Below are 57,671 nucleotides of genomic sequence, written 5' to 3'. Positions count from 1 at the left end.
CCTGTGCTAGAAACTTGGCTGAAAGCTATAACCGTATTTACGGAAGCGGCTTTAGGCTCGCAGTGGCACGTATACCGTGGATTCAATGGTACGTGTCGACCTAGCGTCTCATGGCAGTGTTTGAGCGTACAGAGTGCATCGGAGTCAAGAGGTGCTTGCCAGCTTACGAAACAATTCGTTGGGCAGATTGCTGCGAGGTCGGCAAATGAGTATCAGTTGGCTGCTCAAATATTACTGCTGGGACTGGCTGAACAAGCTAAATTGCCAATGGGAGGCGCTGGTAGCAGGTGGTTAACGGTGATTAATTCCAGTACAACGATTCGCTCAGGGGATTTGTCCACGGGGATTCTGACCGTTACTATAACGGGCGCAGTTGCAGCTCAACAAGGCACGTTACCTCTCATCGCTGGCGTTCAGACAGCAGCCTCCTCCAAGCAATCTCAACAGAAAGGAGCAAAAACGAATGAACCAAATCGGTTTTAACCTGATTTCTGCCACGCTCGGCGGGTTTGCAACCTATGCCTTCGGTGAGTGGAACGAGCTGCTTAGCCTATTTCTCATGGCGATATTGGTCGACTATTTAACGGGAATTGCCGCCTCGATGAAGGAACAGCGTGGTCTTAATAGCCAAGTTGGCTACTGGGGCCTTGCCCGCAAAGGACTGATGCTGCTTGTGATTATGCTGGCGCATCGCATGGATATTTTGATGGATACAGAGCTGATGATGACGGGAGCGATATATTTTTACTTGGCGAATGAGTTTATTTCTATTACTGAAAATTACGGACGATTAGGACTGCCGCTGCCTAGTTTTATGAAGCAGATGATTCAAGTGCTGCGAGGCAAGGAGGAAGGGTTATGAGCAAAGACAGCTTTATTGATCAATTAGCTCCAGCTGCACAAGCGGATATGCGGGAGTTTGGTATTTTAGCGAGTGTGGCCATCGCGCAGGCAATTATGGAAAGTGGCTGGGGTCGCTCAGCTCCCGGTAATAATTTGTTTGGGATCAAAGGGAGCGGGCAGCAGCAAGTTACGCAGGAATTCATAAACGGCAAGAGGATACAAATTGTAGATAGTTCTCGTGTTTATGACAACTGGTGCGATAGCATTCGCGATCATTCGCTGCTGTTAGCTTGCAATCCTAGACACGCAAATTTGCTGCATGAAAGAGACTACAGGTGCGCAAGTCAAGAGCTGCAGCGGGCAGGTTATGCAACAGATCCACTGTATGCGGACAAGCTGATTCGGATTATTGAAGGGAGCGAGCTGACTCGTTTTGATCAGATAGAGGAGGAAAGGGGGGATATGATGAGTTCTGATGATGCGAATAAGATTATTAATTTCTTGTCCGCTGCTTGGATGAGTACAGAGAATGCAGAAGCTAGAGTGGAGTTTCATCGTTTGGCTAACGAGCTTAGGAAAGTGTCTGGGCAGCAGTAGGCTGCTGAATACACAACAGCGATCCGATAATCACCAGGCTGTCCGGCGTAACGCTTTAGCAACCCCTCAGCTTGAACCAAAATAAGAGTCCCTAAGGACTCTTATTTTGACATTTTCTCTTCATGTGAGATAAATAGAAGCCTCAAAAGGCTCTTATTTGCACCAATATTCCAATCTGGTGCCGCTTTTTTAACAAATAGAAGTCTCTAGAAGCTTCTATTTTCACTTAAACTCTCGAATTGGCACAAATAGAAGTCCCAAAAGACTTCTATTCTGGTGCACCAACCAATTTCAGACGTCCCCCTTTAAATTAGCCTAAATGAACAATTTCCGCCCTGCGGGGTCCAGAATGTAAGAGCGAATTCTCTGCTCCCCACTTGCTGGCATTATTATCCCTTTGCTGTGCAGGCTGTGAAGCCACTTTCGTGCATGCTCAACACGGATGCCAAGATGATCAGCCACTACTTGAGGTTTAAGCGGATCGATGGTACTTGCGGCCAGCCGAGCGATTTCTTTTTCTCGATACGTGAGTGAAATAAGTTGAGTTTGATCGCCATACCATCGCGCCATGATGTTGAGGACGACTTGTTGGCAGCGTCGCGGATGCTGGGTGATATCATCGAGTGAGAACCGAAAAATCTTCCAATCGTCCAGAACCAACTGATTTTGCCGCATTAGGTTGTCCCCGAAACGAGAGCGGTCAACATCTCGAGCATGCGGACCGTAACCGTCGATCTCGAAACAAATCCGATGCGGCGGACGGAGATATACAAAGTCCACAAATCTGGTGTTGTCCTGAAAATCCCTTACTTCATACTCGGGGTGAAGATGACGAAAATGCCCAATGATCGGCCACCAGATATGCTGCATAAATTGTTTTTCCGCATAGCCATGCCCCTCATTTAATCGGCGCAGGCGCTCTCCTGAACGTTTCTCCTCATGGGATCTAACAAAGTTTTCATGTTCTTTTACAAACTCCATCATTCCAACCTCCGACTATAAAGTGTTTTTTCTTATTTTCTCGCTATGTTCAACTTTGATAATTTAAGCTGAGCTGAACTGTGGTATGGCCTGGTCTGGTGTAGTGCAGTGTGTTGTAATGTAATGTGTTGTGTTGTGTTGTGTTGCAGTTTGGTCTAACGTGGTGTGTGAAGTGAAGTGAAGTGAAGTGAAGTGAAGTGAAGTGAAGTGAAGTGAAGTGAAGTGAAGTGAAGTGAAGTGAAGTGAAGTGAAGTAAAGTGAAGTAAAGTGAAGTGAAGTGAAGTGAAGTGAAGTGAAGTGAAGTGAAGTAAAGTGAAGTAAAGTGAAGTGAAGTGAAGTGAAGTGAAGTGAAGTTCTGCACCTTCCTAAAAATAAAAAATACCGCCTCTCCCAAAAGGGAAAGACGGCATGTTCTTCATGCGTCGCGTAAGCGTATTTTCACTATGTTTTTAATGTACAATCTCTATTAATTCCTATAAAGCATAAGCAATATGATCCTCAATATACTGCTCCAGCTTAATCCGCACATAAGGCGGCAAAGCTGAAAGCATACAGCCATAACGGAAGTTGCGGCCTTCGGACTCGATGCGAATCACGCGCGCAGTGATTGGCGGCAGTTCCGCTTCCTGCGGGAAGTGGATGACGATGAACATGTCCGGCGCAAGCGGGGCGGCAGATGTGATCTGCAGTCCGCTCTCGGACAAGTCGAAGAGGGTGCCGTCGATGTTTTGGCCGGAGAAGGAACCTTCCTGCTCCCATTGGTAGATGGACAGCTTCAGGCTGATGTCCAGCTTCACGCGCGTGTTCCGGCGGCGTTCGCGGCCAGAAAGCGGCGATGCCGGCTTTTCTTTAGCAACGACAGGCTCACTAGGCCTGACGACCCTCTCACCCATCCATTCTTCATAGCACTGAATGACGGAGCTCAAATCTTCTTCACCGAGGCCTTTAATTAGGCCCATTTGGAATAAGTTGACAGCCGATTGCAGCATAGGAGTCGGCAGTTGGAACTTGCCCGTAATTTCCTGAGCAAGCTGCAGATCCTTCAGCATCAGCTTCAGGGAGAATTGATTGCTGAAATCGCGATCGATCATTTTATCGCCTTTCAGCTCAACCATCTTGCTGTTCGCACCACCGGAGCGAACAATCTCTAAAAATTGAGCAGGGTTCACCCCTGCTTTAACCGCTATCGATAAGCCTTCGGCTAAGCCGGCTAAATTAATGCCCACCATCGTGTTGTGGGCAAGCTTTGCGTACGAACCGGAGCCGCTCGGACCGAGGTAAAGTGCTTTGCTGCCAAGTGCGAGGAATACATCCTGATGCTCGTCGAACACTTCTTGGCTGCCGCCGACCATGAAAGTAAGCGTACCTGCTTCGGCAGAAGGTTTACTGCCAGTGACAGGTGCGTCGAGGAAGTCGACGAAATGCGCTGCGAGCTCCTCGGCCAGCTTTTTACTTGTTTGTGGGGCTACGGTACTGGAGTCAATAATCGTCAGAGCGGGATGAATGCCACTCAGAATGCCCTGCTCACTGTAGAACGTTTCTAATAGTGAAGCGTCATTGCTAAGCATTGTAATCAGAACATCTGAGCTGCGAGCTACTTCAGATGGGGTTAAACCCACTTCAGCACCAAGATGGGCCAGCTCGTCCGCTTTTTCAGCAGTCCGATTATATACAGTTACCATAAAACCTTTTTGAATAAGGTTAGCAGCCATAGGTTTGCCCATAGTGCCAAGTCCAATAAAGCCGATACGTTTCATGATCCTTCACCTCTAGATTCATTTTATCATGGGTATTATAACCTGTGAATTACTTTATAGGGATCTTTGGTCAGAGACCAAAGTCTCTCCGCTTACGCGATCGCTCATCGTTGAATATCATTCAATTTAGGATCGCTTACTTGCTTTTGGACAAGCAAATAAGTATGCTAGGAAAAGGAAAAAAATAGAGATGGAGGCGAACATAGTGAGTAAGAAACTACAATTTGATTACAGTAAAGCACTGTCCTTTTTATCCCAGCATGAGGTTGATTATTTGGCTGCTCAAGTAGAGCTTGCGCATGAACAACTGCATAACAAAACGGGTGCAGGTTCCGATTATTTAGGATGGGTTGATCTTCCTGAGAATTATAATCGTGAGGAGTTTGCTCGTATTCAGGCTTCCGCTAAACAAATTCAATCCGACTCCGAGGCGCTTGTTGTGATCGGTATCGGTGGTTCCTATTTAGGCGCACGTGCGGCGCTGGAAATGTTGTCTCATTCTTTCTATAATATTTTGCCAAAAGATAAACGTAAGACGCCTGAGATTTATTTCGTGGGAAATAACATCAGCTCTACCTATGTTACGCATTTGCTTCAACTGCTTGAAGGCAAAGATTTCTCTGTGAATGTGATCTCGAAGTCCGGTACGACAACAGAGCCAGCGATTGCTTTCCGTATTTTCCGTGAATTGTTAGAAAAGAAATATGGCAAAGAAGCTGCGCGCAAACGTATCTATGCTACAACGGATCAAGCGAAAGGTGCGCTCAAAACACTCGCTACAGCAGAAGGTTACGAAACTTTTGTCATTCCAGATGATGTAGGTGGACGTTATTCGGTCCTAACAGCTGTTGGTTTATTGCCAATCGCGACAGCAGGCATTGATGTGGAAGCGATTATGAAAGGCGCGGCGGATGCGCAGCACGAGTTCTCTAATCCGAAGTTGAGCGAGAATCAAGCTTATCAATATGCTGCCGTTCGAAATTCGCTCTACCGCAAAGGGAAAACAATCGAAATTCTCGTCAACTACGAGCCTTCCCTGCATTTCGTATCGGAATGGTGGAAGCAGCTGTTCGGTGAAAGCGAAGGCAAAGATTACAAAGGTATTTATCCAGCATCGGTAGACTTCTCGACGGATCTGCACTCCATGGGTCAGTTCGTTCAAGATGGCAACCGGATTCTGTTCGAAACAGTCATTCAAGTAGATCAAGTGGCTGATCATATTACAATTGGTACAGATCCTGATGATTTGGATGGACTCAACTTCCTGAGCGGGAAAACGATGGATTTCGTGAATAAGAAAGCTTTCCAAGGCACGATGCTTGCTCACACGGACGGTAACGTACCGAACCTGATCGTAACGCTGCCGGATATGACGCCTTACTCCTTCGGATATATGGTGTATTTCTTCGAAAAAGCATGCGGTATCAGCGGTTACCTGATGGGTGTGAATCCTTTTGACCAACCAGGTGTTGAAGCTTATAAAAAGAACATGTTTGCTCTCTTAGGCAAACCGGGTTATGAGAAGGAAAAAGCCGAGCTGGAGGCACGCTTGCAACAATAATTCATGTAACATTAAAATAAAAACGATCAATCCTATCGGATAGGTCGTTTTTTCTATCTATAATTTCCATTATTTATGTGGTAAATTTTCTTTCTATATTGTCGAAGTCAAAAGTTGAGAGTAGAATATAATGAAACTGATGTTTCCTTCTACTAAGAAAGGTCGGCTATGCTAGCACATTTCAAAACTATCCAATCGTACGGATCGTCGGAAATCATCATCAAGAAGTCGCGTTTCATCGGTCATGCTAAACCGGTAGAATCAGAAGAAGAAGCTACCCTATTTATTGAAGCTATCAAGAAGGAACACAGGTCGGCAACCCATAACTGCAGCGCCTATGTCATCGGAGAAAGGGATCAGATTCAGAAGCAGTCTGATGATGGGGAACCGAGTGGTACAGCAGGAAAGCCGATTCTGGAAGTGATTAAGCATCAAGGACTTAAGAATATCGTTGTTGTCGTTACCCGTTATTTCGGCGGCATCATGCTTGGCGCGGGCGGACTCATTCGGGCTTATACGGATGGAGCCGTGGTAGGCATTGAAGCAGGACAGCCAATTTATAAAGTCAATCATCAGCAAGTGCTGATTGAAGTGGATTATACGTGGTATGGCAAACTCGAGAACGAGCTAAGAAGTCAGGGGATGCTCCTAGGGGACATTCAGTTTACGGATAAAGTGACTGTAGCATGTTATCCTTTGGCAGCGGCAGCGGAAGCATTTATCAACTGGGCAACAGATTTTACACAAGGTCAAGGCATTGTTATTGCAGGAGAGAACGAATACTTGGTTCATAAGAGCTTGCCGGAATAGGCAGGCTCGGGACTTTGAGAGGCACAACTAATTTCATAGAAGCTAAGGATGCGGAGGGATAAGGAATGGCTAGGAAAGCAGTCGCGCAAGAGCTTAGCAGAGAACGTATACTTGCGGAAGCGCGGGAATTATTCGCTACTTTTGGCTATCGCGCTTTAACGATGCGCAGCATCGCAAAAGCAATGGGGTACAGCCATGGTGCGTTATATTACCATTTTAATGAGAAAGCTGAACTGTTTTATGCGTTAATCAAGGAAGATTTCTCCGAATTAGTACAGCGTCAGCGGGAAATGATTGTTCGTGAGCAAGGGTTTAGCGTGAATCTGCTTCAAAAGTTGATGATGGAGTTCGTCCGTTTTGGTTTGAATAATCCACATCATTACGAAATGATGTTCATGATTAACGAGCCAGAACTGCAGCAATATTCGCGTACTGAACAAGCCCAGTCCTTGGAAATGTTTGCTATTGTCATCCGTCAAGTGATGGCCGACCAACCGGGAGCCGAGAGCAGGAAGTTTACACTTCCGTGGAATTTGTTTATGTCCTTACATGGCCTAATTTCGTATTGCATTCAGTTTAAACAATCCTATGAGGAAGCGCGGAAACTGGCTGAAGAGCATATCCGTCTCATCTGTGTCAGCTTGGATTTAGATTCCTATGAACAACAGCGTCCGCTAGTGACACTCGTCAATACATCTGCTTAAATGATCTAGATATACGCACGGGAAAAGTCCCTGTTTAGTTGCTACGTAGCAACCAAAACAGGGACTTTCTCACCCCTCACAGGGGAAGTGCGCTCTGTGACTTTCTTTTGGAAAGAGATAAGGATGCTAAGGTGACGCCTCCTACGATGAACAGCGAACCGAACAACTGCTGCGAAGTAACGATTTGGCCGAGTATCACATATCCGACTATCATCGCCACAAACGGTTCCAGATTCGAGAACATCGCGGCCTTCGCCGCTCCAACCTTCTGCAGCTGGCCGTTCCAAATGAGGGTAACCATTCCATGCATCAGAATAGCGGTGCAAATTAACATGACCCATGCCCATGCTTCATGGCTGATGGTCCACCCTGTCCCATTCGCCATGACGACCGGCACCATCGTGCCGAACCCGATCAAGGTCGAATAAACCGTGGTAATGATGGGGGGCAGTCTTCGAGCCAGATGACGTACTAAGACAATAGAGATGGCAAACGTAAGCATCGTGATAAAGATCCAGAGGTGACCGATGTTAAATGCAAGTCTGGCCCCATTATAGACGACGAGAAACACACCCGAGATAGCCACGAGCGAGCCTGCTAGCATGTTTACCGTTAAAGCTTCTTTTAAAAAAAGGGCTGCTAAAAGCGCTGTCGTGATGGGGGTCAGTGCGAGAATAAGTGCCGAGGTGGTCGGGTCGGCCGTTTGTAAGCCTTGATAAAATGACCACTGGTTAATAAAGACACCGATAATGCCAAGCAGAATGAGAAGCTTCCACTCTTGTTTGCGAACGGGAACGAAACGATGTCGAACCCGTGTATAGCCTAGTAGAAATAAGGATATAAACAACAAACGCGCCATGACTAGAAACAGGGGAGAAAACTGTTTGACGAGTATGTTTCCGAAGACGAAGTTGCTCCCCCAAACCGTAACGCAAACAATTAATAACAAGTAGGAACGAAGCATAGTAGTGGATTCCTCTCAATGATTTCCCTGGCGTTTCTTAATGAATTTACCGCCCCAATACACAATGACGAGTAGGCTAGAAACCATCATACTAACCCAGACCGCATCTAAGTTGCCTAGCTTGTACCGACTTGCATAGCCCGCGACCAAACCGATCAATGCACAGAGAGGAATGAAATTGTCCACCTTTCCTCTACTGAACACAATGAAGAGGAAAGGGACAATGAGTGCAGCGTAAATAATTCCAAAGAAAAAAAGCAGCTCCAGAAGTGTAGGCGTGAAAAAAAAGGTAAGTGCAAATGACAGAACGCCGATGATTACTGCAAGTAAGTATCCCATTCGCATCTTCTGCTTCTCATTAGCATCAGGTTTAAAGAGTGGATACACATTACCTGCAATGAGACTGATCATGGAATGCATCCCTGCCCCGAAGGCTGAGGTAACGGCACCGAATGAGCAGAGGCCGAACAAAATCAACAAGAATACCGTATCAATCTTGCGGATAAGATCAAATAAGAGCGAATAAATGTTATGAAAACTGCCTGTAAATATAACGACCATGATCAGCGAAGAGAAAGACAGCGGAACGGTTGCCCAGATGAGCCCGGAAAGCAGGAAGGTGGGCACGACTTTTTTAATTTCAAGCATATATAGACGCTGCCACGTTGCTTGGTCGACGAAAATCTGCCCGAAGCCAATCAATAGGCCTGTGCAGATAAAAAACAAGCCTTCGTGATTGTTGATCACGAGCAGATAGGGATGATAGAGACGAATCCCCTGGTAAACGTTCTCAACCCCTTTTTCGATGAAGAAATAGAGGGGGATGAGGATAGCCGCGGCAAACATACATATGACTTGAACGAAGGCCAACCGCTGAATAAGGACAATCCCGCCAAAGCCGACGTATACGACGCAAAACAAGAAGAAACAGAGCAATCCGATAGATATCGGGATACCAAACAAAACGTTGACTAGCACACCTGCAGCCATTCCCTGCATAAACAAGCCCTCAATACTGGTGATAAGCAGGATAGCAATCATCATCCAGTAACCGAGGCGGTGAAGCTTAAATTGAAAAAAATCCCCAATGGTCAAACCCTCGCCGTACTCCTTACGTACCCTTTTGCCAAGCCAGCCAAATGCCATTAGCGCGATGGCCCCCATAAGAGCATAGCCAATTCCGCCAAAGATCCCATATTTGACCAATGCTTCGGGGGAGGCGAAGATGGTGATGCCTGTTACCCATCTGGCCAAGATCGATATAACTCCCAGACCTATGCCTATCTTAGCTGCGCCCTGAACATATTCACGAAATGATTGGTAAAGCAAGGTTATTTCTCCTTCTCGCGAAATTCTTTCGGTGTTTGGCTCGTACTCTTGCGAAAAATGGTGCAAAAGTAATGTTGGCTGTTAAAACCGCTTTTCTCTGAAACCGTGGAAATACTCCAGTCTGGATGAGAGATGAGGTATTTTTTGGAAATCTGAATTCGGTATTGCATCAAGTATTCGGAGAACGATACACCAACCTCGTCATGAAAGCGGCGGCTTAAATAGGTTGGGTTAATGTGTACTTCTGCGGCAAGGTCGGCAAGTGCGAGCTTGTCTGCAAATTTTTCATGAATGATCGTGAGCGCATCATGAATGACATGGGAGTATTTGGACTGCGGCATCTTGTTGCGGTATTTGCTTAGAATATCAACCAATTCGCTTTGAATGACCGGCTTGGTCATGTAATCAACTACGCCTAGCCGGATGGACTGTTTGGCATAATGGAAGTTTTGGTAGGCGGTGACGATAATAATGTCGATATCTGGATTATGCTGACGCAGTTCTTCGCCAAGCTCCAGTCCTGATTTGCCCGGTAAATTGATATCCAGAAAGGCAAGATGTATCTTTACCTTCTGGCTAATAGCTATAGCCTGGCAGCTGTCGGAAGCCTTGTGCAGATTCCAAAATGGAAAAAGCGGGTGAATTAGATATTCAAGTTGTTCCAGCTCAAGGGGCTCATCATCCACGAGTAATACATTCATTTGGGCACCTCTTTTAAGTTGGGTTCTGAGATGAAAGGCCACTTAACTTGCACTTTAGTACCAGTGTTAGGGATAAATTGAATCTGTATGTTGGCACGATCAGCGAAGTATAAATGCAAACGGCGTCTAATGTTGTCCAAGCCATGCCCGCTTTTCCACTCAATGTCCACTGCCTCTTGTTCTATTGTGCCATTATCGAAGACCAGAAGGTTAGCCGTCTCATGATCGAGGGAAAAATGGATGTTCAGGTTCACGGGTCCGATTTTTCGTTCCAGCCCATGCTTAAATGCATTCTCCACAATGGTTTGCAAAACAAAAGGCGGAATATAGGCTTCCTCGATTTCTTCATCGCAGGTTAATGTTACCGTAAGGCGAGTGCCAAAACGCAGTTTTTGAATCTCAATATAGTACTCCGTGTAACGAATCTCCTCTCGAAGAGGAATCACGGGTTCCGTGGTCTTGTACTTAAATTTAAGGAATTGGGAGAAGACTTCGAGGGCTCTGACCAATTCTTCTGTACGTTCCAATCTTGCCAAAGTTAGAATCACGTTCAATGAGTTGAATAAAAAATGGGGCTGAATTTGCTGGTTTAATTGATTGTAAAGCGATTGCTGGAGCTCTTTTTCCAGCTCGATCTTCTTCGTTTTATTTTCCAGCAGGTCAATGCGCTTCTCAAAGACAAACAAGAATAATAAAGTAAAAGCTCCAATGATTGGAGCTAAAATAAACAATAAAATGAGTAAGGTAAAACCCTCAAAGCTAAGCATGAGATCCCTTCTGCATACGGTTTTAATTTATAGTTTCACTACCATTTTAATTTATTCGTCTTGTTAAAGCGAATTGGTAACCAAGTGGCAAGCTACTTGATGTCCTTCATTGGTGAAGCGCAGCTCTGGCTCCTTGGATCTGCACGTTTCGACGACAAATGGGCAGCGTGTATGGAAGCGGCATCCCTGAGGCGGATTGATAGGAGAAGGCACATCGCCAGTCAATAGGATGCGTTCTCTCTTTTCTTTCTGATTGGGTACTGGAATGGCAGAAAGTAGAGCTTTGGTATAGGGATGCTGCGGATGATCGAAAAGTGATTTTTTATCAGCGATTTCTACGATTTTACCAAGGTACATGACCATTACCCGATCGGAAATGTGCCGTACTACGCCTAAATCATGGGAAATAAATAAATAAGTTAGCTTATATTGATGCTGCAGTTTCTTCAGCAGGTTCAGTACCTGAGCCTGGATCGACACATCGAGCGCGGAAACGGCTTCGTCGCAGATGATCAGCTTGGGCTCCACAGCTAGTGCCCGTGCGATGCCGATGCGTTGGCGCTGGCCGCCGCTGAATTCATGCGGATATCGGTCGATATGGTCGGACCGCAACCCGACATTGTCAAGGAGTTCCTTAATGCGGTCTGTCCGCTTTTCCTTCGGGATGACGTCTTGAATAGTCAACGCTTCTCCGAGAATTTGGCGGACGGTTTGCCGAGGATTCAGCGATGCAAAAGGATCCTGGAAAATGACCTGCATGTCCTTGCGCAGCTTCCGGAGCTCGCTCTTGTTCAGGGCAAGGACATCCTTATCCTGATAGTGGATATCTCCACTGGTAGGCTCATCCAGTCGTAAGATGGCTCGTCCCGTGGTTGATTTGCCGCAGCCGGACTCACCAACAATGCTAAGCGTTTCCCCTTCATAGATGGTGAAGCTGATGTCATCAACAGCCTTTACGTGGTTCACGGTTCGCCCAAAGATGCCGCCTTTGATCGGGAAGTATTGTTTCAAATGGTTGATTTTAACTAAAACCTGCTTATCATTGGTACTCACCACAGGTACTATCATTTGAATGCCCCCCTATCTTTCATTTGCGACCTTGGTTGATTTTGTGCGTCCCACTCCGGCGTATAGATCCAGCAGCGGACCTGACTGCCGCCTCCGACGTCGATCAGTTCCGGTAGCGCCCTCTGACAAAGTTCTCTGGCTTGAGGACAGCGCGGAGCAAACCGGCATCCCGTAGGCATGTTGTAGGGGCTTGGAACACTTCCCTGAATCGCTTGCAGCTCTTCACGGTCTTGGTCTGGTCGAGGCAAGGAGTTAAGCAATCCTACTGTGTAGGGATGTTTTGGACTGGCAAATAACTCGCTCGCAGCAGTATATTCCACAATCTTGCCGGCATACATCACGGCTACGCGATCACATGTTTCAGAAACGACCCCGAGATCGTGGGTGATCATTATGATGCTCATACCCAATTGCTTTTGCAGCAGCTTCATCAAATCCAGAATTTGGGCTTGAATCGTTACATCAAGAGCGGTGGTCGGCTCATCGGCAATAAGGATCTCCGGATTGCAAGCCATCGCCATGGCGATCATCACCCGCTGCCGCATGCCACCGCTCAATTCATACGGCTCTTGCTTGGCGCGTTTCTCCGGGGAGGGGATACCGACTAGGCGCAGCATGTCGACAGCTTTCTCCCAAGCTTCCTTTCTCCCGAGCTTCTGGTGATGGCGGAACACTTCCGCTATTTGTTCCCCAACTGAGTAGACCGGGTTTAAGGACGTCATAGGTTCTTGGAAAATCATCGAGATTTCGTTGCCACGGATGGCGCCCATTTCTTTATCCGTTTTTTTCAATAAATCTTGTCCTTTGAAGCGGATTTCTCCATTAACGATTCGTCCGGGAGGGCTGGCGATCAGCCTCAGAATGGAAAGCGATGTAATACTTTTGCCGCAGCCCGATTCGCCTACAAGTCCAAGTGTTTCCCCTTTATGAAGCGTGAAGTCAATGCCGTCAACAGCTCTGCTTACGCCTTCGTCTGTAAAGAAGTGTGTCTGAAGATTGCTTACTTCCAAAACCTTTTCTTGTTGTTTAAGCATCTCGTTCCCTCCTTTTAATCCAGCTCGATACGTTTGTTGAAGTTACGATAAAGTACGTCGACCGCAAGGTTTACCATGACGAAAATGACTGAGGCTACCAGCACGCCACCCTGTACCATAGGCAAGTCGCGCATGCGAATGGCATCGACTATCAGCCGTCCTAATCCATTAATGGCAAAGACAGATTCTACTAATACCGTACCCCCAAGCAATACTCCGAACTGTAGTCCAACCACAGTAATGACAGGGATCAATGCATTCTTGAGGGCGTGTTTATAAATAACAACGCGTAATTTTAACCCTTTAGCTTTGGCTGTTCGAATATAATCTTGGCGAATGACATCCAGCATTGTGGAGCGCGTCATCCTTGCGACAATTGCGGCACCTGAAGCGCCTAATGTGATGGCTGGGAGCACAACATGCTTCCATGTTCCCCAACCCGCGACAGGAAAGAGATGCATTTTCACGGAGAAAAAGTATATCAGCGAGAGCCCGAGACAGAAGCTGGGCAAGGATACACCGAGCAGGGCGATAATCATGATGGTAATATCCGATGCTTTGTATTGCTTCGTAGCCGAAATGATTCCGGCAAGCATCCCGAAAACAATCGTGATGAAAATACTAGCCACGGCTAGCTCGATGGTCGTAGGTAATCGCGTCATGATTTCGTTAAACACAGGCAGATTGGAGCGAAGGGATACCCCAAAGTCTCCTCGGACCACGTCGATGACGTATTGGAAGTACTGCATAAACAGCGGCTGATCTAACCCCAACTGATGTCGGATGCGTTCAATCGTCTCTGCAGAAGCGCCTTCTCCTGCCAGTAGAACGGCCGGATCGCCAGGAACGAGCTGCATAATCAAGAAGACGACCATAATGACGCCTAACAGAACCGGGATCATCTGAAGTAACCGGCGAATGATGTATACGAACATAGATATCCTCCTTAGAGCTTTCCGTCAGGAAAGCTTTCTTCGAAAGCATAAGCTTATTGTTTCATCCTTGGATCCAATGCGTCTCTGAGCCCGTCTCCAAATACGTTAAAGCCTATGACTAATGTGGAGATGGCCAGTCCCGGAAACAAAGCCAGATAAGGTACTGTGAATAAAAAATCGCGTCCGTTGCTCAGCATGGCGCCCCATTCAGGCAATGGAGGCTGCGCGCCAAGTCCCAAGAAGGACAAGCCCGCGGCAGAAAGGATGGCCGTTGCTAGCCTTAGCGTGGCTTGAACGATAATCGGTGACAGAATGTTTGGGAAAATGTGCACGAAGATAATCCGGAGATCGCTTGCTCCCAAAGAGCGAATGGCGTCGATGTATTCCAACTTTTTAATCGATAAGGTCGAACCGCGGACAATCCGAGCGAACATGGGAATGGAAAACACGCCGATCGCAATCATCACGTTGATTAAACTGGGCCCTAAAGCACTGACGATGGCGAGTGCGAGCAATATGCCCGGAAAAGCAAGCAATACGTCGATCACACGCATAATGATCGTGTCCACCCATTTCCCGTAATAGCCGGCAAACAATCCGAGAATGATTCCGAAGAAGGCTCCGATAAACACGGCTACGAATCCTACGGAAAGTGAGAGGCGTGTCCCGACGATCAATCGACTTAACACGTCGCGACCCTTATCGTCCGTCCCCATCCAATGTTCGGCAGAGGGAGGTTTTAGTTTGTTTACTAATTCAATATGATAGGGATCATATGGAGCTAGAAGCGGAGCGAAGATCGCGACAAGGAAGTAGAAAAGAATGACGTACCCGCCAACCATTGCCAACTTATTTCTCCGAAGCTTTAAATAAAACGTTCTCCACTTGCCTGGACGAAGGGAGAGAACCTGTTTTGGTAGCGCTTGCTCTTTATCGGCATAATCAACATTCATCTAGCAAACCTCCTTTGTTAAGTTAAAGTTATCAGAAAACGAAGCGAAGTAAATAAGCTTTGGGCAACTCGTAAAGATACCTTAAATAAAAGTAAAGATTGTGAAAATAAAACACAGAATATTCTTTATAATTGAGGTTGTACGAGCAAATCACACCGAATTTTGGAAGAGAAAGGGTGAGCAATTCGTGAGTTCTGCCTATTGGTTAATCAGTGTTCGTTTGGAGAGCGGTTATTTGTATGAAAATGGCGTGATCTCCGGGACAGAGACTGAAATCTGTCATCTACGCATAGAGGACGGTATCATCCGTGAAATCGTTTCAGCTGACACACCTTTGGAATCGGATATTCCGAAGCAAGACGGAAAGAACCTGCTTTTACTGCCATCATTTATTGAGAAACATGTTCATTTGGATAAGACGCTGATCGGGGATACGTGGCGTGCTGTCGTCCCTGCTGCTAATATCATGGAACGCTGCGAATTGGAAAAGCAGATCTTACCTACGCTGCCGACTACGATCAACGAGCGTGCGGGCCTTTTATTGGATACTCTGCTGAGAGCAGGCTCGACTGAAGTACGAACGCATGTCGATATTTATCCGGAAGTGGGATTGCGCAGCTTGGAAGCTGTGCGTCAGGTTTTAGAAAATTACGAGGGGAAGCTCTCATATGAAATTGTAGCTTTTCCACAGCATGGTTTACTGCGTTCCAAGTCCAAAGATCTGGTCAGAGAAGCTCTTCGTGAAGGCGCTACCCTGATAGGCGGTGTTGATCCTGCAACGGTAGATGGGGATATCGAAGGATCTTTACAACAGATGATGGAGCTGGCCGTTGAGGCTAATGCTGGCGTTGATTTACATCTGCATGATCCGGATTACTTAGGCACATTTACGATGAGACGTTTGGCAGCGCTTACGATGGAAGCGGGGTTGCAAGGGAGAGTGGCGATCAGCCACGCGTTCGGCCTGGGAGAAGTACCTGTAGGAGAGGCAGCCGAGCTGTCAGCCGTGCTAGCGGAGGCAGGTATTACGATTGTCACAAGTGTTCCTCACAGCAGAACGATCCCGCCGGTTCCGCTTTTGCACGAGAAAGGGGTGTCTGTTGCTGCTGGCTGCGACAATATCTTTGATAATTGGCAGCCTTTCGGTAACGGAGATATCTTGGAACGAGCAGGTCGGTTAGCGGAACGCTTTCGCTGGATTGACGAGCAATCTTTGTCACAGTCGCTTGGTTTCATTACTGGAGGTAAGACACCGCTGGATAGGGAAGGCAATCGCGTGTGGCCGAAGGTTGGAGATGAAGCGAGCATGGTGCTTGTAGATGCTAGCTCTACAGCGGAAGCGGTCGCGAGAAGAGCCGAGCGCAGAGCTGTCTTCTTCCGAGGGACTATAGTTGCAGGAGGATTACAACTATGATCGATTTACTGCTTGTCCACGGTGTTGTTATTACGATGGATCAAGAACGGCGCATTCTCGAGAATGGAGCTGTCGCCATCCACAATGGAAGAATTCTGGAAGTTGCGGACACCGAGCAATTACTGGAGAAGTATGAGGCGAAGAAAACGATAGACTGCAGTCATCACTGTGTATTGCCTGGTCTGATTGATGTCCATGGTCACGGTGGTCATTCGATGTTCAAGACCATCGCCATGGACAACATCAGTTTCTGGATGCCAATCATGACGCATACGTATAAGCATTTTGTTACGGATGAGTTCTGGTATTACGAAGGAAAGCTGAATGCGCTTGAGCGCTTAAAAGCAGGGATCACGACAGGCGCCTGTGTGCTTGGTTCCATGCCTCGATCAGACGATCCTATCTTTGCATTGAATCATGCCAAAGCTTACTCCGAAGTTGGCATACGCGAAATCGTCTGCACGGGTCCATGCAATCCGCCTTGGCCGCATTCGTTCAGCCGCTGGGTGGATGGGAAACGGGTAACCAGAGACGTGACTTATGAAGAGGTGCTGAAGGGTGCCGAGGCCGTTATTGAGGCTCTTCATCATGCTCACGACGATCACATTCGTGCCTTTATCACGCCTTTTGTTATTGTTACTTCCGTTAACCCCTCAGCCCCGACTCCGCCGGACCAGCTGTACGGTTTAACGGAGCATGATCGGTATCAAGCGAAAAAGATTCGCGAGATCGCCCGAAAATACAACACGCGGATTCACTCCGATGCCTTTGGAGGCATGATCCATCTAGCCATTCAAGATAAAGAAAACGCACTACTGGGGCCAGACGTGCATCTGCAGCATTGCCGAGGCATTTCATTTGACGAAGCGCGAATTTTGGCCGAAACAGGCACGAATGTTAGCTCTGCTCCAGGGTTTGGACAAGTGAATGCGCGAACGCCAATAACCGAACTGATTGAAATGGGCGCAACAGTGGCGATTTCCACAGACGGTACCTCTCCGGCAGCCAGCTTTGACATGTTTCAAGCGATGCGCAAGACGCAGATGATTCATCAGGCGGCACTAAAAGATTACTACTATTTGCCGGCTGGCAAGCTGCTGGAGATGGTAACGATCGATGCGGCGCGCTGTGTTGGCTGGGATGATGAACTAGGTTCATTGGAAGCAGGCAAAAAAGCGGATGTGATTACGGTCAACATGCGCCAGCCTCATTTGACACCTGAGTATATGTATGTGCATCGGTTGGTGCATCAAGCGGTGGCGAGCGACGTAGATAACGTCATTGTGAATGGGAAAATCGTGATGGAAGACCGCAAAGTACTCACGGTTGACGAGTTTACGGCGCTCGATGAAGCGAATGAAGAAGCGAAGCGGACGATTGAACGCGCCGGGTTGCAAAAGTATATGGAACCGACCAAATATTTCTGGGGACATGCGAGAGCTTATGTGGATGAGAAACTTTTTGATCCGGAACTGCTGTAAGAGATTGCAAATTATATAGGAAGAAAGGGTGTAACTTTCATGAGTATGACTTCAACTTATTGGCTAACCAACGTCTGTCTGGAGAGTGGCTATCGCTACGAAAATGGAAGAATTGCAGGAACGGAGACGGAGATCTGCCATATCCTCATTGAGGACGGGAAGATTGCACAAATCGTATCTGCGGACACATTCTTAGATAGCGATCTGCCTAAGCAAGATGCGAAGAATCTGCTCCTGCTTCCGGCGTTCCGCGACATGCATATTCATATCGATAAAACATATTACGGAGGGCCTTGGAAAGCTTGTTCACCTCCCGTGAATATCTTTACTCGATTAAAGGAAGAAGAGACGCTGCTTACTCGTCTGCTGCCGACAGCTCGGGAGCGGGCCGAAGCGATGCTTGGTCTTTTGCAGAAGAACGGCACGACCCATGTCCGAAGCCATTGCAACATAGATCCTTATATTGGCTTGAAAAATCTTGAAGCTACCTTGCAAGCTTTTGAAACTTTCTCAGGCAAGCTGTCTGGGGAAATCGTAGCCTTCCCGCAGCACGGTCTGCTGCGCAGCAACGTTGTAGAAATGGCCCGGGAGGCGCTGCGAATGGGAGCGACTTCAATGGGCGGTGTAGATCCGGCCTCCGTTGATCAAAACATCGAGAAATCATTGAACACCATTATGGATCTGGCTGTAGAGGCTGATGCAGACGTTGACGTCCACATTCACGACCCAGGTCATTTAGGTATATTCACCTTCAAAAGGCTTGCCGCACTAACTGAGGAAGCGGGTTGGCAGGGACGCGTAACGGTTAGTCACTGCCTCGGTCTGGCTGACGTTCCGGTAGAGCTGCAAAGCGAGGTGGCAGAGTTGTTTGCACAGCTCGGAATCGCGATCACATCCACCGTGCCGATTAACCGAGCGACGATACCGATTCCGCTTCTTAAGCAAAAAGGCGTCTCCGTTTCACTTGGCGATGATAGCATCACGGATCACTGGTCCCCATTCGGCCAAGGAGACAGCTTGGAAAGAGCTGGTCGTCTAGCCGAGCGATTCCGCTGGAGCGACGAGCGATCGCTATCGGAGACACTTGGCTTTATTACAGGAGGCAAGGTTCCGTTATCTGCGGAAGGCGTCCGCGTCTGGCCGGCCGTCGGCGATGAAGCAAGCGCAGTACTGGTTCATGCCGGTTGTTCGGCGCAAGCGGTAGCGCGCAGAGCTGAGCGTCAAGCCGTGCTGTATCGCGGGAACATCGTTTCCGGTTCTCTGTAGGCATCAACGATTACCAATGTTTGTAAGACTTAGGGACCGTCAGGATGATTTTCTCTGACGGTTTCTTTATTTTGTTTACGAGACGCCTAAGTCGCATAGGGAATTGGGGCTGCAGGTGCGAGTGAAAGCGGAAACTTACCTGTAAGGATGAAAAAAGCGGTAAAAGTAAGAATAATGTAGATGTAGATGTAGATGCCAATGGGAAAGAGCATGATGATGAGGAGAGAAATAGGGAATCTGGACTCGGGCGACAGTAATAACATCTTTTGATGCAAAAAGTGCAGCTAATTTCATTTGTGTTGACGCTTCTCACGAGATTACATGCAGAAAGTACAGCTAATTCTGCGCATAAAAGCAAATATCAGCTATAAGGCTGAGATTTGAAGTACTAACTGCATCTTTTCTTCTCAAATTGGTGAAAAACTCATAATTTGCTGCACTTTCTGCAGCTGTTGCTTAAAGAATCGGTCTTCCGCTAGGTATTGCGCTCTTGTAACCCTGTTTTTCAGCGTTACAGAAGTGAGTGAGAGCTGAAACATATCTGTAAGGGTGAAAAAGACGCTTACAGGAAAGAAAACCGGTCTTCCGCTCTCGCTTACACCTGTAAGGAATGAACCTGCTGCCTTTTACAATCAAAAGAAGTAAAGATTATATAAATACAAGTAAAGATTCTGAAATTAAATAATCTGAAAATTATTTATTATCTAAATAAGAAGACAAATTCAAAGTGTAAAGGGGAGTTTGTATGATAAAACAAATTGTTAGCGCTTTCTTGGTGGTATCCTTGGCCTTAACCGGTTGTTCCTCCGTTAAAGAGGCTAGTGGCGGCAGCAAGGAAACAACCAATACGGCACCGAAGAACGGCGGCACACTAGTCGTCGCTCGACTAAGCGATGCGAACAACCTTGATCCGCATTTCAGCACACAGATCAACTCGATGGCCGTGATTCAGCATAAGATTTATGAAGGTCTCGTTCAACTGGATAAGAACAGTGAGTACAAGCCTTTGCTTGCAACGGAATGGAAACAGTTGAATGATCTTACGTGGGAGTTTAAACTTCGTAAAGATGCCGTATTCCATGACGGTGCGCCATTCAACGCTGAAGCGGTGCGCAAGACCATTGCACGCGTGCTGGACAAGAATCAACCTACGCCGAAAGCGAATCTATTTTCGATGATTAAAGAAGTAAAAGCGGTGGACGATTATACGATTCAGTTCATTCTCGAGTATCCGTTTGCTCCGCTGCTATCCATTTTAGCAAGTGCGGAAGGCAGTATGCTTAGTCCCAAGGCCATTGAACAGTATGGCAAGGAATTAACGAAACACCCTACAGGAACAGGGCCGTTCCGATTCGAATCGTGGACTCCCGGACAAGAAATTGTACTTGTGAAAAATGATAGCTACTGGGGAGACAAAGCAAAGCTGAATAAAGTCATCTTTAAAACAGTTCCTGAGGATACGACTCGGATTGCCATGATTGAAACGGGAGAAGCACAGGTGGCTGAACAACTGCCTGTTACTGAACTCGATCGTGTGAAATCTTCCACTACGATGACTCTTGGCCGTTATGACGCCTATGCGGTGGATCATATTGGTTTTAACACGAGCAAGAAGCCGTTTAACGATATTCGTGTACGTCAAGCCGTCGCTTATGCGATTGATAAAGAAGCGATCATAAAAGGCGTTTATAACAATGTCGGCAAGGTATCCAATTCGAGCTTGGGTCCAAAGGTTATCGGTTATAGTCCCAATATCAAAGGGTTTGCCTATGATTTGAACAAAGCGAAGCAATTGCTCGCAGAAGCCGGCTATCCGAACGGATTAAAGGCTACGGTTTATTTGAACGATAATAAAGCCCGCATTAATGTGGCGGAAGTACTTCAATCGCAATTAAAAGGGATTGGCATTGATCTCCAAGTCAAAGTGATGGAATTCGGGGCTTACCTCGACGCAGCATCCAAGGCTCAGACCGAAATGTTCATTAGTGGTTGGGGGAATGCGACAGGCGACGCTGATTACAACCAGTACAACCTGTTCCATAGCAATTCTCACGGTGTTCCTGGAAACCACTCTTTTTATACCAACAAAGAAGTAGATATGTTAATCGAAAGTGGACGTAAAGAAGCGGATCCAGAAAAACGTAAACAAATTTATGAAAAAGCGCAGGCAATCGAAATCAATGACGTAGCCTTATTGCCTTATCGCAGCTCGGAGAATTTAGCGGCAATCGCAAAAAACGTGCAAGGCATTTGGATCAGCCCTTCCGGGTACATTGAAATCAATGAAGCGACGATGAAATAAAGGATGTGTGGGAATAGCATAGCTGATTACCTATTCGGGTAGAGGTTATGCTATTCTTTTTTAAAAGTAGTAAAGATAATGTAAATAAACGTAAAGATCGTGCAAGGCTCATTGGCTATTATTTTCTATAATGCTTATAAGTATATTCACTGCAATTTCAACATGATTGAAACAGGAGGGTTTATTTTGAAAAGAAATCTTATTCTCGGCGGTCTTCTTGCTATGTCTCTCGTAGGTATGACAGCGCTAGCCGGATGCGCTTCTTCATCAGATTCGTCAGTAGATAAGGGGAAAGCTGCTGAAGCTCCAAAGGCAGGCGGAACGCTGACAATCGCTAGAAAGGCGGACGCCAACAACTTGGATCCGCAATTTATTACAAACATTCCTTCAGCAAACTACATCTTTGGAAAAGTTTACGAAGGACTCATCAAGACGGATAAGAATATGGATTACAAGCCTGCTCTAGCAGCAGAATGGAAACAGGTCGACGATGTAACTTGGGAATTCAAGCTGCGCAAGGGTGTGACCTTCCACGATGGAACGCTTTTCACGGCCGAAGCCGTTAAGAAGACCATGGAACGCGCGCTGGATCCAAAAGTAAAGTCGCCGCGCGCAAGTAATTTCTCCATGGTCAAAGAAGTGAAGGCTGTGGATGACTATACGGTGCAGTTCATTCTCACTTACCCGTATGCCCCTATTCTGTCGATACTTGCGAGCAACGAAGGCAGTATTCTTAGCCCGAAAGCCATTGCAGAACAAGCGGACAAGTTGTCGAAAAACCCGATAGGAACAGGTCCATTCAAATTCCAATCTTGGACGCCAGGCCAAGAAATGATCCTCGTCAAAAATGACAGCTACTGGGGAGATATACCGAAGGTAGATAAGGTAGTTTATAAAGTAGTACCTGAGGATACTACGCGTATTGCGATGGTGGAGTCCGGAGAGGTTCAGATTAGCGACCAATTGCCTGTGACCGAATTAAACCGCGTACAAAATTCTTCTTCCATGACGCTGGCTCGTGCCGAAGGGCTGGGAGTCGAATACATCGGGTTTAATGTGAAGAAAAAACCGTTTGACGATGTACGCGTTCGTCAGGCTTTCGCCTATGCCATTGAAAAGGAGTCCATTATCAAAGGTGTTTATAACGGTGTGGGCAGCAGAGCGATCTCAGCTTTATCTCCTAAGATGATAGGCTTTAACCCTAATTTGCACGATTACGATTACAACGTCAACAAAGCAAAGGAACTGCTTGCCGAGGCAGGCTTCCCAAATGGGTTTAAAACGTCAATTGTTACCGATGATAGAAAAGAGCGCATCAATCTAGCGGAAGTTATTCAATCTCAATTGAAAGGGATTGGCATCGACCTCGAAATCAAGGTGATGGAATATGGCGCCTATCTAGATATAACCGGCAAGGGCGAACACAACATGTTTATCGGAGGTCTGGGGGAACGCGACTGGCGATGCGGATTATAATCAATATAATGTGTTTCACAGTTCTTCCCATGGAAGCAAAGGCAATCTTGCTTTCTATACCAATCCGGAAGTGGATAAGCTAATCGAGGAAGGCCGTCGTGAAAAAGATGTGGAGAAACGCAAAGCCATCTATGCTAAAGCGCAAGAAATCGAGATGAAGGATAGTCCTCTGATTCCAATCCGAACGATTGATCACGTTGCAGCAACGGCTAAAAATGTTAAAGGTTTCTCGTTAAATCCAGTAGGATATCTAATGCTTAACGATGTTACCGTAAAGTAAAGAAATTCATAAAGCGGAGAGACAAAATGGAAACAAAGAAACATCGGTTCTACGGCAGCTTAAGTACATTTCAATGGTTTATTTTCCTGCTGGCTAATTCTGTTGCGCTACCTATCGTTATCGGCGGCATTTTTCATTTGTCGATGGAGGAAGTATCGGCGTTGATGCAAAGAACATTTTTTGTAGTTGGCATGAGTTCTTTCATCCAAGGATGGTTGGGGCATCGGTATCCGATTGCGGATGGCCCCGCAGGTTCATGGGTCAGTGTGTTTGTCATTTTAGCTGATGTAGCTGTCAGACAAGGTCAAAGCATGAAGGGAACGCTGCAAATTTTGGAAGGTGGATTCATTATTGCAGGCGTGCTGCTTCTCATTCTCGGCTTGAGCGGTTATTTCCATAGGTTGCTATTCCTGTTCACCCCGCTGGTTAATGGTTCCTTTCTTTTGATCTTAGCCCTTCAACTTAGCGGTGTTTTCATGAAAGGAATGGTGGCCTTACACGGTGAACCGTCCCTTCCGGATTATGGAACGGCGGCTCTATCGTTTGGTGTCTTTATTCTCGTCATTTTTCTTTCTATCAAAGGTAAGGGATGGATCAAAAATTATGCCGTCTTGATTGGGATCTTATCAGGGTGGTTGCTCTATACCTTATTGGGTAAAAGCTCAGGTACTCTCATGTCGAACGAATCTTTGGTTAAGCTTCCTGAAATTTTTGCATGGGGAGTTCCGCAATTCAATTCCGGAATTATAATCACGATCATTCTGTTTACTTTTATTTTAGTCTCCAATACGATTGCTGCCGTTTCGGCTGTCAGTCAAGTAGTGCCTGAAACTCCGAGGGAATTAAAAGAGACGCTTAATCGTGGCGGGATAGCCGGCGGATTTTCTCATCTGCTATGTGCTTCCTTTTCTACGATAGGTGTCGTACCGTTGCCTGTTTCTGCGGGCTTTATTCGATTAACCGAACAGACCCGCATTCGTCCATTCCTGATGGCTTGTCTAGTTTTCGCAGGTATTTCACTTGTTCCGGCTATCGTGAACTTCTTGGCTTTGCTTCCAGGACCCATTGCTACGGCTGCCTTAATGGCATCCTTTGTCCAAATGATAGGCATTGCTTTTCAGTCCATTCTGAGAGAAACACTGGATCAACGCCGGCTGACTATCTTGGGTATCACGCTGCTGATGAGCATCGGACTTATGTTTCTGCCTTCAACGATATTTCAAGGACTTCCATCCATCCTGCAATATGTATTAAGCAACGGACTGCTTGTAGGGACAATGCTCGTGATCGTACTGGAGCAGCTATGGAAAGCCGAGCGATGAAAGCGTAAATGGATTTCATTTTACAACATCCGATAAGTGCTTTAGAATAACAAAAGGGGAGCTTGCTCCTTAATGTGGCACAAGCGCTTAGAGGAAGGAAGAACATAAAGCTATGGATTTGAACATTTGGTCGGAAGAAAACGTGGAATATATGTTTGAAGAAATTAAGAGAAAGCTGCGCATGGCTACCGGTGGGTCGATTAAAGCCTCGAACGTCAAACAGGAAGTATATGAGGACTTGAAGGACTTGTACGATTTGGTCATCAGCAAAGATAATTTCAGCATTAGCGAAATTGATGCGATTACCACAGAGCTTGGTAAAATTCGTAAAGCATAAGCACTTTTTATCCATAAAATTGTCGTTATCTTGGCCTTAGTGCTAGAGATGCGGCAATTTTTTTGCGTTGAACCGTAGGAGGACAACTGCGTATTTTTACCGGAGAATGGACAGCTATCCAAGCGATATTATCTACACAGCCGTACACTGTAGAGCAATGTATCTCTATTGCTTAAAGGAGGTGGACGTTTGTGGCATCCAAAATACGTAAAGACGACGTTCGGAAATTGATCGGGAAAAATATCGTTGCTCTTAAGAAAGACGGAACTCAAGTAACTGGTAAATTGGTGCGGATCAGCGGTAACACGTTGATTGTTGCTCCGCAAAAAGGCAAAAAAGTTCAAGTAAAAGCGATTATTCCATTGGTTTTGTTTGATCTGTTAGCGATTGGTACATCACCTTTTGCTTTTGGTGGATTTGATGGCTTTGGTTTTGGCGGTGGCTTTGGTGGCTTCGGTGGCTTCGGTGGTGGCTTTGGTGGCTTCGGTGGTCCAGGATTCTTCTAGTAAAGGAGGACTCTTTCCCAATATGGGAAAGGGTCTTTTTTTTTTTTTTTGCACCATTTCAGCTCTGGATGAATAGGCTAAGATACATCTCCGGCCAAAGTCCGTCAAGCTGGGCTGAAGAAGCTGAAAGTTATCCAAGGACAGGGAGTGAGCAGTTGTGCCGAGTTCCATCGTTTTTAACATGATCAATGTCAACAGTATAAATACGAATGCAACCATCGGGATCGGTGAGAATGCGCAATCCAGCTGGGATTCACACAGCAAAAACAATTACGGGACTGGTCAATTTATCGGAAATACCGTCTCCGCCAATATTGTTAATTTAATCTTTGACAACGATTTTATTGATGCACCAATTAATGATCAGGATTTTAAACCAGCTGTTACTAATCAAGTATAGTTGAATGGTGGGTGAATGTCGTGCTGAAATTACCGTGCCCGCTAGAGCCGCCGCTCATTGAATTTGATTCTATCCATGTTAATTCCATAACCGATGCATCCGGTATTTTTATCGGCACCAACATACAAGTGAATTGGTCTACAAGCGGGAAAGCGAACAATGGCCTTGGAGAGATAAACGGTGATCATAATTATGTGCTTTATAATATCAACACGGTTTACGATAATGACATCATTGATGCCCCTTATACCAAAGGGGACTTGATCATTGGCCGTGTATAAAAAAAGAATGCTCCGCAGCTGCTCTAATCAGCAGTTTGTGGAGCATTTGTCGTATCTTCAGCCTGCGGGCTGGCGGGAGCAGGGGTAAAGCCGGACGTCTGAGCCTGGTTGGCAATCATGTCCTGCAGCCACTCGGGTGTTTCGTTATCTCCGATGTTGAGCATATCAAGGAAATCGGAATCGTTGAGCATAGAACGAGTTCCAACTAACTGATTGTTGTCGCCTTCGACAGCGCCAAAGCCCTGAACCGTTTTCTGATTGCTTTGAAAATCGGTCGGCCAATTATTGCCCATATTGAGACAGGACGCGCTTTGTACCGATCCGATGCGGATGGAACCGATAATGAATGTTGGGGACATGAAGGAGGACACCTTGTATCACCTCTTTATGAATTAGACTGTGGTGGTGTGTATTTATAACCGGTCGAGGTTCGCTCTGTTTTCGAAGCGGCAGCACCCTGTGAAGCAGCATCTACACCTTCAGTGGCAGTACGAGAGCTAGCGGTTTTACTTTCTTTTGACACATTTGCACGTTTAAAAGCTTCATCAACCGGTACACTTTTCTCACTTGGCTTGGCAGCGAAATTGTTACCTAGATTCAATGAACCGCTCAGTTCCTTAATATCGAGATGATCCAACCGAAAGGTTAAGTTTTCTAAAACGGGTTGATGGATATGCAGGGTATCGATATGTATCTTCGGGTGTTTGGCAGTAAGATCAGCCAATTCTTCTTCCAACTTGCGAAGACGCCGTTCTAATTGCTGAACGTGTTGATCCTGGGGAGACATGGCTCCAGTTTTAACTTCTGGTCTAGCGGCAGGACTAGCTCCAGAACTAGCTTCAGTTCTAACCTCAGCTCTGGGCTGGGGTTGATGTTTTAGCATTAGCAGTACCTTTAGTTGGCTGCGTTTTGGGCGGGGCCGATTTCTTTTTTTGAAACCACATGGGTAATCTCAGCTCTCTCGTGTAGATGGTTTAACATCAAAGGTGTCGCCATCTTGGACAGTATGCTTGCCACCCAGAATAATATTATGCTCCCCGCTTATTTCCCCAAGCCCTTGATTAAGCTTCTCGGAATGACGCTTTCCGATGATCCGATTCGTACCCCTGTTCACACTGGATGTATCCGCGATTCCATCGATATGTATAGATTGAAACTGTATGCGCACCACAGTAATCCCTCCAATCCTGCATTTCCGAACGCTCTCTTTTAATTATATGGGGACAAAGGAAGATTCATTTCTCTTTTCGGTAAAGATTCATTTTTGAATATAAAAAAGATTACCGACCAATCGGCGAGAAAGGCCGTTTAGAGGGTAATCTTTATTTGGTTCGTAACCATCAACCATGACGAATGTAAGCTAAACTCCTGATTTTGCTCATTACGTGAACTGTATAGGAATAACTTTCTCTCCATCCGGAGGAGCAAGCGGGATTCGAATAATGAGCAAACCGTTGTGATATTGCGCCCGCATTAGATCGGTCATCGCATTGCCGGGTAGGCGGAAAACTCTCTCGAATGCACCGAAATATCGCTCAGACAACCGCATTTGCTCATCGAGTACTTGGTAGGGCCGAACGAGCATCCCGCGCATAAGTAAGGATTGGTCACGGAAAGAAAGCTGAATCTGCTCGGGTGAAGACAATCCGGGAACTTCAGCCACAACAACGAGTTCCTGCGGTGTCTCATACATATCAACTCTTGGCCCGGTTAGCGGGATGATACTGGCAATATCGTGCCAGAATTCGGGGCCCAGCACATCGCCAGCTTGCGCCGACAGCCCTTTCCAATCGGGCTTAGGCGTTCGGTTGCCTGGGGGATTCATCGGCCATCATCACCTGACTTCTACATAGAAAGTAGCGCTGCGAGCAGCTTGCTACTAGTTTATGTACACCCGCGGCGGAATATGGCTGTCTCTCATGACCTATCGCTGCGGTGGCCGCTGATTCGCAAACTGCTGCTGCGCCATGCGCACGAGCTCACGCACCATAGCCCCGCCAATCGGACCGCCGACCTTGCCAGCGTCTTCTGAGCTAAGCTGCCCGTTGTAGCCTTGCTGAAGGGGAACGCCAAGCGTTCGGGCTACTTCATATTTGACGAGATCAGGTCGTTCTGGGTTGACATTATACCCTTGATTCTTCATGACTTGCGCCTTGAGCAGTCCCAGGCCATGTTCAGATCCGGGCACGATGGCCCGGTTGCTTCTTCTTCGTGCCATTAGGCATCACCTCTTGGTGATTAGGATACCCCAGGGTTGTCCGTGCCATGAGTTCGGAATGTAAAATATTTATGTCCCAAATAATTTCCAATCGTATACAAGCCATTGCCAACCAAAATAGCAGCATTGTGCAGCCAATCTGCCCGCACGGATGGCAGGAAAGAGCTTGCTGCTTCTGCAAGTACCCAACTTAACCCATAAGAGACGCCATAACAGCTCAAAATAACAACAGCAAATTTCCACCAACTGCTGCCGACGCTAACGTTGGAACGAAACGTAAATGTACGATTCAGCGTGTAGCTAACAATAGCGCCTATAGTATTTCCTACGAAAGTAGATATCCAATAATTAAGGTGAAGCAGATTAAAGAAAGCAAAGCTGGCTGACAGACCGACCAACGTATTGAACAGACCGACAAGTAAGAAGCGCGCGAAGCTGCTAGTCAACAAAGCTTTTATCCGTTTCATTGAATCATCACCGGCTGGAGCTTACTTGATTGGATGGCGTATGGACTAATTCGTGATCCCGTCCAGCTGCTGTCAAATCCTTCTCGATGACGAAAAGCGGACGGTGCTTCACTTCTTTATATATTTTGCCTATGTATTCACCAATTAAGCCGAGCGCGAGAAGCTGAACGCCGCCAATGAACCAAACCGAAAGAACAAGCGATGTCCAACCGGTAACGTTCGCTCCGAGAATTTTGCCTACAATGGCATATAAACCGGCAACGACACTCAACGCGAATAGAAGGAAACCCATGATAGTGACGAAGCGAATAGGGGTTACACTGAACGACGTGATGCCATCGAAGGCGAATGCGAGCATTTTGCGAAGCGGATATTTGGATTCTCCGGCAAAACGTTCTTTACGGTCATAATAGACCTGAGTGGATGGGAAGCCGAGTAGAGGCACCATACCGCGAAGAAATAAATTGACCTCTTGAAATTTCTCCAAATTTTCGAGGGTACGCTTGCTCATCAAGCGGAAATCCGCATGATTGTAGTGAATTTTCACACCAAGCGAATTCATGAGCCTATAGAAACCTTGGGCCGTAACTCGCTTGAAAAACGTATCCGTCGAGCGATCCTGTCGGATGCCGTAAACGATATCGTAGCCTTCGTGGAATTTGACGATAAACTCGCGAATGACACTTGTGTCGTCTTGCAGATCGGCATCGATGGAAACGACGCAGTCCGAATAGGTCTTGGCTTTCATAAGCCCGGCAAGCAAAGCGCTTTGATGGCCTGCATTTCTTGCAAGCTTAAGACCAGTAATCAAAGGACTGGAGTCGTGGAAGCTCTCAATAAGCGTCCAAGTTGCATCCTTGCTGCCATCGTCGACAAACAGCACTGTGCTTGTGGTGGCGATTAATTTATCCGAGATGAGAGTCTGTAACACAGTGGTAAGTTGGAATACTGTTTCTGGGAGTACTTCTTCTTCGTTATAGCAGGGGACCACAATGGTCAATACGGGATAAACCACAATTCTCGTCTCCATTCTGCAAAGAGGATTGAAAGGATGATATGGCTTTCATTATATCGTAATGTATGTAAAATATTAATTTTTTAACGAAAATTAAACATTTTTAACCAATTGACGTCTATACTAATAAGCTTTACGAATCCTTAACTTGGTAAAAGAGGGGAAATCAGGTAAATTTACAGAAAAGATATTGAATGTTCGGATAGGAGAGATGGATGATGGAAACACGGCTAGAGAAAGTGCCACAAAGAGGGAAAGTCAAAGTGATACTATCGATTGTGTTGCTTGTCCTTATTTCTCGGGCACTCATGCTGTTTACTGGATATATCGGGATGAATTTGTTTACTAAGTCTTCTCAGGTGCCGATGTATATGCAGAATGTGCCAGGCACCTTGTCCAAGTGGACGTTGAAGCTTCCTGGGGAACTAGCTTCTACGGAGAAGCTGAAGTTAGAGGATTTTATCAAGTTTGATACGTATTCTTACTTAAAAATAGCCACACAAGGCTATGACAAGTTTCGGATGGACGAACCGCATACAGCTGCAAATTGGGTGTTTTTTCCATTATTTCCGCTGATGATATTCTTGCTTAGTAAAATATTTTGGTTCGAACCTGCAATAGTCGGTATGATCATTTCGAATCTATGTTTGCTTGGCGCCTTAATTTATATCTATTTTATTGCTCTGCAGCGGGGATTCAGTGAACGTCAGGCGGGAACTGTACTGTTGCTAATAGTGATTTACCCATCGTCGCTTTACTATACCCTACCGTATACAGAGAGTCTATTTCTGCTGTTATCGGCAGCTTCCATCTATTATGCAGGCAGCAAACAGTATGCACTCGCCTTTATAGCTGCCAGCTTATCTACCGTAACCAGGGTACCTGGGTTTATTAACCTTGCATTTGTGATGGGTTCCGTGTTTATGGACGAAGGGTTCAAATGGACCTGGCGTTATCTGAAATGGTCGTTGTACAGCCTATTATCACTTATCCCTATAGGTATATATCTCCTACATATGCGAATCGTCACCGGTGATTTCTTGGCTCCTTTTCATGAGCAGAGCTTGCACTGGTTCCGCTATACAACAATACCATTTATCAATTATGTTCGTTATTTGAAAAAGCCTTACTTCTCTACACCAGATGGCTGGGATAACGGCTTCATTGCTTTTACCGTATCGACAGCTGTATTTGTCGTTTTTTTGAGTTACCTCTTTGCTCATTTAAAAAAGCTTATGACAAATAAGCATGAGCTTCTATTTTTCGTTTATGGCTTGCTGCTCATTGTCATCCCATTTTCAAGTCAACCTTTATTTCTCGTAAGCGTCGTACGCTATATGATGGTGAGTATACCGTTTTATTTTTACTTAGTGAAGTTGACCGAAAAGTGGGAAAATGCTCGAATTTTCTATATGATGCTGTTTATGATTCTACAGGTTTTCGAGACGATTGGCTTTTTTAATGGGTACTATTTTGTTATCTAAAAGGGTTGAATAACGAAAAGTGGCCGGAACGCGAATGAGGACAATAGAGATTGTCGTATTTTCACAAGACGAGTCATGCCGAGCTTAAGCCATCTGTCGTCTTTGTTACGGATGATATTCAGACGACCTACGCGAACATGAAGTCCAAAGGCGTCGAATTCGAAGGGGAGCTATCGGAGATGCAGTGGGGAACTTTTGCCACATTTAAGGATGAGGACGGGAATACGTTTCTTTTAAAAGGATAAGGCTAGGAAGGCAAGGACGAGTTCTTAGGTCGTTTAATCGACTGGGAACCGTCCTTTTTTTTGGAATTAGGATAAGCTCTCCCATTTGGCCCACATCTCCGTTGGATTGAGTTCGTATATCTCGTTCTCGCGAAACATGAACTGGTGCATAATGAATTCTCTTCGAATCGTTGCGAAATCAGGATGGTAATTCTTAATGAAGGCATTCAGTTCCTTCTCTGTGTAGGTTCGACCTTGTTCAAGCTGCTCGACTAGATGTTCTAGGACGATAAGTTTTTTCTTGAGCTGGGCTGGGATATGCTTGAGTTTGCCATCTAAGGTTATAAAGTTTCGAATGACAGATTGCTTGAGGTTCTGATTACGATCTTCATCTTTCATAGGATCGATCTCTCCTTTCTTGTTTTTGAAAATGAGCTCAGCCGTCGCGGTGGCATTACTGTGTATGAAATATTCATTCAAAGCGAAGTAAATCGTGTTCTTGTCTCTACGTTCATTGATGAGGTTGGCCTCGCGAAGCTTGGAGGCGTGATGGGTAATCGTTGCTGGGGTAATACCCAGTTTCTCGGCAAGAACTTGACCGTTCAGCTCTCCATCGGCTAGTAAAATGAGCATACGTATACGTGTTGCGTCGGCAAGAGCCTTGTGATAGGTAATGATTTTATCTAATTGCATGGCGGGTACACCTCTTTAAAAGGATATCTAATTTAATAAATGTCTAATTAGATAGTAATTAAATTAGATAAAATTGTCAATAGTTTGATCTCACATGACATTTAGAGGATTTATGTCGCCTTTTTTGCATAGGAACAGCATAATATTCACTGAGAAAAAAACACGTATGCTAAGTTTGTGGAATTATAAAAGCCCCGATAAGGGGCTTTATAATCGGCGGGCTGGCGGGATGCTCTGTGGGAAATTGAAGATGTTGTTCGGGTCGTAGAGGGCCTTCACTCGTGTTAGCCGGTCGAAATTGGCGCCGTAGTAGGCCTGTTGCCAGTGTTTGATTTGGAGGTCTGGTGTATTGACGTAAATACCATGAGTAAACGGAAGCATCGCTCGGCGAAAGTTCTCCACCCAGCGGATACCCCGCTTAGCCCCTGCCTGCGTACTCCAAGTGGCAAAAGGTGACATGTTCGACCAAGCCCGGCGCCAAAAGTAGGCCGTTGCCCGACTTGGCACCCTGGCCACAGCCCCATTTAAGCCGTGAAAAAAGACTGTGACCGAGGAAGTAGGTGGCTCGTCGATAAAGCGTCTGATCGTGGAGATACCTTCACTGGGAAGTTTGTGGATATAGGGCCCTACGCTCTTGAATGGGAAAGGAGACGTTGGTTGAGTAGCCGCTACGCGGCGTACAGACTCGATCCAAGGTATCTCTTCGATACTCACCTTCCGTGGCGAGCCTGCCCGAAGTAAAGGTTGTAGCAATTGGCGGTACTTTGCGGTGGAACCGAGGAAGACACCTTGCATTAATATAGGGTTCGACGGTGGCCCCTGTAATCCGTTAGCAATCGTGAGTATGGGGGTCTGTCTCTCATTTGCGCCAGGGGCTGTATATTCCTGCCATGCTCGTAGTACCGGCTCCAGATCGCGCAAATCCCAGACGATTTCGGCGAAGGCAACTGTTTCAATGCGATGAGTTCGAAAGCGAAAGGTTGTGCAGACGCCGAAGTTACCCCCGCCACCTCCGCGCGAGGCCCAGAAAAGATCGGAGTTGCGATCAGTATTGGCATGGGTCACGCGGCCGTTCGCATCTACCATCTCGAGGCCGAGCAAGTGGTCTAGAGTCAGACCCCACGGTCGGGAAAGGATGCTGTGGCCACCGCCTAGAGTAACCCCGCCGATGCCTGTAGTGGGACAGACTCCCACCGGCACCACCAACCCTTCCTTCCAAAGCTCCTCGTTCAACGTACCACCTCTAATGCCGGTCTGTACTGTGGCGATGCCGCGCCTTCTGTCCACATCCACTTGATGCATGTCGCTTACGTCGATCACGATTCCTGCGTCTACAACTGACAAGCCCTCGTAACTGTGGCGACCAGAACGCATGCGGATTGGTACGTTGTTATAGCGAGCCCAACGTATGGCGTTGACTACGTCCTGAGTCTTCTGCGCAAAGACGATTACCCGCGGGAATTTATTAAAGAAGGTGTTGAACTCTCGACGAGCCGAGTTGTATTGAGGGTTACCAGGTACAACGATACGTCCGGTTAGTTCAGGTTCCTTGCCACGTCTTAAAATCCGAGGAGCGTATCGTTTGTCAATCAGTAAGCCTGGTATCTCTTTCTTAGACCTCCTAGTCTTTAAGTTTCGTAGCACTTTAATATCTACTTTCACTTTACGGATTGGCCCTTTTATGTTCAACTTCCACATCCCCTTAATTTTTGTAAAGCTATGATATTTGAATCATAGCAACAGTCTATGTACACTTGCGCAGAGAGACACGGCGATTACCCAATTTGTTCCGCGTACTGTGCTTGTAAGAAACTGTAACTCCAACGATAAATAAAAGCCCCATGCAATGGGGCAGGGGCGAGGAAGGGGAACTGTATCCAACGAATTATCGTATTCCATAACATTTGTCAATGTTACATTCGCGCAAATGCTAGTAAAATACCCAATTAGGGTTAGTAAACTAACGATACGACTAATTAATAGAATCATAGTATGTTTGTGTCGTAAGTGGAGGTTTATAAAGCGCACTGGTGAAGGGGAGCATGGTCATGTAAAATAAACGTAGGTAGGTTATTTTTTATAAAGGGGATAGGAACAACGATGCGCGTACTTGTAATGACGGCCGTGGCCCCTGAAAGGGATGCTGTTCAGCGGGGCCTAGGCCACGACAGCAGGTTTGAATTTGCCTTAGCAGGCGTTGGGCTTGCTGCGGCAGCAGTGAACGGAGCGATAGAGCTTGCGAAAGCTGAATATGATTTGGTTGTAATCGCCGGTATTGCCGGCGGATTTGTAGGCCAAGCGGAGATAGGCTCGCTTGTTGTATCAAGCGAGATCATCGCCGCTGACCTTGGCGTGGAGCTGCTGGAAGGCTTCAGCAGCTTGGACGAGCTTGGCTTCGGCTCGACGCGCGTAAATGTTGCTGCAGATGCAGCCGAGCGAGTGACGTCGGCGTTGTTAGCCGCTGGTCTGCAGGCGCAGATGGCGCCAGTGCTCACGGTAGCAACGGCCACCGGGACGGCAGCGACAGCGGCCGCGCTGGCTGCGCGAGTTCCTGGAGCCGCTGCCGAAGGCATGGAAGGCTTCGGCATTGCGACAGCAGCGCAGCAGCGCGGTGTGCCTGTGCTGGAGATACGCGCCATCTCCAACGCGGTCGGTCCTCGCGATCGAGACGCTTGGCGTATCGGTGATGCCTTGAAAGCTTTAGAAGCAGCAAGTTCAGTCCTAGCGGAGGTGCTTTAATATGAAGATTGCTTACTCACCATGTCCAAACGATACATTCGTGTTCCATGCTTGGGCGCATGGGTTAATCCCAGGTGCCCCCGAGCTGGATGTCTTATATGCCGATATCGACATTACGAACAAGCTAGCTGCTGAAGGCAGCGGGCCGGATGTCCTCAAGATCTCTTATGCAGCACTGCCTTGGGTGCTGAAAGACTATGCTCTTCTGCCCTGCGGCGGTGCTTTGGGCAGAGGTTGCGGACCGTTGGTGCTGACGAAGATCAGCGATACAGAGGGGACAGCGGGGACTGCGGGAACAATGGAGACAGATGGACCAGTGGGAACAACGCTAGACCCGGCCATGCTCAGCGGCCGCCGGGTCGCTGTGCCGAGCGAGCGCTCGACCGCGTACTTACTGTTCCGCCTCTGGGCGGCACAGAACGTTCCGGGCGGCGTTGGTGAAATCGTGGTCATGCCGTTCCACGAGATCATGCCCGCGGTGCGGGACGGCCTCATCGATGCTGGCCTCGTCATTCATGAAGCGCGCTTCACTTACCCGTCTTACGGGTTAGCGCTTCTTACAGATCTGGGCAGTTGGTGGGAGTCGGACACCAACCTGCCGATCCCTCTAGGCGCCATCATTGCAAGGCGCTCTATGGATCTTGAGGCGCTTGCGGGCTGGGCCCGCGCCTCAGTCGAATACGCGTGGGCGCATCCGGAAGCATCGCGCGACTACGTCATGGAGCACGCGCAGGAGATGGACCCGCAGGTCGCTGAGGCGCACATCGACCTGTACGTGAATGAATTTACCGCTGATCTAGGTGAAAGCGGCTATGGCGCCGTCTTGACCTTGCTCCAGCGGGCTGCGGAGGAAGGGCTTGTGCCGCAGATGGATTATGCGGCCCTGCTTAAATAATAGCTCAAGCGAAAAACCGCGTAAGTGCACTAGCACTTAAGCGGCCAAAATATCAAGTGCTGTGGATACCCGCAGCCCACATAGTTGTGAACGTTGAAAGACCACCGTTTTGGGAGTGAACCCAAACACGGTGGTCTTTTCGTCCCTAAGGCTGATTTCAATCATCTTCGCAGGGCGCGAGAGCATGTCAGCTCAGCTGGTTTTCCCAGTTCAAGCCCCGTAGCGATGTTTTTCATCGCTAAAGTGTGCATGAGCAGGAAATGTGCTACGTTAGCGATATAATACATCCTTAAAACTGCCGTCCCAAAGTGAAATAATCTAATTTTCTCGCCGTAGCGATGTTTTTCATCGCTAAAGTGTGCATGAGCAGGAAATGTGTTACGTTAGCGATATAAAGCATGCTTAAAACTGCCGTCTCCAAGTGAAATAGCCTAATTTGCTCGCCGTAGCGATGTTTTTCATCGCTAAAGTGTGCATGAGCAGGAAATGTGCTACGTTAGCGCTGTAAAACATCGCTAAATCCATCGCATTCACTCACGCACGCACGCACTCACTCACTCCAACACTACCCAATCACATTCACCGGACGCCCATCTAGATAAGCACGCACGTTACCAATCGCCGTATCCATCAGTCTTGCTCGTGCTTCTTTAGTAGCCCAAGCAATATGCGGGGTAATAATCACATTTCTCGCGTGCAGCAAAGGATTGTCCGGCTGAGGCGGTTCTAAGGTCAGCACATCGAGACCGGCTCCCGCCAATCTGCCTTCGTTCAAAGCATGAGCGACATCTTTCTCATGGAGAAGACCGCCTCGTGCTGTATTAATGATAATAGCCGTCGGTTTCATCTTAGCGATCCGTGCAGCATCTATCAAATGATTCGTTGCCGGTGTCAGCGGGCAGTGCAGACTAATGACATCTGAGCGCTGCAGCAGCTCGTCGATATGCACCCACTCGATGCCCTCAACAGGTTGAGGGATATTTCTTCCGCTACCAGTCGCGATAACCTTCATTCCCATCGCCTGCGCAATCAACGCGGTTTGTTTGCCGATTTGTCCCAGGCCAATCAGTCCCAAGGTTTTGCCACTCAACTCGACGAGCGGAGACCGGCTGTAGCTGAAATCAATCGACCCAACCCAATCCCCATTAAGCACGCTGTCACTATGCTGCTGCACCCGATGGCAAAACTCCAATAACAAAGCAAAGACCAGCTGAGCAACAGAATTAGTACTGTAAGCAGGAACATTAGCGACAATAATGCCATTTTCCTTGGCTGCCTGAATATCAACGATATTGTATCCGGTCGCAAGTACGCCGATATAGCGAAGCTTAGGCAAGTGTTGAATCATTTGAGCGGATAGCGGGGTCTTATTCGTTAATACAATCTCTGCATCAGCAGCACGTTCAAGGATCTGTGACTCAGCAGTTCGATCATAAACAACAAGCTCGCCGAGTGAATCTAATCCGCTCCAGTCCAGATCTCCGGGATTTAGTGTGTAGCCATCAAGTACAACGATTTGCATCTCTTATCGCTCCCCAAGCCAATTATTTCTTCGCTGGCAACTCTTTAAATGGATTCATAAACACCTTCGGAATATGCGTCTCAAATCGCAGCAGCTGACCCGTTGTCGGATGCAAAAAGGCAAGCACACGCGCATGAAGTCCAAGACGGCCAATTTCCTTCGTTTTTGAACCGTATTTCTTATCGCCAACAACGGGGTGGCCAATGTCCTGCATATGAACGCGGATTTGATTTTTGCGGCCGGTCTCGAGATTAACCTCTAACAGTGAGAAGCTCTTGTTCGCTTGTAACGTTTTATAATGCGTAACTGCGTGCTGTCCATCATTCGGATACGGCGTCGAAAACATTTTAAGCGACTTCGTATGCTCTTTGAGCCATGAGGAAATGGTCCCTTCGGGCTTTTTCACCATGCCTTCAACCAGGGCAACATAAGTGCGCTCTTTGACACTTTCCTGCCAAGTGTTCTGCAGGTGCTGCTGAACCTTTTCGTTTTTGGCAAACATCATCACGCCGGATGTATCTCGATCCAGTCTATGTACAACGAAAATCCTTGCCTTCGGATCGTGGTTTCGAACATGGGCCGTAAGCTGGCGATAGGCCGTAATCTCATTTTCTTTGGTATTTGTGGCGATAGATAATAGCCCGGCATCCTTTTGAATGACAATCACATCTTCATCTTCATGCAAAATGCTCATGCCAGCGAGAGGGATATCTTCGACGATTTTATCTTTGTTAATGGTGACCGTTTGTTCTGGCTGCAAGGGATAGTTGTAAGCTGTTACGGCTTTGCCATTCACTGCGACTTGTCCACGGGCAAGTATGGCTTTTACCGAATTACGGCCCAAACTCGAAAGCTTTTCTATTAAAAAAGGTAGTAGCTCAGAGGACTCCTTTACGGTGTACTGGCGAGTACTCATCTCTTGGCTTCCTTTTGACGTAATAGGATTCTGACTCTTAGTTTGTTTGGATTTGGGATTCTGGTTCTGATTTTTATTTGGACCTTGAAACTTATCTGGCTTCTTTTGCATAAAAAAGACCTCCTATTGCGATCGCTTACCTTTCGGTCAGATCATTCACCTTACAATATACCACGTTCGCAAAAGCAAAAGAAACGCTATGAGGGAAGATCCTATCTATCGCGCGACTTTCTAGGTACATCCCAGTGGAAAGTTACTTATCCGCCATTTGCCCCGGCAGCCTTTGTATGCCCACCTACAAAAAAGGGAACACTTCTACTTACATGCTGCAGCACTACATGTGAGAAAAGGTGGGAATTCCTTATGCTATTATATCAATTAACGCAATGGTTCGAAGAGCGCACCACCCTGCAAAAGGCTTTGCAAAGTGGCCCTGCTGAAAATACCGGTGAATTGCAACAAAGAATGCAAGAAGTCGAAGATCAGCTGTATTCTCATGCCGAAAAGTGGAAAAATGCGATTCAGGAAGCCTCCTATTTGCAGTTCCCTTATGAGAACCCTCAGTTGGATGATGATATGGTTCTTTAGTCATCTTTGGGAGGGCTTGCCTTTGTATTTCCTCGGTTTTCGTGTAGAATTAGATAGTACGATAAACGAGAACAGAACGAGGTTTTTTGATAATGAAAGTACTTGTATCCACACTTAATGCCAAATTCATTCATACCTCCTTAGCCTTACGCTATCTAAAAGCGTTTTGCGAGAAGGATTTTGACGTTGAAATTACAGAATATACGATAAAAGACCCTGTCATGAACGTCGTTTCGGACATTTATCAAAAGGCCCCGGATGTATTGGGTTTTTCTTGTTATATTTGGAACATTGAAGAAACGATAACGATTATTAAAATGATCAAAAAGATTCGGCCAGATCTCCTAATCATGCTTGGCGGCCCAGAGGTTTCTTATGATACCGAATACTGGATGAATCGCATTCCTGAGGTCGATTTCATTGTGATGGGCGAAGGGGAAGAGACCTTCCACCAACTGCTGACGGAGATTTCGACGACTCGCAAATATCATTTTGTATATGGACTGGCCTATCGCAAAGGCGAGGAAGTCGTACTGATGCCGGGCAGACCTAAACTGAAGCTGGATGATATCCCTTCTCCGCACCGTTTTGCAGAGGATGTGCCGAGTCTGGCTAATCGCGTTGTGTATTTCGAGACGAGCCGTGGCTGCCCCTTCTCCTGTCAATTCTGCCTGTCGAGTATTGAGGTTGGTGTGCGGTATTTTGATATGGAACGTACGAAGTCCGACCTGCTTTACTTAATCGACTCCGGTGCGAAGCTAATCAAGTTCGTGGATCGGACGTTTAATATTAAGCGTGATTATGCGATGGAAATCTTTGAATTCCTCATTGCCAATCATCGCGGCACCGTGTTTCAGTTTGAGATTACTGCGGATATCATGCGCCCTGAGGTACTCGATTACCTAGCTGAGAATGCCCCTCCGGGTACATTCCGCTTTGAGATCGGGGTCCAATCTACGAATGATACAACCAATGATTTGGTGCAGCGCAGGCAGAATTTCTTCAAGCTGAGCCGTACGGTATCTAAGGTGAAAAATAGCCTGAAAATCGATCAGCATCTCGATCTGATAGCCGGCTTGCCGGAAGAGGATTACAACTCGTTTCGGAAGACATTTAACGATGTTTTTGAACTAGGACCGGAAGAACTGCAGCTCGGATTCCTGAAAATGCTGCGCGGCACGGGTATGCGCAAAGACGCGCATAAATACGGCTACGTTTACATGGACCACGCGCCTTACGAGATTCTCGGCAATGACATTCTGCCATTCACTGATTTGATTCGCATCAAACGGGTGGAGGATGTGCTTGAGAAATATTGGAATGCTCACCGTATGGATCATACGGTCAAATATTTAATCGCCAAAGAATTCGCTTCTGCGTTTGATTTCTTTCAAGAGTTCGGCGACTTCTGGGAAGGCCGCGGTTGGCAGAAGATTGGGCATCAGCTCGAGGATCTGTTTACCCGCTTGCGCGATTTCCTGATGCATCGTGAAACCAAAAACATGCACGTCATTGAAAGCCTGATGAAATTGGATTATTTCCTGGGTCATAAATATAAGCCGCGCAAAATCTGGTGGGACTTCACCTTGGAGAAGTCCGAGCAGAACGCGTACCTGAGGCTGCTGGCTGAGCAGCCTGAGCTCGTCAGCGGCGACTTCCAGAGCCTCCGCATCAATGAAAAAGATCTCCACAAGCACGCGATGCTTGAGGTGCTTCCTTTCGCTTTGCAGACATATCTGCAGAGCGGGGAGATCGACGAAAGCAGCAAAGAGCTGCTTGTTGTGCACTTCCCGCCGGACGCGCAGCAGCCGGCCAGCTACTACACCATGCCGCTGCGCCAATTGGCGACAACATAAAAAAGCTTCGCTTTCCTTCTCGGAGAGCGAAGCTTTTTTTGCAACCATTATTTCTTGTCTGCAAGCCAAACAGCTAGAGAGCTGATTTCATCATCCGTAAGCTTCCCTTTGAAGCTGGGCATCGCGCCTTTGCCATTCGTAATAATCGTTGCAAGCTCGTCCTTGGAACGCTTACTGCCTTCTTTCTGTAAATTAGGTCCTACTGCACCCTCAAGGTTAACGCCATGGCAACTCACGCAGGTTTGTTTAAAAACAGCTTGGGCGTCGACTTTGGTTGTTGCCCCGCTGCTAGTTGCTGCTGGGGTTCCTGTTGCTCCTGGAGTTCCCGTTGTTGCCGGAGGTGTCGTCTTCCCACAGGCAGCTAGGGAGAAGGCTAACAATAGAAAGAGGCATAGAAATGATTTGTTCAACTGTATCATTCTCCTTCTTTTACTTCATTCGAGTTCTGTCACTACATTTCCCGAATTCGCTACTTTTCATGCAATCGGAATAATTAATGAACGGGTCGCTCATCCTATCCATAACAACCAATTTATACTAAAAACTCCAAGGAGGAATGAGAAATTGGCGGACAATAACAAAGGAAGCTCTCCAGATCACTCACGGCGTAGTTTTTTGAAATATACCGGTACGGCTATTGGCGGTGTCGTAGTGGGGGGCGTAGTCGGCAGTGCGCTTTCGGGGGGATTTGGAAAAAAACAGGCGGCTCCTGCACCAGCACCATCTACAGCGCCACAAGCTGCAGCAGATTACAATCAAGCCCCTATGTTTTTCAATCAAGCGCAGCTTCAGTTGACGGAAGCTGCGGCTGAGCGTATTTTCCCCAAAGATGAAACTGGACCGGGAGCGACAGATTTGGGCGTTGCTTTTTACATTGACCATCAAATGGCCAGTCCATGGGGTGTGAATTCCCGTGAGTATCGGACAGGTCCTTTTGTAAAAGGGGAAGTGACTCAAGGGGATTACCAAAGCATCAATCGCAACGAGTTATTCACGATGGGGCTTCACAGTATGGAAGAGGCTAGCAAAACCAAATATTCTAAATCCTTTGTTGACTTGGCACCGGAAGAGAAGGACGCTATTCTGACTTCCATGGAAAAAGGCGAGATCATGGTTATTAACGGAATAACGGGCAAAACATTCTTTAATTTGTTCTTAAGGCTGACCATGGAGGGCGTTTACTGCGATCCGCTGTATGGGGGTAACAAGAACATGTTGGGATGGAAGATGCGTAAATATCCAGGTAATCAGATGACTTACGCAGGCATTATGGAGAAGGATCAATTCGTGGTCATGGATCCGCGTAGTTTGCATGATCATTTCGCACATTAGTGACAACAAATACAAGTGAGAAAGGAAAGAGTATATGGCTACAAAAATGCCGAAAGTTCCCGTTGTGATTGTTGGAATGGGATGGGTCGGAGGCATCATTGCCGCGGAATTGACGAAGCAAGGGGTTAAGGTAGTTGGATTGGAACGCGGTAAGCCGCGAAGCACACAGGATTACTACATGGTGCATGATGAACTGCGCTATGCTCAGCGGCTGGATCTCATGCAGGATCTATCGAAGGAAACGGTGACGTTTCGCAATACGGAGAAAATGACCGCAGTGCCGATGCGTGAACACGGTTCTTTCCTGCTCGGGGAGGGACTTGGCGGAGCAAGCATACACTGGAACGGGCAAACCTATCGGTTCCTTCCTTACGATTTTGAAATTTATAGTAAAACGGTAGAGCGGTACGGAAAACAGAAAATACCGGATGGAATGACCATTCAGGATTGGGGTATTACCTACGATCAATTAGAGCCGTATTTTGACAAATTCGAGAAGATGGCGGGAATTTCCGGCGACCCAGACCAAAACCCATTGGTAGGGAAGCGTTCGAGCCCTTTTCCAACCAAACCGATGGTGAAAACTCCGATCTTGAAGCTGTTTGAAGAAGCGACGAAAGAGCTGGGTTATCATCCCTATATGATGCCATCGGCGAATCTGTCGGAACAATATACGAATCCGGATGGGGTCACTCGGGCAGCGTGTCAATACTGTGGCTATTGCGAGCGCTTTGGTTGTGAATACGGAGCCAAGGCAGATGCCGTGGTCACTGTACTGCCTATTGCTCAGAAATCAGGAAATTTTGAGCTGCGCACCTATTCAAATGTCATTCAAATTCTCAATGACGGAAAAAAGGCAAGCGGCGTTGTATATGTCAACACGGTGACAGGAGAACAGTTTGAGCAGCCGGCTGATGTGGTCATTATGGCGAGCTACGTCTTCAACAACATCAAGCTCTTGTTGACCTCTAAATTGGGCAAGCCTTACGATCCAGCTACCGGCAAAGGAGTTATCGGGAAAAATTATTGCTATCAGACCAATGGAGGCTCAGCCGCCGGATTTTTTGACGATAAGGAATTCAATTTGTATGCCGGCGCAGGATCACTTGGCATGGAAATTCCTGATTTCAATGGAGATAATTTTGACCACAGCAACCTCAATTTTCTTCATGGCGCAGGAATGCGCATTTCACAGACGGGGCAGCGGCCCATCGCTACCAACTCCGTTCCGAAAGGAACACCGACATGGGGTAAAGACTTCAAGCAAAAGTCACTAAAATATGCGAACAGTGTACTTTCTGTTTCTCCTCAGGGCAGCAGTTTGCCGTGGAAGCATCATTATGTGGACTTGGATCCTACCTATAAAGATGCTTATGGCCTGCCGCTTCCCAGGGTTACATTCGATTTTGAGGAGCAGGATCGGCAAATGGTTAAATTCATGGCTGGCAAGGCAGCCGAAATCATGAAGGAAATGAAGGCTACGACAATTGGCTCCTCGGATCAACTTGGACCTTACAATATCGTCCCTTATCAATCTACGCACAATACCGGGGGCGTCATTATGGGAGCAGAACCTTCAACTTCAGCCGTAAATTCCTACTTGCAAATGTGGGATGCTGAAAATGTTTTCGTTGTTGGAGCATCAGCTTTTGCACACAACAGCGGCTACAACCCTACGGGTACGGTCGGGGCACTTGCCTATCGGGCAGTAGAAGGGATTGCGAAATATTTGAAACAAGGTGGAATGATTGTTTAATCAAGGTAGGGCATAGGACTTTGTTTAATGGGGTGAAGGGATGGAGCAGGAAGATTGGATCTATCATTTGACTGAAGTCCGCAAACGTTTGCTGATTGTGTTCGCATGGTTTGTGGTTACACTAAGCGTCGGGTTATATGTTTCGCCTAGAATCCTGCGGTATATGAAATCACAACCTTTGGTGGGCGAGATAAATTGGAACGTGTTCTCGTTCACGGACGGGCTGATGATCTACATGAAGTGCGCATTCCTGGTTGCTTTATTGTTCACAGTTCCAGTGCTGCTTTATCAAGTATGGGCATTCGTTCGTCCTGGTCTTACGGACGCGGAGGCTAAGAGCACCCTTCCATACATACCGGTGTCATTTGCACTGTTCATTATCGGGGTATCGTTCAGCTATTGGGTGGTATTCCCGATGATGATTCGTTTTATGATACGTATGAATCACACGGTCGGCGCTGTGGAAACGTATGGAATCGACCGCTACTTTTCGTTTTTGTTCGAAGTTGTATTCCCCATGGCAATCGCCTTTGAATTGCCTGTAGTCGTTCTATTTCTAACAAGAATCGGTCTGCTGACGCCGCAGCGATTGAAAATGACGAGAAAATACGCCTACGTTGGTTTAGCGATCATAGGCTCATGTATCTCCCCGCCCGATATGATATCTCATCTATCGGTCACGGTGCCATTAATCCTGTTGTTTGAAATTAGTGTAATGGTTGCGGGCTGGCAATGGCGAACCATGCAGGAAAGTCCTGCAAACAGCTGACTTTCAATTAAGCACAAAGAAAAGAGGATGATGTTCATGTTTAACAATATTGGTGTATCAGGTTTAGTGTTAATTCTGGCTATCGCTTTAATCGTGTTCGGTCCGTCTAAGCTGCCGCAGCTTGGGCGAGCGTTCGGAGATACGCTCCGCGAGTTTCGCAACTCTACCCGTAACATCATCGAAGATAACGAGCGGGATCCACTTATCGAAAATGAGGGCAAGAAGCCGCTTTAAGTCCGTCCATCTTTTGGAAAAACGGCTACATGTTAGCGATGCGTGAAATACGCCCGCGAATAGCCGGTGTAAAATTGGTTTTTAGGCGTTACAGAGCGAGCTGCCGATAGGTTGCCGTTTTGTAACGCCTTTATTGGTATCTGCTAAAAAAATCCATTGACCACAGGTAAGGTTCAGTGATAAGATTGAAAAAATTTACCCATGGATCCCAGAGCGGAGAGAGCTACGCTCAAAGATCCCAGAGCGGAGAGACTTTGAGCTACGCTCAAAGATCCCAGAGCGGAGAGACTTTGAGCTACGCTCAAAGATCCCAGAGCGGAGAGACTTTGAGCTACGCTCAAAGATCCCAGAGCGGAGAGACTTTGAGCTACGCTCAAAGATCCCAGAGCGGAGAGACTTTGAGCTACGCTCAAAGATCCCTATATTAGGAGGAAATCATAAAGTGGCTACGTATTACTTAGAACCATCCCGCACGTTTAGTGAGTTTTTGTTGATTCCTAATCTTACAACGAAGGAATGTACACCGGCGAATGTGAAGCTCAAGACACCATTAGTTAAATTCAATAAAGGCGAGGAGCCTGCGATCTCGCTTAATATCCCGTTTTCATCTGCTGTCATGCAGGCTGTATCCGATCATGGAATGGCGATTGCTTTGGCGCGGAGTGGCGGGATTTCGTTTATCTTTGGCTCGCAATCGATTGAAGAAGAAGCACTGATGGTACGTAAAGTAAAAGGGTACAAGGCAGGGTTTGTAGTTAGCCGCTCGAACTTAACTCCCCAGCATACGCTAAGTGATGTACTGGCGTTGAAAGAGGAAACAGGTCATTCTACAGTTGCCATTACCGACGATGGTACAGCGAATGGAAAATTGCTTGGTATTGTAACAGGGCGTGATTACCGGACAAGTCGTGACCCTCTGGATCGACAAATCCAACAATTTATGACGCCTTTTGATAAACTGATTTATGGCAAATCAGGAATTACTTTATCGGAAGCAAACAATTTAATTTGGGATCACAAGCTGAATTGTTTACCGATTGTGGATGAGCATCAGAAGCTCGACACCCTCGTTTTCCGCAAGGATTATGATGAGCATAAAGAAAATCCGATGGAGCTGTTGGACGCTAATAAAAGCTATATTGTTGGTGCGGGGATTAATACGAAGGATTACAAAGAGAGAGTGCCTGCGCTTGTTGAAGCGGGAGTAGACATTCTGGTCATCGATTCTTCGGACGGTTACAGCGAATGGCAGCGGGAAACGGTTCAGTATGTGAAAGAGAATTTCAATGTGAAGATCGGTGCAGGTAACGTTGTAGACCGTGAAGGGTTCCTTTATCTTGTGGAATCAGGAGCTGACTTCATTAAAGTCGGCATCGGCGGCGGATCTATCTGTATCACTAGGGAGCAAAAGGGGATTGGTCGCGGACAAGCTTCTTCCCTCATGGAAGTTGTTGAAGCTAGAGACCAATACTTCAAAGAAACAGGTACCTACATTCCAATCTGTTCCGATGGTGGTATCGTACATGACTACCATATTACATTAGCCTTGGCTATGGGCGCTGACTTTGTCATGCTGGGCAGATATTTCGCACGTTTCGATGAGAGCCCGACCAGAAAGCTGAAAGTTGGCAACAACTTCGTGAAAGAATACTGGGGAGAAGGCTCAAACCGTGCCCGCAACTGGCAGCGTTATGATACGGGCGGCAAAAACAAGCTCTTGTTTGAGGAAGGCGTCGATTCCTATGTTCCATATGCTGGAAGCCTACAGGAGAACCTGGACAAGACGCTTGGCAAAATAAAGTCAACGATGTGCAACTGTGGATCATTAAGCTTGGACGAGCTGAAGAGCAAAGCGAGAATTGCACTCGTTTCCGCAACCAGCCTCGTTGAAGGCGGAGCACACGACGTTATTCTCAAAGAAAGCAGCTTATCCGAAGAATAATAGCTGGAAATAGAAAAGGCTCTCCACAATCATCTTAGAGATGATAGGTGGAGAGCCTTTTTGGACTAATCCATCATATAGCTTACTGCTCCAAGTAAACAATATATCAGCAAAATGACCCCAATCAGACATTTCTGAGTAGTATTATGTGCCTTCTCATTTAGATGCAAATAGTGCATCTAATATCGGCCTTGTCATCAGTTTCAGGAAATTAGATGTATTTAGCGCATCTGATTTCCGCATATTCCTCCAAAACGGAGCATATTCGTCGAATTAGATGTACTTTTTACATGTATTCTCATGGAATCGAGCATATTGGTTAAATTAGATGCACTTTTTACATCTAATTTGATGATAGGACCAATTCAAGTAAGCCCCAAACTGATCTCCACGCCAGTTGGTGTTCCCCAACGCGCAAGCTCACATGCATCTTAGGCATAACAAAAAAACGCCCCATATTCATCAAAGATGAGTGGGACGTTCTTCATCGAACAACAATTAAGGCAAGTAGCTGCGAATAACCGTCATGCTGCCTTCTAGTGCATAGCTGCCAAGATCGGCAGGAAGCAGGAAGCAGTCACCAGGCTTCGTGGAGATGCTGCCATCAGCCCACTGAAGGGATCCGTTACCGTCTGCGATAACGAGGATGACGAAGCTTTCAGGAGAAGTGCTTAGCTCCCATTTCGGTCCTACAAGGCCTTTTTCCACGGTGAAGAATGGTGACTCGGCAAGTGTTAACCAAGTGCCAGCTTCATTCAAATCTGTTTTCATTCGAGTGGAGCCGGAGCCTTCATATGCGATAACGTTGAGCGAATCTTCAATATGAAGATCACGAGGTTTACCGTCCAGTCCAGGACGATTATAATCGTACAAACGATAGGTCGTATCGGAATTTTGCTGAATCTCGGCAACTAGGACGCCAGCGCCAAGGGCATGAACAGTTCCTGCTGGGATGTAAAAGGAATCACCGGCTTCAACAGGGACTTCCTGTAAGCAGTCCAAAATGCGGTTCTCAGCTATTGCTTGAGCTAAACTTTCGCGTGTAACACCTTCTTGCATGCCATATATAATTTTGGCGCCGGGCTTGGCATCAAGGATGTACCACATCTCTGTTTTGCCGAGCTCGCCGGCAGCCAAATTCTTGTAATGATCGTTCGGATGTACTTGTACGGAAAGGTCGTCTTCGCAATCCAATAATTTGATGAGTAGTGGGAAACGGCCGTTTTTTTCGGAAAATCCTTTCGTGCCGAATAACGTTTTGCCGTATTTTTCGCGAATTTCGTCTAGACCAAGACCTGCTAATTCGCCATTAATCACCTTCGTCGTTCCATTCGGGTGATCGCCAATCATCCATCCTTCGCCAATAGCGCCTTCTGGAAGCTGAAAACCAAACTTTTCTAGGGCTCTTCCACCCCAGACACGTTCTTTCATTTCAGGTTGAAATTGAAGCGGGTATGATTTCACAAACTATCCCTACTTTCTTCTCTAATTTCTCCTACAAAATAATGCCGATGCACTCTCTAGCATTATAACATGCGTCTATCTTTTTTCTAGAGCTAAGAGATAGGGAGCATGCTGGCTGGTATTCATGAATTGGTACCGCAGCACCTGAAAGGCTGCAAGAGGAAGGTGCTGGGCCCAGCTTTCGACGGCCGCAGCTTCTTCCGAGCCTCCATCGTGCCCGCTGTAGAGCACGATGGTCACGATACCGCCTTTGCGGAGCAGGCGGAGGGCAGCCTCGAGAGCAGGAATCGTCGATTCCTGCTTCGTAATCGTTGCGGGATCGGCGCCGGGCAGATAGCCGAGATTGAATGTGACCGCGGCGACCTTGCCGTGGCGGTCTTGCGGCACAGCCGCCTCCATGAGCGCATGGCTGCATAGGCTCATGTGCACGCAAGAAGATGCGTCTGGAAGTTCTTTCTCCAGACGCATCTTTGTTTGATCCAGCGCTTGCTGCTGGATATCGAAGCCGTACACGCTGCCGCGGGGTCCTACCAGCTTAGCTAAGAACAGGGCATCGACGCCGTTGCCAAGGGTCGCGTCGACGACGGTATCACCCGGCTGAGCCCGCTGATTAATTAATTGATGAGCAAAACTTAGTACGGAAACAAAACCCATGTGATGAAAGCCTCCATGCTGCTTATACGATCATTTTTTGTCTGCTAGCCATGCGGCTAGCACTTCGATTTCTTCGGATTTCAATGCACTTTTGAAAGGTGGCATATCGCCTTTACCTCCAAGGATCTGCGTGACGATCTCATCCTTGGTTTTACGCGAACCGACTTTCGTCAGGTTCGGCCCGAAGTCGCCTGCAAGCCCTGCCCCGTGGCAGGACATGCAGTTGTCCTTGTACAGCACCTGTGCCTGTGCTGCGGTGCTGGTGCCGGCATCCGCAGGCTTAGCGGATGGGGAAGGCGCCGCGCTAGCCGGCGCTGGTGTTGCGGCCGGCGTCGCAGCCGTCTCTTTCACGGCCGGCGTCGCCGTAGCCGCCTCTTTCACTGCTGGCGTCGCAGCCGCGCTCGGCTGCGGCGTGCTGCTTGCCGCCGGCTGTACCGTAGCGGCCGCGGGTGTTGCCGTCGCCGCAGCAACCGGCGGCGCACTCACTCCCGCCGTCGGTGTCGAAGACGGCGACACTGCCACTGTACTCACTGGTGTCGCCGGCGCTCCTCCGCATCCAGCCACAATTAACATCATCCCAACGATGGCTGCTTGAGCTCGTTTCATCATCATGATTATCCATCTCCTTTAGTCATTCTACCTATATAAAGGAAACGGATAATAATCTATTTTGGTTTTATGGTTTTTATATTTATCCTAGTCGGCTTTACCCTTCCAAAGTTTACCTTGCCAAGTATTTCTTTCTTTCAAAAGACTATCAAAAGCGTTCAGTACTTCCCATTTTTTGAGGCTCCACATCGGACCAATCAGAAGATCACGGGGAGCATCTCCAGTAAGACGGTGGACAATCATTTCCGGTGGAAGAAATTCAAGTGTATCTACGATAAGCTTCACATACTCGTCTTTTTCCAGGAACTGAAGCAAGCCAGCTTCGTATTGTTTCACCATAGGTGTTTTACGCATTAAATGAAGTAAATGGATTTTAATGCCCTGAACATCCATTTGAGCGACGGCTCGTCCAGTGTCCAGCATCATCTCGTGCGTCTCCCCAGGTAATCCATAAATAATGTGCGCACAGGTGCGGATATTATGCTTTCGAAGCTTGGCAACCGCATCCAGGTAGCATTGTGTGTCATGAGCACGATTGATGAGTTCAGAAGTTGATTCGTGGACAGTTTGAAGGCCCATTTCGACCCATAGATAGGTACGTTCATTCAACTCCGCCAAGTATTCAATAACATCATCCGGTAAACAATCCGGTCTGGTCGCAATGGATAAACCCACAACGCCTGGCTGCTTTAAAATAACTTCATAATATTCCCGGAGCTCTTCCACGGGGGCATACGTATTCGTATAAGCCTGAAAGTAGCCAATGTATTTGGCTTCCGGCCATTTCTGATGCTGGAGATCTCGAATCTTATTAAATTGGGTAACCAGATCATCGCGGCGGCTTCCTGCGAAATCACCTGACCCCCGCGCGCTGCAAAATGTGCAACCCCCGGTAGCGATATTGCCATCACGATTAGGACAAGTAAAACCTGCATCCAGCATGACTTTAAAAACCTTCCCGCCGAAAGCTTCACGCATTTCATAATTCCATGTATGGAAACGTTTGTCCCCCCATAATTGAGGCGACTCCTGAATGATTGTAGACATTTGGTTGCTCCTTTCTTTCCAATCTAATTGTAGCGAAATTGAAGCATGAAAGCGACCCCTGCCTTTCCAAGAAGTTCCCCGTTAAAAGGGAGCCATACGGAGCATGATAACTTTGCATAACTATTACATGCCGAAAGGGGATTTGAAACAAGTGAAAAAGTTTCGTACAATTACTTTGGCGGTAGCTTTGACAACAGCATTAAGCTTTGGTGCAACTAGTGCAATGGCTAACACAATAATGGGGACAACGCCAAGTGCTACACCAGGAACTATGGGGACAGGAACTACGACAACATCGGGATATACAGGAAGTAATTATGACGCTACGGTAGGGACCACTGGTACGACTGGTATTACAGGTACTACTGGTACTACAGGTACTACAGGTACTACAGGTACTACAGGTACTACAGTTACTGGCCCCTACACGGGTTATGGTACTGGCGCAGGTTCCTATTCCGGGACAGGAACGGGTTCTGGTGTTATTAGTCACATCAATCAATATAGTAACAATATGATGGACCGTATGAGTACTAAGGGTACACACACTGGGAATTATGATACTTCATCTTATCGAACTTACGCGACTACCACGACAGATGGCAATCGTATGAACTGGGGATGGCTTGGCCTATTAGGTCTGTTGGGCTTATCTGGCCTTAGAGGAAAAGACAAACGAAGAGATGAAGTTAGATAAATAGATATTAGCTAAATGCGCCTCCAAGTTGGGAGGCGTTTTTCTTTGTGGTTAGAATGATCTGCCATTCATAAATAGCATCATCATAACGAAAGCTATCCTTAATAAAGGGAAAGGAAAGCAGGTGATTGAGTTGGTTAAGTTGTCCCTAGCTACCGATACGATATCAATCGAGTTGACCATTAAAGAAGCATTGGCATTGAGCAGTGGTGTGAAATTCGCTGCAGATCCTAGCATATCAAAGGACGCGAGACGAAAAGTACTGCGGTCCTTGGATCAAAAGCTGTTTCCAGCCACATCGAATACCATTGATTATCATACCCTTGAAGTGTAATTTCCTTTGATTTTTTTCCTTGAATCGTCTATGATTTGTATTCGATAGCTTGTACGTGTAGGAGGCAAAAAGTAGATGCGTTTACGGGGAAGAAAAGGAATTCGAGAAGATATAGAACGTCAAAAGGAACTCGTTGTTTTAAATGCCAAGGATTACAAAGGCAAATGGGCTGAGTTATTCGGCAACAACAACCCGATTCATGCCGAGCTTGGGATGGGCAAAGGGCGCTTCATTAGTGAAATGAGTAAGAAATATCCGAACATTAATTTCATTGGTGTTGATATGTATGACGAGTTGATTCGCAAAGCGAGTGAGAAAGCAAAGAATGCTCATGAAATCAATACGGATGAAGAGTCCGAATCTACGCTAAGCATTCCGAATTTGAAGCTAATGCTTTTCAATATCGAACATATTGAGGAAGCTTTTGCTGAGGGTGAATTAGAGCGGGTCTATTTGAATTTCAGTGATCCATGGCCGAAGAAAAAACATGCTCGTAGACGCTTAACGCATCCGGGCTTTGTTGAGAAATATCAGCAAATATTAAATGCGAACGGTGAGATTCACTTAAAAACAGACTCACAATCATTGTTCGAGTTCTCGCTCAATTCTTTTGCAGATATGGGACTGAGAATGCGAAATATTTCCTTGAACCTGCACGTGGATGGGATTCATCCTGACCATGTTATGACGGAATACGAAACGAAGTTTGCCGGACAAGGGATGAACATTCATCGTTGTGAAGTGGTTATTGGCGAAAAGGTGCTTGCAACACATCTGGAACAGTTGAATAAAGCCAAAACGGAATAGATTTATAAGTACGAAAATTTCACAATAAAAAAGCTAATCTCCACTGCATATTGCGGTAAGAGATTAGCTTTTTTATTTTACCCTAATTCAGCCAAGCAATTGCATGATGACCTCTGAGCAATCGGCTGAAGGCAGGTACATCTTCTTTTTATGATAATTAGAAACGCGCTTAGCCTCTACATCTGTGTATCGGCTAGCCAGCATCGATAACCAGTTCGCAATCGTATCTGCAGATCGGATAGGTTCGCCAAAGCCAAGCTGTGTGAAATAGTGGACATTCTCTTCTTCCTGACCCGGTATCGGATCATAGAACAGCATGGGGATCGACTTTGCTAGTCCTTCCGAGCAGGTCATACCGCCAGGCTTCGTAACGAGCAAATCAGAAGCTTCCATCAGCTTGCCGATTTCTTGGGTGAATCCGAGCAAATGAATATTGGCATGCTGATAACGGGGGTCCATCGCCAGCTTTGCCAATGCTTTCTCATTATTGCCTAAGCAAAATATGAATTGGATCCGATCTCTCCATGCTATCAGATGATCACTGAGCGAATCGCCGCCGATTAATCCCCAGCCGCCTCCCATAACTAGTACGGTAGGCAGAGCTGCCAGCTTGAATTGCTGTCGAATCATTGCTTTATCGTGAGCCTCACGGAAGCTTGGATGAACTGGAATTCCTGTGATTTCGACTTGAGCAGCTGTGATACCGCGGCCCAGCAGTTTATTTTTGACGTCTTCTGTCGAAACCATATATTTATTTACTTCTCTACTAACCCAAGTCCCATGGACATCGTAATCTGTAATGACCGTGCATAGCGGAATGTCTAACCCGGCTCTTTTCAGTCTAGATACCACAACACTGGGAAAAGGATGTGTGCAGACAATAGCTTGTGGTGCCCACTGCTGGATAATTGCTGCAGTCTGAGCATAAAAAATGCGATGCAAGGCCAATTGCGTTAAGCGGTTGAGTGATTTTTTATATTGAGAGCGGTACAATCGGCCGTAAAGCTTGGGCTGGGAGGTTAGTGTCTTTTTGTAAGCATGAATGATCCATGGTGCTAATGTCGGGTGAAGGAATGATCCTAATTCCAAAACACGTGTCTCAATAGTCGAACATCGCTGCTCTAAACTTACAGCAAGTGCATAAGCCGCTTGCGTATGTCCGGCTCCGAAGCCTTCAGAAAGAATGAGAACCCGTTTTTTACCATGCAAGACATTCATTCGTTTACCCCCAAAAAGCTACTGTCACTAGAGAAGCTGTCGTTCCTATTAAACATCCAACGATACAATCGGAAGGATAGTGCAGCCCTAGGTATATTCGTGATAGACCAACGATTAATGCGAGCGGTATAAGGATAAGTCCAAGAGTAGGTACGGCTGTAACAAAAGGGAATATGATCGAGAATATGGCGGTTGTATGCCCGGAAGGAAAGGAATGATCCGTCAGCGGGTTTTTGTAAGTAATCGTTTGTGGAAGTACCAGGTATGGCCTTAGTCTCGGGTATTTCTTCTTAATAATAGCAACTGGAATATGACTGAGGGTTAAAGCCAGAAGAGCTTGAATCCCTGCTGTACGCAGCGGGCCTTGCCCGAACAATGCAAAACATAAGGATATCGCTATGGAGGCTGTGGCCCCGCCTAAATGTGTGATTTTATTAAAGAAATGATCAAGGAAGAAGTGCTGGATACGTTGATTCACAAAGTGGAATACGCGTGTTTCATGATGCTGAAGCCAGTGTACGACCCTGCTCATGAGTAGTAGCCTCCTTCGCTGTTTGGGTTACTTTCTTAAGACTATTGTAAAGGAGATTTATTAAAGGAAGATTAACGCAGTAATAAATTTTAAGAAACTCAATTTAACGCTCATCTGATCTCCCGATAACAATCCTGTGCTAGCATGATGTGAAATAAGGGAATTAAACGTAAATGTTAAAAGGGGCTGATGAGGTTGAGAGTTGCCTTATTTACAGATACATTCCTGCCAGATGTAAATGGAGTTGCCAAAACACTTGGCAGATGGACGCGGTTTTTGGAATCCAAAGATGTGGCTTGCAAAGTGTTTGCTCCTACTAGTATGACAGAAGGTGACAACGATCCGTTCCGTGTAGAACGTTTTTACAGTATTCCCTTTTTATTGTACCCAGAATGTCGGTTAGCTATCCCAAATCCCCTCAATGTTCGCAAATCCCTCCATGCCTTTCAGCCTACAATCATTCATTGTGCAACCCCTTTCAATTTGGGACTATTTGGTTTGCACCATGCCCGCAAACACAAAACGCCATTAGTTGCGTCCTACCATACTCACTTTGACCAATACTTAAGTCATTATAAAATACCTTGGGTGGAGCCTACCCTTTGGAAATACATGCAATGGTTCCACCAAAGTTGTCAGAGGGTGTATGTGCCTTCGAAGTCTACCATGGAGCATCTACAAGACAAAGGCTTAAGTCATTTAGAGATTTGGAGCCGCGGTGTCGATGCGGAACGTTTCCAGCCGATTGTCGATCGAAAGTCAGTACTCGGGACATATGGCGTAGATCCTGCAAAGTTCGTTATGCTTTACGTCGGTCGATTAGCTCCTGAGAAAAGTGTAGAGGTCGCATTAGACAGTTTTCATGCACTGCCGGCTGCAATTCGAGAGGATTGCCATCTAATTATTGCTGGTGACGGACCGTCTTCCGGCATGCTGCGCGAATGCTATGGAGGGGATCCGAGAGTTACTTTTACCGGATTCGTTCAGGGGACACAGCTTGCAGAGCTCTATGCGGCTGCAGATGTGTTTATTTTTCCTTCTGCCACAGAGACTTTCGGCAATGTTGTTTTGGAGTCAATGGCTTCTGGTACAACGGTGATTGGAGCTGCTGCTGGCGGGGTACAAGATACTATTGAGCATGAAGTGACGGGATTACTCTGTCCGTCTGGCGACGTAGCTGCTTTCACACAAGCTATCGTAAGATTGTATGAATCACTGGAGACTCGTTATAGACTTGCCTTTGCGGGCAGGGAGTTTGCCTTGCGTCAATCTTGGGATCATATATTTAACCGATTGTTGACCAGCTATGAAGAAGTAGTCTATAGGACATCTGCTAATCCGTCCCAGATGCATGCTAATCGTATGATCCGTTAACAGGGGCAGATGAGCAAAAGTTGTCAGGGAGAGCTCAGGTGAATTATAATAATCCCCGTATCACATGGGGGACAGCTAGTTCGTCTAAATGGTGAACTTTTGGTACACAATAAAATGAAAAACGTTGAAAACAGGACTTTAACGACCTGATTTCAAGCACATACTGCATAGTCTGTGCGCGTTCCGCTCAAATCTCAGAGAAATGGCTTATATTCGTCATTGTGAACTTTGACAAATGAGTGGAAAGAGAGGAAAATCAAGAACGGTTATTCACATGGTACATAAAACTGCGCATACGCGTATAAAAAGATAGCTTGTGTGCATAAACAAAAAAAGGGGGACTTTGCTTCATGCTTGACAAGATTATGCTTACCTTTCAAATTGGCTTGGCCTTGGTCGGTGCGTATCAGTTGTTTTTGACTTTTTTCGGATGGTACCGTCCCAGAAACAAACAGAAATTTGCTCCCCAGAAATCGTTTGCCGTATTGGTCGCCGCTCATAATGAGGAGCAGGTCGTTGGCGCATTGATCGAGAATCTGAAGGCTTTGGATTACCCCAAAGAGCTGTATGACATCTTCGTGATTTGTGATAACTGTACGGACAATACAGCGGATATTGCACGCAGTCATGGTGTTCATGCCATGGAACGCCATAACCCGAATCTGAGAGGGAAAGGTTACGCGATCGAATGGATGCTGAAAGAGCTTTGGAAGCGGGAGCGTCAATACGACGCCGTTGTCATGTTTGATGCTGACAATCTTTCCAGTCCTGATTACTTGATGCACATGAACAATGATCTTTGCTCCGGTTCCAGAGTTATTCAGGCTTACCTAGACAGCAAGAACCCGAACGATTCTTGGGTTACTGGTTCCTATGCCATCTCGTATTACTTTGCAAATCGCTTCTGGCAAATGCCCCGTACAAACTTAGGGCTTGCTAACTACTTGGGTGGCACAGGAATGTGCTTTGAATCCAAGCTGCTTAAACAAATCGGATGGGGAGCAACTAGCCTTGTTGAAGATCTTGAGTTCTCCATGCGCTGCATTAAGCTCGGTATTCGACCGACTTATAATTACGAGGCGATTGTATATGATGAGAAGCCACTGACGTTTAAAGTATCTGCCAAACAGCGTTTGCGCTGGATGCAAGGACACTTTGATGTGGCCAAGCGTTATTTCTTCCCCCTATTGTGGCAAGGTATCAAAGAGGCCAGCTGGACGAAGATTGACGCGGCTATCTATTCTGCTAACGTATATAACTTCTTTTTCGGTGCGATTATCTCCGTGCTGCTATGGATAAAATCGGTGACTCCGGGCTGGGCAGACGCGCCTATGCTTGCAGATATCAATCCTATTTTCTTTAACACCGTCAGCATAGCAATTTATGTGCTGCTGCCTATTTCCATGTTGATTGAGAAGGCACCTGGCAAAGTATATAAATATTTAATTCTATATCCGATATTTATGCTTTCTTGGTGGCCAATTACGTTCTATGCGTTCTTCACGCAAAACAACAAACAATGGAGCCATACGGAACATACACGTGTGATTCGTCTAGACGAAATGAAAAGTAAACAAGTGAGTTGACTTTCTCTGCATGAGATGATATTATATTTCAAGTAAAAGCAGAAGCGCCCGCTTCTCACCTGACCGACACCGTTGGCTGGTTTGAATGAATCGTCATGAATATACAATAGGTTTGTCTGAACCTGTTATTGATGAAGATGTGGGCCACTGCGCCCGCATCTTTTTTTATATTGTTGGAGAGAGCGTTACATACTTTTTGGAGGTGGAATACTATTAGCAAAGACCATATGATTAATGACGAGATTCGTGTGAAGGAAGTACGCCTGATTGGGGCGGACGGAGAACAACTCGGCATCACGCCGATTCGCGAAGCTCTTCAAATCGCACAAGACGCGAATTTGGATTTGGTAAATGTGGCACCAACGGCGAAGCCGCCAGTATGCCGCATTATGGATTACGGTAAATTCCGTTATGAAACACAGAAGAAAGAAAAAGAAGCTCGCAAGAACCAGAAAATCGTGGATATCAAAGAAATTCGCTTAAGCGCGACAATCGATGAGCACGATTTCCAAACGAAGCTTCGCAATGCCGTTAAGTTTCTTGGCGAAGGCGATAAAGTGAAAGCCAGCGTCCGATTCCGTGGTCGTGAAATAGCGCACTCGGAAATTGGCCGTAGAGTGCTTGAACGTT

The 57,671-nt window shown here is 46.7% G+C and carries 60 protein-coding genes and 1 pseudogene (2 of these 61 only partly in view); 33 read left to right on the top strand and 28 right to left on the bottom strand.

Translation table 11 applies throughout. The features are described 5' to 3' along the window. The 3 genes in view from ACBP55_RS32650 to ACBP55_RS32640 are tightly spaced (each overlapping or abutting the next) and all read left to right on the top strand, a layout consistent with a single transcriptional unit that may run on beyond the window. On the top strand, positions 1-483 hold the 3' portion of the coding sequence (locus ACBP55_RS32650) for a minor capsid protein (RefSeq protein WP_464647654.1). It extends 384 nt beyond the left edge of the window; only the last 483 of its 867 coding nucleotides appear in the window; the start codon falls outside the window, past its left edge; the stop codon is at positions 481-483. Further along, positions 464-862 (top strand): phage holin family protein, encoded by a 399-nt coding sequence (locus tag ACBP55_RS32645; protein ID WP_464647653.1) that lies wholly within the window; start codon positions 464-466, stop codon positions 860-862. The genes ACBP55_RS32650 and ACBP55_RS32645 overlap by 20 nt, the downstream gene beginning before the upstream one ends. Next, the gene (locus ACBP55_RS32640) at positions 859-1,440 is read left to right on the top strand and encodes a glycoside hydrolase family 73 protein (RefSeq protein ID WP_464647652.1); all 582 of its coding nucleotides are present in this window, start codon (positions 859-861) and stop codon (positions 1,438-1,440) included. The genes ACBP55_RS32645 and ACBP55_RS32640 overlap by 4 nt, the downstream gene beginning before the upstream one ends. 315 nt (positions 1,441-1,755) lie before the next feature. On the opposite strand, the gene ACBP55_RS32635 is transcribed toward ACBP55_RS32640, so the two are convergent. Continuing rightward, entirely contained in the window at positions 1,756-2,424 is a 669-nt protein-coding gene (locus tag ACBP55_RS32635) for a DNA-binding response regulator (RefSeq protein WP_464647651.1), read from the bottom strand. Between the two features lie 470 nt (positions 2,425-2,894). After that, positions 2,895-4,178 carry an NAD(P)-binding domain-containing protein gene (locus ACBP55_RS32630; RefSeq protein WP_464647649.1) on the bottom strand — a complete coding sequence of 428 codons (1,284 nt, stop codon included), beginning with the start codon at positions 4,176-4,178 and terminating at the stop codon, positions 2,895-2,897. A 205-nt stretch (positions 4,179-4,383) separates the two neighbouring features. Here ACBP55_RS32630 and ACBP55_RS32625 point away from each other — a divergent pair, with 205 nt between their 5' ends. The 3 genes from ACBP55_RS32625 (at position 4,384) to ACBP55_RS32615 (ending at position 7,253) form a co-directional block, all read left to right on the top strand. After that, on the top strand, positions 4,384-5,739 hold the full coding sequence (locus ACBP55_RS32625; RefSeq protein WP_464647647.1) for a glucose-6-phosphate isomerase: 1,356 nt from the start codon (positions 4,384-4,386) through the stop codon (positions 5,737-5,739). 168 nt (positions 5,740-5,907) lie between these two features. After that, on the top strand, positions 5,908-6,549 hold the full coding sequence (locus tag ACBP55_RS32620; RefSeq protein WP_029199171.1) for a YigZ family protein: 642 nt from the start codon (positions 5,908-5,910) through the stop codon (positions 6,547-6,549). Between the two features lie 65 nt (positions 6,550-6,614). Beyond that, complete coding sequence (locus tag ACBP55_RS32615) at positions 6,615-7,253, top strand: TetR/AcrR family transcriptional regulator (protein ID WP_464647645.1); 639 nt, start codon at positions 6,615-6,617, stop codon at positions 7,251-7,253. A 76-nt stretch (positions 7,254-7,329) separates the two neighbouring features. Here the strand turns inward: ACBP55_RS32615 and ACBP55_RS32610 are convergent, their stop codons facing one another. The 8 genes from ACBP55_RS32610 to nikC all read right to left on the bottom strand — a co-directional run bounded on the left by ACBP55_RS32610 (position 7,330) and on the right by nikC (position 15,004). Next, positions 7,330-8,217 carry a DMT family transporter gene (locus tag ACBP55_RS32610; protein ID WP_464647643.1) on the bottom strand — a complete coding sequence of 296 codons (888 nt, stop codon included), beginning with the start codon at positions 8,215-8,217 and terminating at the stop codon, positions 7,330-7,332. A gap of 15 nt (positions 8,218-8,232) precedes the next feature. Next, on the bottom strand, positions 8,233-9,546 hold the full coding sequence (locus ACBP55_RS32605; protein ID WP_464647641.1) for a sodium:solute symporter family transporter: 1,314 nt from the start codon (positions 9,544-9,546) through the stop codon (positions 8,233-8,235). A 2-nt stretch (positions 9,547-9,548) separates the two neighbouring features. Next, entirely contained in the window at positions 9,549-10,247 is a 699-nt protein-coding gene (locus ACBP55_RS32600; RefSeq protein ID WP_464647639.1) for a response regulator transcription factor, read from the bottom strand. Next, complete coding sequence (locus ACBP55_RS32595; RefSeq protein ID WP_464647637.1) at positions 10,244-11,014, bottom strand: sensor histidine kinase; 771 nt, start codon at positions 11,012-11,014, stop codon at positions 10,244-10,246. Before ACBP55_RS32595 ends, ACBP55_RS32600 begins: the two co-directional genes overlap by 4 nt. 63 nt (positions 11,015-11,077) lie before the next feature. After that, positions 11,078-12,082: an ABC transporter ATP-binding protein gene (locus ACBP55_RS32590; protein ID WP_464647635.1), complete on the bottom strand. Its 1,005-nt coding sequence runs from the start codon at positions 12,080-12,082 to the stop codon at positions 11,078-11,080. Next, positions 12,079-13,116 carry an ABC transporter ATP-binding protein gene (locus tag ACBP55_RS32585; RefSeq protein WP_464647634.1) on the bottom strand — a complete coding sequence of 346 codons (1,038 nt, stop codon included), beginning with the start codon at positions 13,114-13,116 and terminating at the stop codon, positions 12,079-12,081. The genes ACBP55_RS32590 and ACBP55_RS32585 overlap by 4 nt, the downstream gene beginning before the upstream one ends. 14 nt (positions 13,117-13,130) lie before the next feature. Continuing rightward, entirely contained in the window at positions 13,131-14,051 is a 921-nt protein-coding gene (locus tag ACBP55_RS32580; protein WP_464647633.1) for an ABC transporter permease, read from the bottom strand. Between the two features lie 53 nt (positions 14,052-14,104). Further along, entirely contained in the window at positions 14,105-15,004 is a 900-nt protein-coding gene (gene nikC / locus ACBP55_RS32575; protein ID WP_464647631.1) for a nickel transporter permease, read from the bottom strand. A 187-nt stretch (positions 15,005-15,191) separates the two neighbouring features. On the opposite strand from nikC, the gene ACBP55_RS32570 reads away from it, so the two are divergent. The 10 genes and pseudogenes from ACBP55_RS32570 (at position 15,192) to ACBP55_RS32525 (ending at position 26,069) form a co-directional block, all read left to right on the top strand. Further along, positions 15,192-16,418 (top strand): amidohydrolase, encoded by a 1,227-nt coding sequence (locus ACBP55_RS32570; protein WP_464647629.1) that lies wholly within the window; start codon positions 15,192-15,194, stop codon positions 16,416-16,418. Further along, positions 16,415-17,899: an amidohydrolase family protein gene (locus tag ACBP55_RS32565; protein WP_464647627.1), complete on the top strand. Its 1,485-nt coding sequence runs from the start codon at positions 16,415-16,417 to the stop codon at positions 17,897-17,899. Before ACBP55_RS32570 ends, ACBP55_RS32565 begins: the two co-directional genes overlap by 4 nt. A gap of 39 nt (positions 17,900-17,938) precedes the next feature. Beyond that, entirely contained in the window at positions 17,939-19,165 is a 1,227-nt protein-coding gene (locus ACBP55_RS32560; RefSeq protein ID WP_464647625.1) for an amidohydrolase family protein, read from the top strand. A 745-nt stretch (positions 19,166-19,910) separates the two neighbouring features. Further along, positions 19,911-21,467, top strand: a complete 1,557-nt coding sequence (locus tag ACBP55_RS32555) for a glutathione ABC transporter substrate-binding protein (RefSeq protein ID WP_464647624.1) — start codon at positions 19,911-19,913, stop codon at positions 21,465-21,467. A gap of 222 nt (positions 21,468-21,689) precedes the next feature. Beyond that, positions 21,690-23,223, top strand: a pseudogene (locus tag ACBP55_RS32550) (glutathione ABC transporter substrate-binding protein). A 26-nt stretch (positions 23,224-23,249) separates the two neighbouring features. Further along, complete coding sequence (locus ACBP55_RS32545; protein ID WP_464647622.1) at positions 23,250-24,545, top strand: purine/pyrimidine permease; 1,296 nt, start codon at positions 23,250-23,252, stop codon at positions 24,543-24,545. Between the two features lie 112 nt (positions 24,546-24,657). Next, the gene (locus tag ACBP55_RS32540) at positions 24,658-24,882 is read left to right on the top strand and encodes a DUF1128 domain-containing protein (RefSeq protein WP_029199173.1); all 225 of its coding nucleotides are present in this window, start codon (positions 24,658-24,660) and stop codon (positions 24,880-24,882) included. 191 nt (positions 24,883-25,073) lie between these two features. After that, on the top strand, positions 25,074-25,388 hold the full coding sequence (locus ACBP55_RS32535) for a hypothetical protein (RefSeq protein WP_464647620.1): 315 nt from the start codon (positions 25,074-25,076) through the stop codon (positions 25,386-25,388). Positions 25,389-25,545: 157 nt separating this feature from the next. Next, complete coding sequence (locus ACBP55_RS32530; RefSeq protein WP_464647619.1) at positions 25,546-25,788, top strand: spore germination protein; 243 nt, start codon at positions 25,546-25,548, stop codon at positions 25,786-25,788. A gap of 20 nt (positions 25,789-25,808) precedes the next feature. Next, complete coding sequence (locus ACBP55_RS32525; protein WP_464647618.1) at positions 25,809-26,069, top strand: hypothetical protein; 261 nt, start codon at positions 25,809-25,811, stop codon at positions 26,067-26,069. 23 nt (positions 26,070-26,092) lie between these two features. On the opposite strand, the gene ACBP55_RS32520 is transcribed toward ACBP55_RS32525, so the two are convergent. From ACBP55_RS32520 to ACBP55_RS32490, 7 genes are all read right to left on the bottom strand, one after another. Next, positions 26,093-26,428, bottom strand: a complete 336-nt coding sequence (locus tag ACBP55_RS32520) for a hypothetical protein (RefSeq protein ID WP_464647616.1) — start codon at positions 26,426-26,428, stop codon at positions 26,093-26,095. 26 nt (positions 26,429-26,454) lie between these two features. Further along, positions 26,455-26,952, bottom strand: a complete 498-nt coding sequence (locus ACBP55_RS32515) for a hypothetical protein (protein ID WP_464647614.1) — start codon at positions 26,950-26,952, stop codon at positions 26,455-26,457. A gap of 69 nt (positions 26,953-27,021) precedes the next feature. Further along, complete coding sequence (locus ACBP55_RS32510) at positions 27,022-27,240, bottom strand: hypothetical protein (RefSeq protein ID WP_464647613.1); 219 nt, start codon at positions 27,238-27,240, stop codon at positions 27,022-27,024. Positions 27,241-27,450: 210 nt separating this feature from the next. Continuing rightward, positions 27,451-27,894, bottom strand: coding sequence for an Hsp20/alpha crystallin family protein (locus ACBP55_RS32505; protein ID WP_029199177.1), 444 nt, complete (start codon positions 27,892-27,894; stop codon positions 27,451-27,453). Positions 27,895-27,993: 99 nt separating this feature from the next. Next, positions 27,994-28,287 (bottom strand): small, acid-soluble spore protein, alpha/beta type, encoded by a 294-nt coding sequence (locus tag ACBP55_RS32500; protein WP_464647610.1) that lies wholly within the window; start codon positions 28,285-28,287, stop codon positions 27,994-27,996. A gap of 20 nt (positions 28,288-28,307) precedes the next feature. Beyond that, entirely contained in the window at positions 28,308-28,754 is a 447-nt protein-coding gene (locus tag ACBP55_RS32495) for a GtrA family protein (protein ID WP_464647608.1), read from the bottom strand. A gap of 7 nt (positions 28,755-28,761) precedes the next feature. Then, positions 28,762-29,784 (bottom strand): glycosyltransferase family 2 protein, encoded by a 1,023-nt coding sequence (locus tag ACBP55_RS32490; protein ID WP_464647606.1) that lies wholly within the window; start codon positions 29,782-29,784, stop codon positions 28,762-28,764. A gap of 200 nt (positions 29,785-29,984) precedes the next feature. Between ACBP55_RS32490 and ACBP55_RS32485 the strand changes: the two genes are divergently transcribed. Together ACBP55_RS32485 and ACBP55_RS32480 are read left to right on the top strand one after the other, a co-directional pair. Further along, positions 29,985-31,253 carry a mannosyltransferase family protein gene (locus ACBP55_RS32485; protein WP_464647604.1) on the top strand — a complete coding sequence of 423 codons (1,269 nt, stop codon included), beginning with the start codon at positions 29,985-29,987 and terminating at the stop codon, positions 31,251-31,253. A 50-nt stretch (positions 31,254-31,303) separates the two neighbouring features. After that, entirely contained in the window at positions 31,304-31,498 is a 195-nt protein-coding gene (locus ACBP55_RS32480; protein WP_464647602.1) for a VOC family protein, read from the top strand. Between the two features lie 66 nt (positions 31,499-31,564). Here ACBP55_RS32480 and ACBP55_RS32475 read toward each other — a convergent pair whose 3' ends face one another. Both ACBP55_RS32475 and ACBP55_RS32470 read right to left on the bottom strand, forming a co-directional pair. After that, positions 31,565-32,170 (bottom strand): DUF2087 domain-containing protein, encoded by a 606-nt coding sequence (locus ACBP55_RS32475; protein WP_464647600.1) that lies wholly within the window; start codon positions 32,168-32,170, stop codon positions 31,565-31,567. Between the two features lie 207 nt (positions 32,171-32,377). Then, positions 32,378-33,736 carry an FAD-binding oxidoreductase gene (locus ACBP55_RS32470; protein ID WP_464653502.1) on the bottom strand — a complete coding sequence of 453 codons (1,359 nt, stop codon included), beginning with the start codon at positions 33,734-33,736 and terminating at the stop codon, positions 32,378-32,380. A 534-nt stretch (positions 33,737-34,270) separates the two neighbouring features. On the opposite strand from ACBP55_RS32470, the gene ACBP55_RS32465 reads away from it, so the two are divergent. Both ACBP55_RS32465 and ACBP55_RS32460 read left to right on the top strand, forming a co-directional pair. Then, positions 34,271-34,909 (top strand): futalosine hydrolase, encoded by a 639-nt coding sequence (locus ACBP55_RS32465; RefSeq protein WP_464647598.1) that lies wholly within the window; start codon positions 34,271-34,273, stop codon positions 34,907-34,909. Position 34,910: 1 nt separating this feature from the next. Continuing rightward, entirely contained in the window at positions 34,911-35,804 is an 894-nt protein-coding gene (locus tag ACBP55_RS32460) for a 1,4-dihydroxy-6-naphthoate synthase (RefSeq protein WP_464647596.1), read from the top strand. 565 nt (positions 35,805-36,369) lie between these two features. Here ACBP55_RS32460 and ACBP55_RS32455 read toward each other — a convergent pair. Continuing rightward, positions 36,370-37,326, bottom strand: a complete 957-nt coding sequence (locus ACBP55_RS32455; RefSeq protein WP_464647594.1) for a D-2-hydroxyacid dehydrogenase — start codon at positions 37,324-37,326, stop codon at positions 36,370-36,372. 22 nt (positions 37,327-37,348) lie between these two features. Beyond that, on the bottom strand, positions 37,349-38,353 hold the full coding sequence (locus tag ACBP55_RS32450) for an RluA family pseudouridine synthase (RefSeq protein WP_464647592.1): 1,005 nt from the start codon (positions 38,351-38,353) through the stop codon (positions 37,349-37,351). Between the two features lie 252 nt (positions 38,354-38,605). Between ACBP55_RS32450 and ACBP55_RS32445 the strand changes: the two genes are divergently transcribed. Next, positions 38,606-38,830 (top strand): hypothetical protein, encoded by a 225-nt coding sequence (locus ACBP55_RS32445; RefSeq protein ID WP_036635713.1) that lies wholly within the window; start codon positions 38,606-38,608, stop codon positions 38,828-38,830. Between the two features lie 92 nt (positions 38,831-38,922). Then, complete coding sequence (locus tag ACBP55_RS32440) at positions 38,923-40,686, top strand: B12-binding domain-containing radical SAM protein (RefSeq protein WP_464647590.1); 1,764 nt, start codon at positions 38,923-38,925, stop codon at positions 40,684-40,686. Positions 40,687-40,733: 47 nt separating this feature from the next. Here ACBP55_RS32440 and ACBP55_RS32435 read toward each other — a convergent pair whose 3' ends face one another. After that, a complete protein-coding gene (locus tag ACBP55_RS32435; RefSeq protein WP_464647589.1) occupies positions 40,734-41,105 on the bottom strand; it encodes a c-type cytochrome in 372 nt (123 codons plus the stop codon). A 145-nt stretch (positions 41,106-41,250) separates the two neighbouring features. On the opposite strand from ACBP55_RS32435, the gene ACBP55_RS32430 reads away from it, so the two are divergent. The 5 genes from ACBP55_RS32430 to ACBP55_RS32410 all read left to right on the top strand — a co-directional run bounded on the left by ACBP55_RS32430 (position 41,251) and on the right by ACBP55_RS32410 (position 46,719). Then, entirely contained in the window at positions 41,251-42,018 is a 768-nt protein-coding gene (locus ACBP55_RS32430; protein ID WP_464647587.1) for a gluconate 2-dehydrogenase subunit 3 family protein, read from the top strand. A gap of 34 nt (positions 42,019-42,052) precedes the next feature. Further along, positions 42,053-43,774 (top strand): GMC family oxidoreductase, encoded by a 1,722-nt coding sequence (locus ACBP55_RS32425; protein WP_464647585.1) that lies wholly within the window; start codon positions 42,053-42,055, stop codon positions 43,772-43,774. 40 nt (positions 43,775-43,814) lie between these two features. Next, a complete protein-coding gene (gene tatC / locus ACBP55_RS32420; RefSeq protein WP_464647583.1) occupies positions 43,815-44,543 on the top strand; it encodes a twin-arginine translocase subunit TatC in 729 nt (242 codons plus the stop codon). Between the two features lie 36 nt (positions 44,544-44,579). Beyond that, complete coding sequence (locus tag ACBP55_RS32415; protein WP_047681186.1) at positions 44,580-44,777, top strand: twin-arginine translocase TatA/TatE family subunit; 198 nt, start codon at positions 44,580-44,582, stop codon at positions 44,775-44,777. Between the two features lie 442 nt (positions 44,778-45,219). Continuing rightward, a complete protein-coding gene (locus ACBP55_RS32410; protein WP_464647581.1) occupies positions 45,220-46,719 on the top strand; it encodes an IMP dehydrogenase in 1,500 nt (499 codons plus the stop codon). A 498-nt stretch (positions 46,720-47,217) separates the two neighbouring features. On the opposite strand, the gene ACBP55_RS32405 is transcribed toward ACBP55_RS32410, so the two are convergent. From ACBP55_RS32405 to mnmL, 4 genes are all read right to left on the bottom strand, one after another. Next, complete coding sequence (locus ACBP55_RS32405) at positions 47,218-48,183, bottom strand: type I phosphomannose isomerase catalytic subunit (RefSeq protein WP_464647579.1); 966 nt, start codon at positions 48,181-48,183, stop codon at positions 47,218-47,220. 75 nt (positions 48,184-48,258) lie between these two features. Beyond that, positions 48,259-48,837 (bottom strand): tRNA 5-(aminomethyl)-2-thiouridylate-methyltransferase MnmM, encoded by a 579-nt coding sequence (gene mnmM, locus ACBP55_RS32400; RefSeq protein ID WP_029199193.1) that lies wholly within the window; start codon positions 48,835-48,837, stop codon positions 48,259-48,261. 30 nt (positions 48,838-48,867) lie between these two features. Continuing rightward, positions 48,868-49,449, bottom strand: a complete 582-nt coding sequence (locus ACBP55_RS32395) for a c-type cytochrome (RefSeq protein WP_464647578.1) — start codon at positions 49,447-49,449, stop codon at positions 48,868-48,870. Between the two features lie 84 nt (positions 49,450-49,533). Further along, on the bottom strand, positions 49,534-50,493 hold the full coding sequence (mnmL, locus tag ACBP55_RS32390) for a tRNA modification radical SAM protein MnmL/YtqA (protein WP_464647576.1): 960 nt from the start codon (positions 50,491-50,493) through the stop codon (positions 49,534-49,536). Positions 50,494-50,596: 103 nt separating this feature from the next. Between mnmL and ACBP55_RS32385 the strand changes: the two genes are divergently transcribed. The 3 genes from ACBP55_RS32385 to trmB all read left to right on the top strand — a co-directional run bounded on the left by ACBP55_RS32385 (position 50,597) and on the right by trmB (position 52,331). Next, entirely contained in the window at positions 50,597-51,190 is a 594-nt protein-coding gene (locus ACBP55_RS32385) for a WGxxGxxG-CTERM domain-containing protein (protein WP_464647574.1), read from the top strand. Between the two features lie 133 nt (positions 51,191-51,323). Then, the gene (locus ACBP55_RS32380) at positions 51,324-51,524 is read left to right on the top strand and encodes a hypothetical protein (protein WP_464647573.1); all 201 of its coding nucleotides are present in this window, start codon (positions 51,324-51,326) and stop codon (positions 51,522-51,524) included. Between the two features lie 75 nt (positions 51,525-51,599). Beyond that, the gene (gene trmB, locus ACBP55_RS32375; RefSeq protein ID WP_464647571.1) at positions 51,600-52,331 is read left to right on the top strand and encodes a tRNA (guanosine(46)-N7)-methyltransferase TrmB; all 732 of its coding nucleotides are present in this window, start codon (positions 51,600-51,602) and stop codon (positions 52,329-52,331) included. Positions 52,332-52,418: 87 nt separating this feature from the next. Here the strand turns inward: trmB and ACBP55_RS32370 are convergent, their stop codons facing one another. Further along, positions 52,419-53,549: an MGDG synthase family glycosyltransferase gene (locus ACBP55_RS32370; RefSeq protein ID WP_464647569.1), complete on the bottom strand. Its 1,131-nt coding sequence runs from the start codon at positions 53,547-53,549 to the stop codon at positions 52,419-52,421. A 4-nt stretch (positions 53,550-53,553) separates the two neighbouring features. After that, the gene (locus ACBP55_RS32365; RefSeq protein WP_464647567.1) at positions 53,554-54,081 is read right to left on the bottom strand and encodes a phosphatase PAP2 family protein; all 528 of its coding nucleotides are present in this window, start codon (positions 54,079-54,081) and stop codon (positions 53,554-53,556) included. Positions 54,082-54,276: 195 nt separating this feature from the next. On the opposite strand from ACBP55_RS32365, the gene ACBP55_RS32360 reads away from it, so the two are divergent. From ACBP55_RS32360 to infC, 3 genes are all read left to right on the top strand, one after another. Then, positions 54,277-55,455, top strand: coding sequence for a glycosyltransferase family 4 protein (locus tag ACBP55_RS32360; protein ID WP_464647565.1), 1,179 nt, complete (start codon positions 54,277-54,279; stop codon positions 55,453-55,455). 350 nt (positions 55,456-55,805) lie between these two features. Continuing rightward, the gene (locus ACBP55_RS32355) at positions 55,806-57,041 is read left to right on the top strand and encodes a glycosyltransferase family 2 protein (RefSeq protein WP_464647563.1); all 1,236 of its coding nucleotides are present in this window, start codon (positions 55,806-55,808) and stop codon (positions 57,039-57,041) included. A 227-nt stretch (positions 57,042-57,268) separates the two neighbouring features. Next, on the top strand, positions 57,269-57,671 hold the 5' portion of the coding sequence (infC, locus tag ACBP55_RS32350; RefSeq protein ID WP_029199202.1) for a translation initiation factor IF-3. 98 nt of this gene lie beyond the right edge of the window; only the first 403 of its 501 coding nucleotides appear in the window; it begins with the start codon at positions 57,269-57,271; the stop codon falls past the right edge of the window.

The sequence above is a fragment of the Paenibacillus sp. WG02 genome, assembly GCF_055396115.1.
The sequence above is the reverse complement of the archived record's forward strand: the minus strand, read 5'-3'. Positions and strand labels throughout refer to the sequence as shown.

Bases quoted from the DNA above. Each gene is read 5' to 3' on its own strand.
- ACBP55_RS32435 (WP_464647589.1), bottom strand. From the start codon at position 41,105: ATGATACAGTTGAACAAATCATTTCTATGCCTCTTTCTATTGTTAGCC.
- ACBP55_RS32385 (WP_464647574.1), top strand. From the start codon at position 50,597: ATGATAACTTTGCATAACTATTACATGCCGAAAGGGGATTTGAAACAA.
- ACBP55_RS32495 (WP_464647608.1), bottom strand. From the start codon at position 28,754: ATGAAACGGATAAAAGCTTTGTTGACTAGCAGCTTCGCGCGCTTCTTA.
- ACBP55_RS32565 (WP_464647627.1), top strand. From the start codon at position 16,415: ATGATCGATTTACTGCTTGTCCACGGTGTTGTTATTACGATGGATCAA.
- ACBP55_RS32595 (WP_464647637.1), bottom strand. From the start codon at position 11,014: ATGCTTAGCTTTGAGGGTTTTACCTTACTCATTTTATTGTTTATTTTA.
- ACBP55_RS32455 (WP_464647594.1), bottom strand. From the start codon at position 37,326: ATGCAAATCGTTGTACTTGATGGCTACACACTAAATCCCGGAGATCTG.
- mnmM (WP_029199193.1), bottom strand. From the start codon at position 48,837: ATGGGTTTTGTTTCCGTACTAAGTTTTGCTCATCAATTAATTAATCAG.
- ACBP55_RS32585 (WP_464647634.1), bottom strand. From the start codon at position 13,116: ATGCTTAAACAACAAGAAAAGGTTTTGGAAGTAAGCAATCTTCAGACA.
- ACBP55_RS32645 (WP_464647653.1), top strand. From the start codon at position 464: ATGAACCAAATCGGTTTTAACCTGATTTCTGCCACGCTCGGCGGGTTT.
- ACBP55_RS32630 (WP_464647649.1), bottom strand. From the start codon at position 4,178: ATGAAACGTATCGGCTTTATTGGACTTGGCACTATGGGCAAACCTATG.
- ACBP55_RS32540 (WP_029199173.1), top strand. From the start codon at position 24,658: ATGGATTTGAACATTTGGTCGGAAGAAAACGTGGAATATATGTTTGAA.
- ACBP55_RS32545 (WP_464647622.1), top strand. From the start codon at position 23,250: ATGGAAACAAAGAAACATCGGTTCTACGGCAGCTTAAGTACATTTCAA.
- ACBP55_RS32415 (WP_047681186.1), top strand. From the start codon at position 44,580: ATGTTTAACAATATTGGTGTATCAGGTTTAGTGTTAATTCTGGCTATC.
- ACBP55_RS32475 (WP_464647600.1), bottom strand. From the start codon at position 32,170: ATGCAATTAGATAAAATCATTACCTATCACAAGGCTCTTGCCGACGCA.
- ACBP55_RS32620 (WP_029199171.1), top strand. From the start codon at position 5,908: ATGCTAGCACATTTCAAAACTATCCAATCGTACGGATCGTCGGAAATC.
- ACBP55_RS32635 (WP_464647651.1), bottom strand. From the start codon at position 2,424: ATGATGGAGTTTGTAAAAGAACATGAAAACTTTGTTAGATCCCATGAG.
- ACBP55_RS32425 (WP_464647585.1), top strand. From the start codon at position 42,053: ATGGCTACAAAAATGCCGAAAGTTCCCGTTGTGATTGTTGGAATGGGA.
- ACBP55_RS32615 (WP_464647645.1), top strand. From the start codon at position 6,615: ATGGCTAGGAAAGCAGTCGCGCAAGAGCTTAGCAGAGAACGTATACTT.
- ACBP55_RS32520 (WP_464647616.1), bottom strand. From the start codon at position 26,428: ATGTCCCCAACATTCATTATCGGTTCCATCCGCATCGGATCGGTACAA.
- tatC (WP_464647583.1), top strand. From the start codon at position 43,815: ATGGAGCAGGAAGATTGGATCTATCATTTGACTGAAGTCCGCAAACGT.
- ACBP55_RS32440 (WP_464647590.1), top strand. From the start codon at position 38,923: ATGAAAGTACTTGTATCCACACTTAATGCCAAATTCATTCATACCTCC.
- ACBP55_RS32460 (WP_464647596.1), top strand. From the start codon at position 34,911: ATGAAGATTGCTTACTCACCATGTCCAAACGATACATTCGTGTTCCAT.
- ACBP55_RS32465 (WP_464647598.1), top strand. From the start codon at position 34,271: ATGCGCGTACTTGTAATGACGGCCGTGGCCCCTGAAAGGGATGCTGTT.
- ACBP55_RS32640 (WP_464647652.1), top strand. From the start codon at position 859: ATGAGCAAAGACAGCTTTATTGATCAATTAGCTCCAGCTGCACAAGCG.
- ACBP55_RS32610 (WP_464647643.1), bottom strand. From the start codon at position 8,217: ATGCTTCGTTCCTACTTGTTATTAATTGTTTGCGTTACGGTTTGGGGG.
- ACBP55_RS32600 (WP_464647639.1), bottom strand. From the start codon at position 10,247: ATGAATGTATTACTCGTGGATGATGAGCCCCTTGAGCTGGAACAACTT.
- ACBP55_RS32395 (WP_464647578.1), bottom strand. From the start codon at position 49,449: ATGATGATGAAACGAGCTCAAGCAGCCATCGTTGGGATGATGTTAATT.
- trmB (WP_464647571.1), top strand. From the start codon at position 51,600: ATGCGTTTACGGGGAAGAAAAGGAATTCGAGAAGATATAGAACGTCAA.
- ACBP55_RS32355 (WP_464647563.1), top strand. From the start codon at position 55,806: ATGCTTGACAAGATTATGCTTACCTTTCAAATTGGCTTGGCCTTGGTC.
- ACBP55_RS32365 (WP_464647567.1), bottom strand. From the start codon at position 54,081: ATGAGCAGGGTCGTACACTGGCTTCAGCATCATGAAACACGCGTATTC.
- ACBP55_RS32485 (WP_464647604.1), top strand. From the start codon at position 29,985: ATGATGGAAACACGGCTAGAGAAAGTGCCACAAAGAGGGAAAGTCAAA.
- ACBP55_RS32590 (WP_464647635.1), bottom strand. From the start codon at position 12,082: ATGATAGTACCTGTGGTGAGTACCAATGATAAGCAGGTTTTAGTTAAA.
- ACBP55_RS32555 (WP_464647624.1), top strand. From the start codon at position 19,911: ATGATAAAACAAATTGTTAGCGCTTTCTTGGTGGTATCCTTGGCCTTA.
- ACBP55_RS32500 (WP_464647610.1), bottom strand. From the start codon at position 28,287: ATGGCACGAAGAAGAAGCAACCGGGCCATCGTGCCCGGATCTGAACAT.
- ACBP55_RS32580 (WP_464647633.1), bottom strand. From the start codon at position 14,051: ATGTTCGTATACATCATTCGCCGGTTACTTCAGATGATCCCGGTTCTG.
- ACBP55_RS32515 (WP_464647614.1), bottom strand. From the start codon at position 26,952: ATGCTAAAACATCAACCCCAGCCCAGAGCTGAGGTTAGAACTGAAGCT.
- ACBP55_RS32370 (WP_464647569.1), bottom strand. From the start codon at position 53,549: ATGAATGTCTTGCATGGTAAAAAACGGGTTCTCATTCTTTCTGAAGGC.
- ACBP55_RS32560 (WP_464647625.1), top strand. From the start codon at position 17,939: ATGAGTATGACTTCAACTTATTGGCTAACCAACGTCTGTCTGGAGAGT.
- mnmL (WP_464647576.1), bottom strand. From the start codon at position 50,493: ATGTCTACAATCATTCAGGAGTCGCCTCAATTATGGGGGGACAAACGT.
- ACBP55_RS32450 (WP_464647592.1), bottom strand. From the start codon at position 38,353: ATGCAAAAGAAGCCAGATAAGTTTCAAGGTCCAAATAAAAATCAGAAC.
- ACBP55_RS32445 (WP_036635713.1), top strand. From the start codon at position 38,606: ATGCTATTATATCAATTAACGCAATGGTTCGAAGAGCGCACCACCCTG.
- ACBP55_RS32505 (WP_029199177.1), bottom strand. From the start codon at position 27,894: ATGAATCCCCCAGGCAACCGAACGCCTAAGCCCGATTGGAAAGGGCTG.
- nikC (WP_464647631.1), bottom strand. From the start codon at position 15,004: ATGAATGTTGATTATGCCGATAAAGAGCAAGCGCTACCAAAACAGGTT.
- ACBP55_RS32490 (WP_464647606.1), bottom strand. From the start codon at position 29,784: ATGGAGACGAGAATTGTGGTTTATCCCGTATTGACCATTGTGGTCCCC.